Below are 57,336 nucleotides of genomic sequence, written 5' to 3'. Positions count from 1 at the left end.
GGCCGAATGGGAGAAGGCCGCTAGGCACGACCCTGAAACCGGGCGTTCCCGCCGCTATCCGTGGGGTGACACCTGGGAGGAGGGACGCGCCAACCTCGGCCAGCGCCTTCTGCACCCGACCGAGTCCGGAACCTATGCGTCCGGCGCGTCCGCCTATGGCGTGCGCAAGATGATCGGTGACGTGTGGGAGTGGACGTCCACCGACTTCTACGGCTACCCCGGATTCCAGTCCTTCCCCTACAAGGAGTACTCGGAGGTCTTCTTCGGGCCTGACTACAAGGTCCTGCGAGGGGGCTCCTGGGCGACGCACCCGCTGGCCGTGCGCGGCTCGTTCCGCAACTGGGACTACCCGATCCGCCGCCAGATCTTCAGCGGCTTCCGCTGCGCGAGGTCCCTCTGATGCCCGCCGTCAAGAACACCTCGCTTCAGCGCATCCGCCACACGCCCTCCCCTATGCGGGGGGTGGCTCTGATGTCTCGCCAGCTCGGACACCGCGGTTCGGCCCGTCCGTTGAACGGCACCCACCTTGGGAGGTGCTCCTGATGCGCCGCTGTCTTGGACGCCTCGGTTCGGCACGTCCGCTACACGGACTCCGTTGTGGGGGGTGGTTGTGATGTGTCGGCATCTGGGTTATCTCGGGCCGGCGCGTCCGCTGTACGACCTCGTGTACGCGGGGGAGCACAGCATGGAGCACCAGGCGTACGCGCCGCGCATGACGCAGGGGAACCTGCTCAACGCGGACGGGTTCGGCGCCGGCTGGTACCAGGCGGGGGAGGCGTTCCGGTTCCGCCGGGCGCAGCCCATCTGGACGGACGCCTCGTTCCGCGAGGTTGCGCGCGCGGTCTCCGCGCCGTGCGCGGTGGTCGCGATCCGGTCGGCGACGACCGGCTTCCCCGTGGACGAGTCGTGCGCCCAGCCGTTCCGCGCCGGAACCCGCCTGTTCAGCCACAACGGCAAGATCGACGGTTTCGCCGGGGTCGAGGCCAAGCTGCGCGAGCTGGCCGGGGACCTCGCCGAGGTGCCCGACGCCCGCGCGCCCGTGGACTCGGCCCTGCTGTTCGCCATCGCCGCCCGGCACTGGCGGGACGGCGCGTCCCTCGCCGAGGGGCTCGCCGCGACCGTCCGGGCCGTGACCGGGCTCGCGTCCGGCCGGTTCAACCTGCTCGCCGCCGACGGGACGTCGCTCGCGGCGACCACGCGGGGCGACTCGCTGTTCCTGCGGATCCAGCCGGACGCGGTGTGGCTCGCGTCCGAGCCGCTGGACCCCGACCCCGCCTGGCAGGCGGTTCCCGACGGCTCCCTCGTGGCCGCCGACCTCGCGTCCGGCGCCCGCGTCCTGCCCCTCTGACCTGGAGTATCTGTGGAACTCTTCCTCACCGCCGACGACCTCGCCAAGTCCCTGCGCCGGGACGTGGGCGACGGGCTCGCCGGGAGCCCGAAGACGCTGCCGCCGAAGTGGTTCTACGACGAGCGGGGCAGCGCCCTGTTCGAGGACATCACGCGGCTCGGCGAGTACTACCCGACCCGCCGCGAGCGGGAGATCATCAAGGCCCGCGCGGACGAGATCGCCGAGCTGACGGGCGCGACGACGCTGCTGGAGCTCGGCGCGGGCTCCGGCGAGAAGACCCGGCTGCTGCTCACCGCGCTCGCCGGGACGCTGCGCAGCTACGTCCCGGTGGACGTGTCGGGCGAGTTCCTCGGCGAGGCCGCCGCCGCGATCGCCGCCGACCATCCGGACATCGCGGTCCGTCCGGTCGTCGCCGACTACGAGCAGCACCTGCACCTGCTGCCGACCGGCGGCCGCCGCCTGATCGCGTTCCTCGGCGGGACGATCGGCAACATGCCGCCCGCAGCACGGATCGGCTTCCTCGGCGCGCTGCGCGAGACGATGGGCCCGGACGACGCGCTCCTGCTCGGCGCCGACCTGGTCAAGGAGGAGGACCGGCTCGTCCGGGCCTACGACGACGCGTCCGGCGTGACCGCCGAGTTCAACAAGAACGTGCTGCGGGTGATCAACCGCGAGCTGGACGCCGACTTCGACCTCGACGCGTTCGAGCACCTGTCCGTCTGGAACCCGTCCGACGAGTGGGTCGAGATGCGGCTGCGCTCGCTGCGCGACCAGACCGTCCGGATCGGCGCGCTCGACCTGACCGCCGAGTTCGCCGCGGGCGAGGAGATGCGCACCGAGATCTCCGCCAAGTTCCGCCGCGAGCGCATGGCGACCGAACTCGGCGCCGCCGGCCTCCGCCTGGCCGAGTTCTGGACGGACGAGGCCGGCGACTTCTCCCTCACCCTGGCCCGCCCGCTGTAACACACCGCCCGCTGTAACACACCGCCCGCTGTAACACACCGCCCGCTGTAATGCACCGACCGATGCAAAACCCCGCCCGGCTCGGGCGGGGTTTTGCATCGGGGGCTCATGCGGCATGGGCGGAGGGGGCGGGATCGAGGGTCGGGTAGTCGGTGTAGCCGGTCGGGCCGCCTGTGTACATGAGGTACTGGTCGCGGATCTGGTTGAGCGGCGCGCCTGTGCGCAGTCGCTCGACGAGGTCCGGGTTCGCGAGGAAGGGACGGCCGAGGGCGACGAGGTCGGCTCCTTCCTCGGCGAGGAGTTCCGCCTTCCGCGTGACGTCCTCGGTGGTCAGGTCGTCCAGCTTCGGGTTGGCGATGAGCGTGGTCGGCCAGAGGGCGCGGATCGTCCGGAAGAGGTCCGTAGCGGGGTCGGCGTGGACGACGTGCAGGTAGGCGGGGCCGATCTTCGCCAGCTCGCGGACGAGCACGGGGTAGAGCGCGTCGGTGTCGTCCTCGCGCAGGTCGTTGGCGGTGACTCCGGGGGAGATCCGGACACCGACGCGGTCCGCCCCGACGGCGTCCACCACGGCCTGCGTGACCTCCAGCGTGAAGCGGATGCGCCCGGCGATCGAGCCGCCGTAGCCGTCCGTCCGCAGGTTGGTGTTCGAGCCGAGGAACTGGTGCAGCAGGTAGCCGTTCGCGGAGTGCACCTCGACCCCCTCGAAGCCCGCGTCGATCGCGTTCCGCGCGGCGGCGGCGAAGTCCTCGACCGTGCGGCGGATCTCGTCCCTGGTCATCTCGCGCGGGACGACCGCGGGAACCGGCCCGGACGGCGTGTGGATCGTGTCCGGCAGCGGGACGGGCGAGGGCGCGACCGGGTGCAGGCCGCTGTTGTCGGGGTGTCCGACGCGTCCGCCGTGCTGGAGCTGGAGGAACGCCCGTCCACCCGCGTCCCGCAGCGCCCCGGTGACCTCGCGCCAACCGGACACGTGCGCCGGACCGTGGATCGCCGGGATGTTCGGATAGGTCTGCCCGACCGCGTTCGGTGTCGCCGCCTCGGCGATGATCAGCCCGGCGGCCGCCCGCTGGGCGTAGTACTCGGCCATCAGCGCGCCGGGCACCCCGTCGCCGTCCGCGCGGTTCCGCGTCATCGGCGCCATGACCAGCCGGTTCGGCAGGACGAGCCGACCAACGCGGGCGGGGGAGAGCGGGTTCTCGTTCAGCATGGCGATGCTTCCTTTCCAGGAATTCAGGGTCAGCGGGCGGGGAAGGCGTGGCGGCGCGAGGTGATGACGGCCGCCAGTACGGGGGCCAGGAGCGCGAGGGCCGTCCAGGGGAGGGCGGAGGCGCCGAAGCGGTGGAGGAGGAGGCCGCCTGCGATGCCGCCGGCTGCCATGGCCACGTTCCAGAGGGTGACGAGTAGGGCTTGCGCGGCGTCGGCGGCTTCTTCGCCGGCCTTGGCGCCCGCTTGGCCTGCGGCGGTCTGGAGCAGGGTGGGCGCTCCGCCCCAGCCGAGGCCCCAGAGCGCCGCCGCCGCGTAGACGAGGACGTGGGAGTCGGACAGCAGCGCCAGGACGGCGGTGGCCACCGCCACTAGCAGGACGCTTGCCAGCGAGAGCAGCCGCAGGTGCCGGTGGATCCGCGCTCCGACGATCGCGATGCTCAGCAGGGACGCGGCGCCGAAGACCAGCAGCACAGCGTCGGTCGAGCCGCCCATGCCCAGGCCGTCCAGGTAGGCGGCGACGTAGGCGTACAGGACGGTGTGGGCGAGGACGTAAACGAGCGTGACGAAAAGGACGGGCCCGACGCCCGGTACGCCTAGCACGCGCTGTCGAGCCGTTCCGGCTGCGCGCCGGCGTCCGGGGAAGTCGGGCACGCTTGCGGCGATCCAGCCGACCAGGACGACGGTGAGTGCCGTCATGGTCCAGAAAGCCGTCCGCCAGCCTAGGGCCGAGCCGAGGAAGGTGCCCGCCGGAACCCCCAGGGAGAGCGCGACCGGAATCCCGGCCATCGCGACGGCGATCGCGCGGCCTTCCAGCTCGGGCGGAGCCATCCGGCGGGCGTATCCGGCGAGCAGTGCCCAGGCCAGGCCCGCCGCGACCCCGGCGGCGAACCGGGCGACCATGGTCAGCGCGTAGTCGGACGAGATCGCCGTGACCCCGTTGGCGACGGCGAACCCGACCACCGTGGTGAGGAGCAGGCGCTTGCGCCGCCACGCGGCGGTCGCAGCGGTGAGCGGGGCGGCGGTGAGGGCCGTCCCGAGTGCGTAGATCGTGACGGTCTGACCGGCGGCGGACTCGCCGACGCCGAGGCCCGCGCTCATCGCGGGCAGCAGCCCGGCGGGCAGGGTTTCGGTCAGGCTCGTGATGAACACGGCCGTGGCCAGGGCCAGCAGCGGGGACATCGGCAACCGGCGGGATCGCGCCGCCGGGGTGGTGTTCGTGGCTTCTTGCGTGGTGACCATGTCGCCTCCTTCGATCGGGACGACAGTGCCGCGCGGGACTTCGGGACCGCTGACGGGCGGCTGATGGTCGATCCGAATAGGCTGCCGACGTGCGGTTCGGGGTACTCGGTCCGGTGGCGGTGTGGGACGACGGGGGCGTGCCCGTCGCGATCCCGGAGGCGAAGGTGCGCGCGCTTCTGGCCGACCTGCTCGTCCGGCCGGGCGCGCCCGTCTCCGCCGACCGGCTGATCGACGACCTGTGGGGCGACCGCCCGCCCGGCAACCCCGCCAATGCGCTCCAGGCGAAGGTGTCGATGCTGCGGCGCGTCCTAGGGCGGGAGCGCGTCGTCCGGGCGGCGGCGGGTTACCGCCTCGTAGTGGACGACGTGGACGCCGAGCGGTTCACGTCCCTCGCCGAACGCGCGCGCACGATGGACGACCCGCGCGCACGCGTCACCGTCCTCGCCGAAGCGCTGGCCCTGTGGCGCGGCCCGGCGTTCGCCGACATGGCGGACGAGGAGTTCGCGCGCACCGCCGCGGCGAGTTTGGACGATCAGCGTCTCGCCGTCCTGGAGGAGCACGCCGAGGCGCGTCTTGCGGCAGGGGAGCACCTTCTCCTTGCTGGAGAACTGTCCGCTCTCGTTGCGCAGCATCCCCTGCGCGAGCGGTTGCGGACCGTCCATGCCAAGGCCCTCTACCTGGCCGGAAGGCAGGGCGAGGCCCTGGCGACCCTCACTGAGCTGCGCGAACTCCTGGCGGACGAGCTGGGCATCGACCCCGGCCCCGAGGCCACCGCCCTCCACGAAGCCATCCTGCGACAAGATCCGCTCCTCACGCCCCAGCCCGCACCGGTACGACCCGCCGCGCCCGAGCAGCCTGCTGCGGGACGGGGGACGAATCTGCCGGTGCCGGTTACGGGGCTGGTGGGGCGGGACGTTTGTGTGGGGGATGTCGTCCGGCTGCTTGGGGCGGGGCGGCTGGTGACGCTGGTGGGGCCCGGCGGAGTCGGGAAGACGCGGTTGGCGCTTGAGGCGGCGCGCGGGGCCGCGCAAGCGGACGGGACGTGGCTTGTCGAGTTGACGGCCCAGCAGGGAGGCCCTGCCGAGCTGGCGCGGCACATCGCGGCGGTTTTGGGGGTTCGGGATGAGTTGCCCGGCACTGCGGGAGCGGCGTGGGGTGTGCCCGAGGATCCGGTGCAGCGGCTGGCGCTCGCGTTGCGGGATCAGCGGGTGCTGCTCGTCCTGGACAACTGCGAGCACGTGGTCGAGGCGGTCGCGGAGCTGGTCGTGGTGCTGCGCGGCGCCGCGCCCGGGCTGCGCGTGCTCGCGACGAGCCGGGAGCCGCTCGCGGTGGACGGCGAGACGGTCTACCAGGTCGAACCGCTGGGGGAGGACGACGCGGTCCGGTTGTTCGCGGAGCGCGCCGCCGCGTCCGCGCCCGGGTTCTCGCTCGACCGGGACCGCGAGGCCGTCGCCGAGATCTGCCGCCGCCTGGACGGCATCCCGCTCGCGCTGGAACTCGCCGCGACGCGCGTCCGGGCCCTTGGCACGCGGGAGCTGGCGGCGAGGCTCGGCGACCGGTTCCGCGTCGTGGCGACCGAGCGGCGCGCTGCGCCGGCGCGGCAGCGCACGCTGCGGGCCATGATCGACTGGAGCTGGGAGCTGCTCACCCCGGCGGAGCGGATCGTACTGCGCCGGCTGGCCGTCCACCGCGACGGCTGCGACCCGGCCGCGGCGGAGGCCGTCTGCGCGGGTGGGGGCGTCCGCCCGGACGAGGTCCTCGGCCTGGTCGCGCGGCTTGTGGACCGTTCCCTCGTCGTCATGGCCGAGGGGCCGGACGGCCCGCGCTACCGCCTCCTGGAGTCCGTCGCCGCGTACGCGCTGGAGCGCCTGGACGAGGCGGAGGAGCGCACCGCCACGCGGGAACGGCACCTCCGCCACTTCCTCGCGCTCGCCGAGACCGCCGAGCCCCGGCTGCGCGGCAGTGAGCAGCGCGCCTGGCTCACCCGCCTCGACGCCGACGCCGCGAACCTCCGGGCCGCCCTGGACGAGGCGTCCCCGTCCGACGCGTCCCGGCTGGCCGCCGCGCTGACCTGGTGGTGGCTGATGCGCGGCCGCTTCCACGAGGCCCGCGCCGTCCTGTCGGAGCACGACAAGGGCGGGTACCTCCACACGGCTTTCGCGCTCCTGACCGGCGACCACACAGCGTCCCCGGCCCAGGAACAGGGCGCTGAAGGCCCGCTAAATAGCGAGACCCTTCCGGCGGGCGAGCATGCGACGGCCGTCATCACGAGCCAGGAGCATGGAGACGAACGCGGGCTCTGGTTGTACGCGTACGCGTTGTTTCATGCCGGACGCGGGGAGGCGAGCAGGGACGCCAATGCGCGGGCGCACGAGGCGTTCGCGGGTTCGGGGGACCGGTGGGGCGTTGCGGCCTCGCTCGCGCTGCGCGCCATGCACGCGATGAACGCCGGCGAGCTGGACACGATCAACGAGGCCGGGACGCGGGCCGCCGCGCTGTTCCGGGAGCTGGGCGACCAGTGGGGCGAGCTCCAGACCGTCCTTCCGCGCGCGATGCTGGCCGAGGTCCGGGGCGGGTACGAGAAGGCGCGGAACCTCCAGGCGGACGGGCTGCGGATCGCGCGGGACCTCGGGCTGCGGGCCGAGGAGTCGGAGCGGCTGTCCGGGCTCGGCCGCCTGGCGCTGCTCGCGCGCGACTGGGACCACGCCCGCGAGCTGCACGAACGCGCCTGGCGGCTGGCGGCCGAGCAGGGCTACCGGTACAGCGAGGTGTACGCGCTGATGGGCCTCGCGCTCGGCGCGCGCCGCTCCGGCGACCTGGACGCCGCCGAGGAGCAACTCGCGCGGATTCAGGAGGAGTACGACTCGTCCCCGCTCGGGGAGCACCTGATGGCCGCCGAGGCGGGGTTCATCGCTGAGCTGCGCGGCGACGCCGCGGCCGCCGAGGCGCACCAGAGCGCGGGGCTCGCGATCGCGTTGCAGATCGGCGAGCCGAGGTCGCTCGCGCTGTCGCTGGAGGGCATGGCGGGCGTGTCCGTCCTGGCCGGGGACGCGCGGAAGGGCGCCTGGCTGCTCGGAGCCGCCGACGCGGCGCGGCGCGAGGTCGGCGCGCCGCTCCCGGAGGCCGAGCGCGGCGATGTCGATCGGATCGCCGCGAAGGCCGCGTCCGCGCTGGGCGAGGACGGCTTCAACGAAGCCTTCGCCGAGGGATCGGCAGCCACGCCTAAGCAAGCGGTCAGCACGCTGGGCCAGGCACGTGGGGCGTAGAGGGCAGGCGGTCAGCTGGCGGTGGAGGGGTGGGCCAGGCCGATTCTGCGGAGGTCGTCGGCGAGGCGGGTTGCCAGGTAGCGGTGGCCCTCCGGAGTCGGGTGGGTGCCGTCCGGCTTGATGTACTGCGGGGCGTTGCCGGCGCCGCGCTCCCGGTCCCCGGTGATCCACTTCTCGGTGAGCGGGTCGATGAACGGGACGTCCAGCTGCGCCGCGACCGTCCGCAGGCCGTCCCGGACCGCGACCGCGCCGGCGGTCGGGTGGTCGTTGCCCCACAGCGGCCCGACCAGGACGATCCGGGTGTGCGGCCAGCGCGCCTTCGCCTTCTGCAGCAGCGTGCGCGCGGCGTCCGAGACCTTCCCGGCCGGGTAGTGCGCGTCGTTGTGCCCGCCGGACACGACCAGCAGCGCGGGCGCGGGACGCCAGCCGAGCTGGTCCTCGAAGAGCTTGCCGAACGGGCTGTGCTTGGAGCCGGGTGCGATGAAGCCCGTCCCGGCGCGTCCGCCTAGGACGACCTGCCAGCCCAGTAGGCGCGCCGCCGCGGCGGCATAGGTGGTCTCGGGCTGAACGCCGCGCTCGCCGACCGTGTAGGAGTCGCCCAGGAACATCACGACCGGCGCACCAGCGGAGACACGGTCAGCGGCTTGGGGTGGTTTCGCAACCGGAGTCTCGTGCGCGCGCGAAGCGCACCCCGCGAGCAGGAGTGGTGCACAAACCAGCAGGGACGCCGCGTTGCGGCGGACGCGGCCACCAGCCATCGATTAACCACCATTGTTCGTATTTGTCGTTGCGCATCCTAGCGATCCCGATCTGCCACGGGTGTCGTTTCCGGTGGCTATGATCGGCGGCTCCAGCCCCCGAACGGAGCCCCGATGACCACCGCCGAGCCCCCGGCGCAGACCCCGGAACAGCCCCCGACAGCGGCGCAGGCACCGGCGCGGCCCGCGACCGGAACCCCGGACGAGACCCAGACCGGAACCACGCCGGAGGCCGCCTCCGGGACGCCGCCTGAGAACCCGACGTGCTTCCGGCATCCGAAGCGCGAGACCTGGGTGCGCTGCGTCCGGTGCGACCGGTACGCCTGCCCCGACTGCCTGCGGGACGCGGCCGTCGGGCAGCAGTGCGTCGAGTGCGTCCGCGAGGGGAACCGGAGCATCCGGCAGGCCCGGTCGGTCTTCGGCGGGCGCGCCGGCGCCACGCCCTGGGTCAGCTACACGATCATCGGGCTGTGCGTGCTCGGCTACCTGCTGGAGCTCGCGGCCCCCGGCATCGTCGACAAGCTCGACGCGCTCGGCACGGGCCTGCGCGCGCCCGGCGGCAAGCTCTTCGTGGACGACGGTTCCGGCGTCCCGCCCGGCTGGACGCAGATCGGCATCGCGCACGGCGAGTGGTACCGGCTGATCACCGCCGCGTTCCTGCACCAGCCGCCCGGCAGCGGCTTCGGGGTCCTGCACATCGCGCTGAACATGTGGTGGGTCTGGACTCTCGGCCGGCGCGCCGAGGAGATGCTCGGCTGGGCCCGCTACGCGGCGCTCTACCTGCTCTCGGCGCTGGGCAGCTCGGTGCTGGTGTTCCTGATCGCACCCTCGACCGGGGCGATCGGCGCGTCCGGCGCGGTGTTCGGCCTGGCCGCGTCCTACTGGGTGTTCAGCCGCCGCCTCGGCCACGACATGCGCGCGGTCAACCAGCAGACCCTCTACGTGATCGTCTGGCTGGTGGTCTCCGCCGGGTTCACGTCCTGGCAGGGGCATCTCGGCGGCTTCCTGACCGGCGGCGCCATCGCGCTGGCCTTCGCTTACGCGCCAAAGACCCGGCGCGTCCTGGTCCAGGCGGCGGCCGGTAGCGCGTTGCTCGTCCTGCTCCTGGCGCTCGTCGCCATCAAGTCGTCCACGCTCACCTGACCTGATGGGACGCCCCCAGCTGAGGCGGCCAAGGCAGGCAAGCGGATCGAGGCAGGCAAGCGGATCAAGCCCGGCCAGGCGGTCATGGCGGGCCTGGGTGGTGCACCCGGCGGCGGGCCTGGTCCTGGTGGCCGGGCTCGTCTACGCCAACCAGGTGCTGTTCACGGTCTACGTCCTGCGCGAGCACGGCGGCAGCACGTCGTTCATCGCGCCCTACCTGCCGACCGGATGGTTCGATCTGGCGGACGGCCCGACCATGCGGTCCTTCGCCGCGCACTTCCCCGAGCCGTCCGTGCTGGGGCCGTCGGTGCTGCGCGTCCAGGCGTTCCTTGAGCTGCCGTTCGTCCTGCTGGCGTATGCGACCGTGCTGCGGTGGCTGTCCGTCCGCTGGTACCGGCGCCTGCTGGACGGCCTGCCCCTGTGGGCCGCCTCGGCCGTTTACACGACCGTGTTCTGCCTGGTCGAGTGGGACTTCCACAACCCGTACACCGCGGCCGACATCGCGATCAGGGTGGCCTCGGCGGCCGTCACGCCCCTGTGGATCGGCTGGACGACCCGCCGCGACATCCAGGCCGAACGCCGTCTGGGCGTCGCCGGGTTGCTGGCGTTCGGCGTCTCCACGTGGGCGCTGGGCCACCTCGTCCTGACCGTCTACGACACCGCCCTGCTCTACAACCTCGGCCACCTGCCCGGACGCCTGCCCTCGGCACTCGTCGCCCTGGCCGTCCTCGTGTGCGCGCGCGTGGGGGCCGCCCGATACGGAGAGCGCGGAGACCCCGGACTGGCCGTCCGTACTGTGACGGCCGGGTTGACGTGGGGGCTGGTCCTGTTCTTCATCCCGGCCTTGCCCATCCGGTACGGAGTGAACTTCGGCCTAGCCCTGCTGTCCGCAGCGGGCGGATTGGCAGTGTGCGGGGCGGCGGTCGTCCTCACGCTAAGGGAAACGCTCCGAGGCCAGGAGCGCGGACGAGTCGTCTTGTGGTGCGGACAGCTGGCTTTGGCGGCAGGCGTCGGCGGCGCGGCGGGCTATGCGGCCCTCCGCGCCGCCACGGACGCCTACTACGAGGCCGGGCTCCTCAGAAGCGCCGCAGTGGCCTTCCTCGTAGCCGTCCTCGTGTGCGCGGGCACCGATCAGCTGAAGAAGCCCGCGGACCGGGTCAGTTCTCCAGCGGACGGAGTTCGTCCGCGTAGCTGACGGAGATCCGGCGCATCACGCCGTCGTCGGTGATCGAGTACTGGCCCAGCCTCCACAGCGGCGGCGAGTAGGCGTGGATCGACACGCTCGACTTGGCCGCCCCCACGAGGCGGTGGATGTGCTCGGGCCCGAACGAGAACGAGGCGCCCTCGCCGACGCGCACGCGCACGTGCTCGCCGCCGATGCGCGGGTTGCACTCCTCCAGCTCGCCTGCCACCACGTGGACGGCGCCGGACGACACGTCGTGGTCGTGCCAGCCCGTGTCGTTCTCCGGCGTCCAGCACAGCAGCCAGACGTCCACGTACTCGTCCCGGTAGAGGGAGGCGTAGTGGCGTTCCTCGTCGGAGAAGGCGACGTGCTGCCGCCACAGCTCGGGCCGGTCGGCCAGGCCGTCCACCAGCCCGAGCAGTTCGCGCTTGTCCAGCGCACGCGCGGGCAGCGCCGGCAAAGGCGGCCGCTCGGCTGCCGTGGAAAGCTCGTTACAGGAGTTGCCCTCGATGAGAACGGCGTCAGACGGCATGGGTTCGCTCCTCTCCGTTGAGTAGTCGGTACGGGTTGGCCACGCGGAAGGCGTGGCGGGCGGCCTCGCCGAGGCCGAGCTCTTGCGGTTCCGCATAGGGACGGTCGCTGCCGTGCAGGACGACGTCCACGCCGAGCGCGCGCACGATGGCGTCGGTAGCGCGCGGCCCGTAGGAGGACGTCTCGACGAACGCGTCCCGGTCGATTTCGCCGCGTCCGCCCCCGCGCGCCATGACCCGTTCGCCGTGCAGGGGGGCCAGGCCGGAAAGCAGTGCGAAGCAGACGCGCAGGCGCGGGAAGGCGGGCCGTCCGAACGCGCGGAACGCGTACCAGGCGGCGTGCATCTGCCCCACATAGGGGACGACGGCCGCCCACCACGCAGGTCCTTCGGCCTTAGCGGCAGGGCCGGGATGGACGAACAGCGGCAGCCCGCGTTCCTCCAGGACGGCCAGCAGCGGCGCGCAACGCTCGTAACCGGTGGCGTCCAGCAGCGCGTTCGCGGGAAGCTGGAGCCCGACGAACCCGCGATCCAGCTCCTTGGCCAGCGCGTCCGCGTCGATCTCGGTGACGCAGGCGGCGGCCCAGGCCCGGAACGGCTCCGGCAGCGCCGCCGCGCCGTCGTGGTAGGCGTCCAGAAGCGGACGCGCCTCGTCGGGGGGCAGCAGTTCGGCGCCGAGCGGTGAGGACAGTGACACCAGGGCGAGATCGAGACCGTCCGCGCGGACGAGCGCGGCCCGCAGCGACACGTCGTGATCATGCGGATCCACCTCGTACGGGGGCTCGCCGTCGAGGTGGAGGGTCCAGCCGTCCAGGCGCGGCGGGGCGGACCGCGCGCGCAGCGCGGCACGCAGGGGCGCCCCCCAGAGGTGCTGGTGGACGTCCACCCCCGACACTCGCCGCCCCCTACTGAACCGCATCAGTTAACCGTTTCAGTGAACCGGTTCAGGAGGCGCCGCGTCAAGCGCGCGCCGGGAACCGCCGTCCCGACCGTCTAGGGTTGGGGGGCGTGAGCGACAGGCGGAAGCGCGCGACCATCCGGGAGGTCGCGCAGGCGACCGGCCTCTCACCCGCCGCGGTGTCCTACGCGCTGCGCGGCATCCAGACCTCCGGGGAGACCCAGGAGCGGGTCCGCGCCGCCGCCGAGGAGCTCGGCTACGAGGCGCACCCGATCGCCCGCGCCCTGGCCAGCGGCCGCACCGACATGGTCGGGCTGCTCTGCGGCTCCCTGGAGGACTACTGGCAGCAGTCCCTCGCCGTCGGGATCGGCCGCGCGCTGCTCGCCCGCGACCGCTACGCCCTGATCGTGGACGCCGGCGGCGACCCCGAGCGCGAGCTGGCGCTCGCCCGGCGGCTGCGCGACCAGCGGGTGGACGGCCTGATCGTGCAGCCGCTCGACCCCGCCGCCGCGCTCTGGTCCGACCTCGCCGAGACCCTCCCGGTCGTCTCCATCGGGGACGCCCTGCACGGCGGCAAGGCCCAGGGCGAGGTCGTCTTCGACAACCGGCGCGGCGTCACGCTCGCCCTGGAGCACCTGCGCGACCTCGGCCACCGGCGGGTCGCGGTGTTCACCCCGACCCGCGCCAGCACCCCCGACCGGCCCGCCGACGTGCACGTCAACGCCGAGGCCGACCGGCTCGGCCTGGCCGTCGAGGTGGTGGTCGCGCCGCCGTCCCCGGCCGAGGTGACCGAGGTCGCCGTCCGCGTCCTGGCGGGCCCGGACCGTCCGTCGGCGGTGTTCTGCTTCTCCGACACGATCGCCTACGCCGTCTACGCCGCGACGCGGGAGCTGGGCCTGTCCGTGCCCGGCGACCTGGCCGTCTGCGGCTACGACAGCCACCCCATGTCCGCGCTGCTCACCCCGCCGCTGACCACGGTCGACTGGGACATCGACGGCATCGTGCACGCCGCCGTCCGGCTCGTCGTGGACGTCATCGACGGCAAGTCCCGCAAGCGCCGCGTCGTCCGCGAACCCGAGCTGATCGTCCGCCCCTCCACCCTGCTCTGAGCCGCCCTGCCGCTTCGCCCTGAGCCGCTCCTCTGGCAGCCCTCCGCCTGGGCTGGGCCGGTCATTCGGCGCGGCGGGGCTCGTCGGAGGCGGGGTAGAGGCGGGCGAGCTCCGGGAGCAGGTCGGCGGCTATGGCGATGTCGGCGTCCAGGGGGCGGTCGGCCACGTCCTCGGGGAGGACGGCCGCGGCGCGCTCGTAGGCCGCGCGGAGGGCCCCGCCGGACGGGGCGCGCCCCTGCATCCGCAGCGCCCGCACGGCCGCGACCAGCTCGCACGCCAGCCCGATCCGGTACGCCGCGACCGCCTCGCCCGTCGCCCGCGCCGACTGCGTCGCGAAGCCCGCGTGCTCCTCCACGCCCCGCGACAGCACCGCGCTGCCGAGCGCCGCCGGGGCCGCGTGCCGCCGGACGTCCGCGAGCGCCGAGTGCGCCACGTACTCCAGGATCATGATCCCCGAGGCCGCCTCCGCGTTCGCCTGGAACGGCCGCAGCCCGGTGAAGGACGGCTCGGTCAGCGTGCCCAGCCGCGCCGCCGACAGCGCCCCGGTCTGGAACAGCGCCAGCCGCGCCGCGTCCAGCGCCAGGCCCGTCCCGGCGGTGTGGAAGTTGCCGTTGTGCCAGACCTCCGCGTCCGGGACGTCCACCAGCGGGTTCTCCGCCGCGCTGTTGATCACCCGCGTGACCGTCGCCTCGGCGTGCCGCGCCGCCTCCACGGCAGGGCCATGGACCTGCGGAAACGCCCGGTATCCGTACGGGTCCTGGATGCGCGCCGGGGTGTCGTGCTCGTAGGCCAGCAGGCTCCGCACCGCCGCCGCCACCTCGCCCTGGACGGGCTGCCCCCGGTGCACCGCGGGCGCGTACGGCTCCCGCGACCCCCGCACGGCCAGCAGCGACAGCGCAGCGATCACCACCGACGCGTCCAGCGCCTCCCGCAGATCGGTCACCGCCAGCGCCGCCTCGCCCAGCGTCGCGGCGTTCGAGCTCATGAAGCCCAGCGCGTCCGCCGAGCTGAGCGGGAAGTGCGGGCCGCGCGCCACCCCGGCGTCCGGATCGGCCTCGCCGCCGCCGTCCAGCCCGCCGTCCAGCCAGTTCCGCTCGCCGATCAGGCACAGCGCCGTGGACGCCATCGCGGTCAGGTCCCCGGTGCCGATCGCCCCGTACACCGGGACGGGCGGCAGCACGCCCAGGTTCAGCGCGTCCGCGAGGGCCGTCAGGACGCCCGGATCCACGCCCGAGCCGCCCGCCGCGATCTGGTTCGCCCGGACGACCAGCATCGCCCGCACCACCTCGGGTCTCGCCAGCGGACCGGCCCCGGCCGCGTGGCTGCGCATCAGCCGCAGGCCGTGCGCGTCCGCGTCCTCCCACTCGACCTCGACCGCCCGGTTCGCGCCGACCCCGGTCGTCCGGCCGTAGACCGGCCGCCGCTCGGCCACCCGCCGGACGGTCGTCCAGGCTTCCCGGGCCTGCTTGCGGCCCGCGTCGGATATGGCGATCATCACGTCCCCGCGGGCCGCGCGGGCCACCAGATCGCAGGTGAGGGACGTCCCGTCAAGCTCGATACGGCTGTGCGTCACGGCGCTGCGCCCCTTTCTCGTGTTTTCAGGTCGGTAACATCGATAGATAACGGGTTGACCTGGCCGGAGCGGTACCGGAGATTGTCGGTTGTCTAAGGTTGGGTGGATGCCGGTACCGATCACCCAAATGTCAGCGAGCGGAACGGCGTCGTCGCGGCGCCCCAAGAGGACGTGACTCGTTTGATCACCTTCACGGGCGTGACGAAGCGCTATCCGGACGGCACGGTCGCCGTGCACGACCTCGACCTGGAGATCCCGGCCGGACGCATCACCGTGCTCGTCGGACCGTCCGGCTGCGGCAAGACCACCACCCTCCGCATGGTCAACCGGATGATCGACCCGACCACCGGGACGATCACCGTCGACGGCCGCGACATCCGCCAGGTCGACCCGCCCACGCTGCGCCGCGGCATCGGCTACGTCATCCAGCAGGGCGGGCTCTTCCCGCACCGCACGATCATCGACAACATCGCCACCGTGCCCTACCTGCTCCACCAGGACAAGAAGCAGGCCCGCGCCCGCGCGTTGGAACTGATGGAGCGGGTCGGCCTCGACACCGGCCTCGCCAAGCGCTACCCCGCCCAGCTGTCCGGCGGCCAGCAGCAGCGCGTCGGCGTCGCCCGCGCGCTCGCCGCCGACCCCCCGATCATGCTGATGGACGAGCCGTTCAGCGCGGTCGACCCCATCGTCCGCACCCAGCTGCAGGACGAGTTCCTCCGGCTGCAGAACGACCTGGAGAAGACGATCGTCTTCGTCACCCACGACATCGACGAGGCCGTGAAGCTCGGCCACCGCATCGCGGTCTTCCAGGTCGGCGGCGTCCTCGCGCAGTACGCCACCCCCGAGGAGCTGCTCGCCGAGCCCGCCAACGACTTCGTCCGCGACTTCCTCGGCGGGGAGCGCGGCATCCGGCGGCTCCGGTTCGTCCAGCAGCTCGACGCGGAGGCCGCCGCCGAAGCCGAGTCCGCGACCGGAGCGGAATCCGCGACCGGAACCGGTACTGCGGCCGGAGCGGAGTCCGCGACCGGAACCGGTTCCGCCCAGGGCGGCGGGGCCGCGGCGGCGGGCGAGCGGTGAGCGCGCACCTCGCCCCGCTCCTGCCGGGCGGCGGGCTCGGGACCGGCGGCGGGCTCGCGTCCGGCCGCGCGCTCGCGGTCGGGGACGACGGGGAGCCGCTGGTCCGCTGGGACTGGATCGGCCGCAACTCCGACATCATCACCCAGCACCTCAACGACCACCTGGTCCTGTCGATCGTCCCGGTCCTGCTCGGCCTGGCCGTCTCGCTGCCGGTCGGGCTGCTCTGCGCCCGCTACCGCTGGCTGTACGCGCCGGTCGTCGGGCTCACCAGCGTGCTCTACGCCATCCCGGCGATCGCGCTGTTCGTCGTGCTGGTCGCCTTCACCGGCCTGACCCGCACCACCGTGATCATCCCGCTCACCCTCTACACCCTGTCGGTGCTGGTCCCCGCCGTGGTGGACGGCATGGACTCGGTGCCCGAGCACGTCCGGCAGGCCGCCACCGCGATGGGCTTCGGCACGCTGCGCCGGCTCGTCCAGGTCGAGCTGCCGATCGCCGTGCCGGTGGTGATGGCGGGCCTGCGGGTCGCGACGGTCTCCAACATCAGCCTCGTCTCGGTCGGCGCGCTGATCGGCGTCGGCGGCCTCGGCGAGCTGTTCACCGACGGCTTCAACCGCGACTTCACCACCCCGATCGTGGTCGGCATCGCGCTGATCATCGCGCTGGCGCTGGTCGCGGACGTGCTGCTCCTGCTCGTCCAGCGGCTGCTGACCCCCTGGGCCCGCGCGGGATCGAACGCGAGGACGGCCCGGCGCGCCGTCCGGGCCGAGCTGACCGAGCCGGAAGAGGCCGCCCTGTGAACGCCATCCTCGACGCGATCCGCTGGTTCTTCCACGGCCAGCAGTGGCACGGCACCGACGGCATCCCGCACCGCCTCACCGAGCACCTCTGGTACTCCGGCCTCGCGTTCGCGATCACCGTCCTGATCGCGCTGCCGGTCGGGCTGCTGCTCGGGCACGTCCGGCGCGGGAGGGCCGCCTCGTTCTTCGGCTTCTCGGTGATCGCGTCCGCCAACGGCGCGCGGGCGCTGCCGACCCTCGGCCTGCTCATCCTGGCCGTGCTGGTCACCTCGTCCAGCCTGGTCCCGACGCTGATCCCGCTGATCGTCCTCGCCATCCCGCCCGTCCTGGTGAACGCCTACACCGGCGTCCAGCAGGTCGAGCCCGGCCTGCGGGACGCGGCGGAGGGCATGGGCATGACCGGCACCCAGGTGCTCTGGCGGGTGGAGGCGCCGATGGCGCTGCCGCTGGTGCTGCTCGGCCTGCGCACCGCGGCGATCCAGATCGTCTCCACCGCGACCATCGCCGCCTACGTCGGCCTCGGCGGCCTCGGCCGGTTCATCGTGGACGGCCTCAAGCGGCAGGAGTACTCCAGCACCGCGGGCGGCGCGCTCCTGGTCATCCTGCTCGCCTTCCTCATCCAGTTCGTGTTCGCCCTGCTGCGCCGGGTCGCGGTCTCGCCGGGCCTGCGGCGCACCTCCTGACTCACACCGAAGTCCCTGCGAAAGGACCGTTCAGATGATCTCCAAGATGCGCGGCGCCGCCGTACTGCTCGTGGGCGCGCTGGCGCTGTCGGCCTGCGGGGGCGGCGGCGGTGGCGACAAGAACCCGCTCGGCGGCTCGACCGGAGGCGGTGGCGGTGGCGGCACGCTGGTGATCGGCACCGCCGACTTCCCCGAGAGCCAGGCCCTCGGCGAGGTCTACGCCCAGGCCCTCAAGGCCAAGGGCATCAAGGCCGAGACCAAGGTCGCCGGCACCCGCGAGGCCTACTACAAGGCCATCCAGTCCGGGCAGCTCGCGATCGTCCCCGAGTACAACGGCAACCTGCTGCTGCACATCGACCCGAAGGCGACCGCCGCGACGACCGACGAGGTCAACGCCGCCCTCGGCCAGAAGCTGCCGTCCACGCTCGGCATCCTCAACTCGGCCAAGGCCGAGGACAAGGACTCGGTCGTCGTCACCAAGGAGACGGCCGACAAGGACAAGCTGAAGACCATCGCCGACCTCAAGCCGGTCGCGTCCACCATCACCTTCGGCGGCCCGTCCGAATTCAAGACCCGCGAGTCCGGCCTGGTCGGAATCAAGGAAAAGTACGGCATTGAATTCAAGGAATTCAAGTCCCTCGACACCGCGGGCCCCATCACCGTGGCGCGCCTGAAGCAGGGCCAGATCCAGGCGGCGAATCTTTTCTCGACCGACGCCGCCATCACCAAGAACAACTTCGTGGCCCTCGAAGACCCGAAGAATGTTTTCCCGGCCCAGAACGTCACCCCGCTGATCTACCGCAGCAAGGTCAACGCCGATGCCCAGGGCGTCCTGAACGCGATCGCGGCCAAGCTGACCACGCAGGACCTCCTGGACATGAACTCCAAGATGTCCGTCGACAAGGCCGAGGCGCGCGACGTCGCCAAGGACTGGCTGAAGAAGGCCGGCATCGCCTCCTGACGCCGTTTCCCATGAAAGGCCCGCACGTTATCGTGCGGGCTTTTTCATTTCTGTTTGCCGCCGAGTCTTTGGGTGAGGTCGGCGGCGGTGCGGCGGACTTCGGCTGCCAGGTCGGGCCAGGTCTCCTCGGGGCGGGTCTCGCGGCGGAAAGTGACGGTGATCGCGGCGGTCGGGTGGCCGGTGTGGTCGAAGGAGCAGGCGGCGATGGACGCGAAGCCCTCGGTGACCTGGCCGTCCTCGGCGGACCAGCCGCGCCGGGCGTCCTCGGACAGGACGCGCCGCAGCTCGCGCAGCGAGGCCGGGCCGCGGCCGGTGCGGTCCACGAGCGGGCCGGGGAACAGGGCGCGGACCTGCGCGGCGGGCAGGTGGGCGAGCATGGACAGGCCGCTCGCGGTGAGCTGGGCGGGCATCCGGACGCCGACGTCGGTGACCAGGGTGGCCTGCCGCCGCGTGGGCTGCTCCTTCAGCAGGTAGAGGGTCTCGGCGCCGTGCAGGACGCCGAGCTGGGCGATGTCGCCGGTGCGGTCGACCAGGCGGCGCAGCAGCGGGCGGGCGAGGCGTTCGAGCGGGCCGTGCCGCAGGTAGGCGGAGCCGATCTCGAAGGCGGCGACGCCGAGGCCCCAGCGCCGGTCCTCGGGGACGTAGGAGACGAAGCCGTCCTCGGCCATGGCGGTCAGCAGGTGGTAGGTGGACGACCGGGGCAGGCCCAGCTCGCGGGCGATGGCCGAGGCGGGCAGCGGGCCCGCCGACGCGGCGAGCAGCCGCAGCACCGCGAGCGCCCGCCGCGCCGCCGGCACCTGCCCGCCCCCAGCGGCCGCCTCGCGCCCGTCCCTGGCCGCGGCCTCGCGCCCGTCCCTGGCCGCGGCCTCGCGCCCGTCCCTGGCCGCGGCCTCGCGCCCGCCCCCGGCCGCGGCCTCGCGCCCTCCAGCGTCCGCCGGGCCGCTGGAGGGCGGCTCGCGCCCGCTGCCGACCGCTGAGGCGGAGTTCTCGGTCATGCGGCCATTGTCTCGTATCTGAGACAGGACCCGGTCCGGGCGGGTCGCGGGGGCGCGGTCCGCGCGCTGCAATGGGGGTATGAGTTTCGGCATGGGGGACACGAACATCCAGGTCGGACCGGAACCGCTGACCTTCGCTGAGGTCGTCGCGGTGGCCCGGGACGGCGCGCGGGTCGCGCTGACCGACGAGGCGATGAAGGCGATCACCGACTCGCGGGCCGCGATCGAGGAGCTGGAGTCGCGTCCGACGCCGGTGTACGGCGTCTCGACCGGGTTCGGGGCGCTCGCGACCCGGCACATCGCGCCGGAGCTGCGGGCGCGGCTCCAGCTGAACATCGTGCGCTCGCACGCCGCCGGGTCCGGCCCGGAGGTGGAGCGGGAGGTCGTCCGGGCGCTGATGCTGCTGCGCCTGCACACCCTCGCGACCGGCCGGACGGGCGTGCAGCCCGCGACGGCGAGGGCGTTCGCGGCGCTGCTGAACGCGGGCATCACCCCGATCGTCCACGAGCACGGCAGCCTCGGCTGCTCCGGTGACCTCGCGCCGCTGGCGCACTGCGCGCTCGCGCTGATCGGCGAGGGCCAGGTCCGGGATGCCAAGGTTGATCTCCGCGAGGCGAAGGACGCGCTGGCCGAGGCCGGGATCGAGCCGGTCACGCTCGGTGCGAAGGAGGGCCTGGCCCTGCTGAACGGCACGGACGGCATGCTCGGCATGCTGGTCCTCGCCATCCGCGACCTGCACCGGCTGTTCACCGCCGCCGACCTCGCCGCCGCGATGAGCGTGGAGGCGCTGCTCGGCACCGACCGGGTGTTCGCCGCCGACCTGCAGGCGCTGCGCCCGCACCCCGGGCAGGGGATCTCGGCCGCGAACCTGCGCGCGCTGCTCGCCGACTCGCCGATCATGGCGTCGCACCGCGGCCCGGACTGCACCCGCGTCCAGGACGCCTACTCGCTGCGCTGCGCCCCGCAGGTGAACGGCGCGGCCCGCGACACGCTCGCGCACGCCGAGCTGGTCGCGTCCCGCGAGTTGGCCTCGGCCGTGGACAACCCGGTCGTCCTGCCGGACGGGCGGGTCGAGTCGAACGGCAACTTCCACGGCGCGCCCGTCGCGTACGTGCTGGACTTCCTGGCCGTCCCGACCGCGGACGTCGCGTCGATGTCGGAGCGCCGCACCGACCGGCTGCTCGACAAGGCCCGCTCGTTCGGGCTGCCGGCGTTCCTCGCCGACGACCCGGGGGTGGACTCCGGGCTGATGATCGCGCAGTACACGCAGGCCGCGATCGTCAGCGACCTGAAGCGGCACGCGGTGCCGTCGTCGGCCGACTCGATCCCGAGCTCGGCGATGCAGGAGGACCACGTGTCCATGGGCTGGAACGCCGCGCGCAAGCTGCGCCGGGCGGTGGACGGCCTGACCCAGGTCGTCGCCATCGAGATCATGGCGGCGGCCCGCGCGCTGGAGCTGCGCGCCCCGCTGCGTCCGGGCCCGGCGACGGCCGCGGTCGTGGCGCGGCTGCGCGAGGGCGGCGTGCCCGGCCCCGGCCCGGACCGCCACCTCGCCCCCGAGATCGCCGCCACCACCGAGCTGGTGCGGGACGGCTCGCTCGTCGCCGCCGCCGAGTCCGTCACCGGCCCCCTGTCCTGAATCCCGCGCGCGCGGTGACCCGCGCGCGACCCGTCGTTCCGAGGAGATCCCTCATGTCCGGTCCCCGCCCCGTCCGCGCGCCGCGCGGCACGCAGCTCACCACCGCCAAGGGCTGGCCGCAGGAGGCCGCCCTGCGCATGCTCCAGAACAACCTGGACCCGGAGGTCGCCGAGCACCCCGACAAGCTCGTGGTGTACGGCGGCACCGGCAAGGCCGCCCGCGACTGGAACTCCTTCGACGGGATCGTCCGCTCGCTGGAGTCCCTGGACGGGGACGAGACGCTGCTCGTCCAGTCCGGCAAGCCGGTCGGGATCTTCCGCACGCACGAGTGGGCGCCGCGGGTGCTGATCGCGAACTCCAACCTCGTCCCGCAGTGGGCGAACTGGGACGAGTTCCGGCGGCTGGAGGCCGAGGGCCTCACCATGTACGGGCAGATGACCGCCGGTTCGTGGATCTACATCGGCACGCAGGGCATCCTGCAGGGCACCTACGAGACGTTCGCGGCCGTCGCGGCCAAGCTGTTCGGCGGCTCGCTGGCCGGGACGATCACGCTGACCGCCGGGCTCGGCGGGATGGGCGGCGCGCAGCCGCTCGCGGTGACGATGAACGGCGGCGTCGCGATCTGCGTCGAGGTCGACCCGTCCCGGATCGACCGGCGCGTCGAGCACCGCTACTGCGACGTCCGCGCCGACTCGCTGGACGAGGCGCTGCGCCTCGCCGTCGAGGCCCGCGACAAGCGCGAGCCGCTGTCGATCGGCCTGCTCGGCAACGCCGCCGACGTCGTCCCCGAGCTGCTGCGCCGGGGCGCGCCGATCGACATCGTCACCGACCAGACCAGCGCGCACGACCCGCTCGCGTACCTGCCGTCCGGCGTGGCGTTCGAGGACTGGGACGCCGAGCGCGACAAGGACCCGCAGGGCTTCACCGACCGCGCCCGCCAGTCGATGGCCAAGCATGTGGAGGCCATGGTCGGGTTCATGGACGCGGGCGCCGAGGTCTTCGACTACGGCAACTCGATCCGCGGTGAGGCGCAGACGGCGGGCTACGACCGCGCGTTCGCGTTCCCCGGGTTCGTCCCGGCGTACATCCGGCCGCTGTTCTGCGAGGGCAAGGGCCCGTTCCGCTGGGCGGCGCTGTCGGGCGACCCGAAGGACATCGCGCGCACCGACAAGGCGATCCTGGACCTGTTCCCGGAGAACGAGCAGCTGACCCGCTGGATCAAGATGGCGGGCGAGAAGGTGCACTTCCAGGGCCTGCCGTCGCGGATCTGCTGGCTCGGCTACGGCGAGCGCGACAAGGCCGGCGCGGTGTTCAACGACCTCGTCGCGCGCGGCGAGATCTCCGCGCCGATCGTGCTCGGCCGCGACCACCTGGACTGCGGCTCGGTCGCGTCCCCGTACCGCGAGACCGAGGGCATGAAGGACGGCTCGGACGCCATCGCCGACTGGCCGCTGCTGAACGCCATGCTGAACACCTCGTCCGGCGCGACCTGGGTGTCGATCCACCACGGCGGCGGTGTCGGCATCGGCCGCTCGATCCACGCGGGCCAGGTCTGCGTCGCGGACGGCACCGATCTGGCGGGGCAGAAGCTGGAGCGCGTCCTCACCAACGACCCCGGCACGGGCGTCATGCGGCACGTGGACGCGGGCTACGAGCGCGCCGAGGACGTCGCCGCCGAACGCGGCGTCCGCATCCCGATGCGCGAGAGCTGATCCACCGGGAGGACCCGGGCCCCGCCAGGCGGCTCGGGCCTCCCGCCTCATGCGGGTCCCCGCGCCATGCGGGTCCCCGCGCCATGCGAGTCCTTCCGCATCCTGGGGGTCCTCGCGCGTCATGCGGAACCTTGCGCGTTGTTGTGCGGGTCCTCGCGCGTCATGTCTGAACCGAGCGGCTGGGAGAACGGGTTGGGCTTCGAGGAGATGTGGGCGGCGCTGCTGCCCATCGGACGGGACGCCGGAACCGGTGGTTACGACCGTTTCGTGTGGACGCCGTCCGAGCTGGAGTGCCGCGACTGGTTCCTCGACGAGGCCCGTGCCCGTTCGCTGGAGGTCGAGTCGGACGGGAACGGCAACCTGTTCGCCTGGTGGTATCCGGCTTCGGGACGGCGCGACGACGCCGTCCTTACCGGAAGCCACCTGGACTCGGTGCCTGGCGGCGGCGCGTTCGACGGGCCGCTCGGCGTGGTTTCGGCGTTCGCGGCGATCGACCTCATGCGCGCGCGGGGGATCGAGCCGGCGCGTCCGCTGGGGGTCGGCGCGTTCGCTGAAGAGGAAGGCGCGCGGTTCGGTGTCGCCTGCCTCGGATCCCGGCTGCTTTCGGGGGCGATCGACCCCGCTCGTGCGCGCGCGCTGACCGACGCCGAAGGGCGGACGTTCAGCGAGGTCGCGGCGGCGAACGGGGTCGATCCCGCCGGGATCGGACGCGACGACGACCTGCTCGGGCGCATCGGCTGCTACGTCGAGCTGCACGTCGAGCAGGGCCGCGCGCTCGCGCCGGACACGCCCGTCGGTGTCGCGTCCGCGATCGTCCCGCACGGCCGGTGGCGGCTGGACTTCCGCGGCGAGGGCAACCACGCCGGGACGACCCGGCTCGCCGACCGCCGCGACCCGATGCTGCCGTTCGCCTCGACCGTCCTCGCCGCCCGCGCGTCCGCCGAGCGGCACGACAGCGTCGCCACGATCGGCAAGGTGAAGGTCGTGCCGGGCGGCGTGAACGCGATCCCGTCCGCGGTGGCCGCGTGGCTCGACAGCCGCGGTCCGGACGAGCGGTCCGTCCGTGCGACGGTTTCGGACGTGCTCGAACAGGCCCGCGCCGCGGGGGAGGGGCACGGCGTCTCGGTCGAGCTGACCGAGGAGTCCTACACCGAGGTCGTCGACTTCAACCTCGCGCTGCGCGACCGGGTCGTGGGCGCGCTCGGCGGCGCCCCGGTGCTGCCCACGGGCGCGGGGCACGACGCGGGCATCCTGTCGGCGGTGCTGCCGACGGCGATGCTGTTCGTCCGGAACCCGACCGGCGTCTCGCACGCGCCGAGCGAGCACGCGGAGACCGGCGACTGCCTCGCGGGTGTGGAAGCCCTCGCCTCGGTACTGGCCGACCTGGTCCGCGGGTAGGGATCCCTTATGCGATGGCACGCCGAGTACGCCTGGCTCGGAGACGGCGTCGCCGCCGACGTCCTCATCGAGGCCGACGGCGAGCGGATCACCAGCATCAGCAGCGGCGTCCCGGCCCCGCCGGACGCGCCGCGCCTGCGCGGCCTCACCCTCCCGGGGCTGGCGAACGCGCACTCCCACGCCTTCCACCGAGCCCTCCGCGGCCGCGTCCAGATGGACCGCGGCACCTTCTGGACGTGGCGCGACACCATGTACAAGGTCGCCGACCGCCTGGACCCCGACTCCTACCGCGAGCTCGCCACCGCCGTCTACGCCGAGATGGCGCTGGCCGGCATCAGCTGCGTCGGCGAGTTCCACTACCTCCACCACAAGCCCGGCGGCGCGTCCTACGACGAGCCGAACGCCATGGGCGAGGCGCTGATCGCGGCCGCCGACGCGGCCGGCATACGCATCACCCTCCTCGACGCCTGCTACCTGACCGGCGGCATGGGACAGCCCCTCGCCGGTCCGCAACTCCGGTTCGGCGACGGAACGGCAGGCGACTGGGCCCGCCGCGTCGACACCCTCTACGAGCACAACGACAAGGACGCTCGTCCTCATGCGCGCGTGGGGGCCGCGATCCATTCGGTCCGGGCCGTCCCGCGCGAGCAGATCCGGGCCGTCGCGTCCTGGGCGAAGGACCGGCGCGCGCCCCTGCACGTCCACCTGTCGGAGCAGCCCGCCGAGAACGAGGCGTGCCTCGACGCGTACGGGATGACGCCGACGAAGCTGCTCGCCGAGTGCGGCGCGCTCGGCGCGCTCACCACGGCCGTGCACGCCACCCACCTGACGCCCGAGGACGTCGGCCTGCTCGGCGCGACCACCACCGGCGTGTGCATGTGCCCCACCACCGAACGCGACCTCGCCGACGGCATCGGCCCCGCCCGCGACCTGCACCACGCGGGCTCCCCGGTCAACCTCGGCTCCGACCAGCACGCCGTCATCGACCTGTTCGAGGAGGCGCGCGCGGTGGAGCTGGACGAGCGGCTCCGGACCCGCGTCCGCGGCCACTGGACGGCCCCGGAGCTGCTCGCCGCCGCCACCTGGAACGGCCACTACGCGCTCGGCTGGCCCGAGGCGGGCCGGCTGGAGCCCGGCGCGTACGCCGACCTCACCACGATCGCCCTCGACTCGCCCCGGACGGCGGGCGCGGGCCCGGACCTGGCGGCGGAGACGGCCGTGTTCGCCGCCACCGCCGCCGACGTCCGGCACGTCGTGGTCTCCGGCCGGCAGATCGTCGAGGACGGCCGGCACCTGCTCGTCCGCGAGGTCCCGGCCCTGCTCCAAGACACCATCGCCGCCGTCACCCAGGAGGAGCCGCAGCCCTAGCCCTCGGGCAGCGGCGCCGTCTCCACCTCCCGGCGCCCGTTCCTCGCCCTGTTCTGGCGCGACGACGCCCCCGCCCCGTCGCGCCAGATCCCGAGCGCCTGCCACAGCCGCTTGCTCACCGGGTTGATGAGGCCGATCTCCTGGCAGAGGTCGCGCAGCCCGCCCACCGCGTCCGCGATGGTGTCCCTGGACGCGTCGGACCGCCAGTACGCCTGCCGCACCACGCTCTTCGGGATGCCGAAGCTCCGCGCCATCGCGGGCGGCGGCGTCAGGATGACGGTCGCCATCACCTTCGCCGTCGGCGGGACGCCGAGGCTCAGCAGGAACCGCGACGGCGCCGCCATTCGCGGCACGTGGTAGCGCAGATATCTGCGGCCGAACGAAATATGCCGCGCCTCCTCCGCCACATGGATCGCCATGATGCGGGTGATGAGCGGGTGCCCCTCCTCGCCGTCCCGAAGCACCCGCCGCTGCATGTGGTCGATCGGTTCCTCGCCCGCGAGCACGCCGAAGAAATAGAGCGCGGGGGCGACCGCGCCGAACACCGGCACGATCTCGCCGGCCCACCGGAACACTCGCGACATTCCCGGGGCGTCGGTTCCGCTGCGGTCGACGAACTCCTGGAACATCAGCCCGTGGTGCCCCTCCTCGATCATCTCGTGGTACACGTAGCGGAACTCCGCCGAGCCGTTCGGCAGCCGCCACGCGAAGGCCAGCAGGCCCCTGTTCAGCAGGTTCTCGAACTGCATGCCGACCTTGGCGACGTTGGCCTGCCGGTACAGCCCGATGGCCGCCCGCGTCTCCGCCGGCTGCGCCAGGTACCACGGATGCGCCGACAGCGGATCGGCCCGCGGCAGTTCCCAGCGCGGGTCCGCCGGATCGATCGCGTACTCCGGGTCGTCCCAGGGAATGTCCCGGAACGGTTCCCAGTGCTTTTCGACGGACGCCTTGGACAGCCTCCGCAGCGCCTTCTCGTAATCGAGATCTGTGACAGTCATACCGCCCTCGGGGTAATTGAGTGACATCTCAACAGGCGAGACTGAAGCTTTCTTACGCGTTTTCAACCTAGGAACAGGCGCGGGCCGCGGTCAACCGCCGGTGATCGTCCGATCACGCCGCCACCCCCGCCGAGGTGCGCAATCAAGCCCTTTCGACAGACCTGTCCGATCCCGGCCACACGTTGCGCGGCCGCCCACTAGAGGGCCCGGGGCGTCCGCGGTCGGCGGGCCGTGTCCGCTCACTTCGCGGACTTGCAGGACAGTTCGGTCATCAAGCTGTCGGACGGCTTGTACATGCTCTCGAAGTCGCCCTGCCCGTTCGTCTGGCCCGTGGCCCCCTGGACGGCGAGCGGGAAGGTGGCGAGGAAGTCCGTCCGCCACTGGGTCCGCAGGTAGCTCCGGAGCTGCTCGTTGATCTTCAGGCAGTCGGCGCGGTGCCCCATGGGCAGGCCGATCCCGTAGTACTGGTTCTGGCCCCACGTGCCGGACTGGACGACCCGGTACCGGCCGGGGAACTGCTGCGCGTACCCGTACTGGACGAGCGTGTCGGTGAACACCGCGTCCACCCGGCGCTGTTCGAGCTGCGCGACGCAGCCCGCGATCGACGTCGGCTGGGTGCTCATGACCGCGCCGGGCAGCTTCACCCGGCCGCCCGTCGTGCTCTCGGTCGTGCAGACGCTCTTGCCGTTCAGCGTGGAGCCGCCGTCCATGCTGTGGTCGGCGGCGCGCACCAGCAGCGCCTGCTGGCTGACCGCGTACGGGCCCGCGAAGTCGACCTTCTGCGCGTTGCGGTCGGGGGTGATCGAGTAGGCCGCGACGACCAGGCTCACGGTGTGGTCCTGCAACTGCGCGGCCCGGTCCCGGGAGTCGAGGATGTGCGTGGACGGCTGGAGCCTCAGCCCGGTCGTGACGGCCTTCATGACGTCGATGTCGAGCCCCGCCGGGTTCGTCGCGCCCCAGGACAGCCCCGGCGCGTCCGCCACGACGCCGACGGACACGGTCGGCCCGCACAGCAGCGACCTCGCCGGATCGCACTTGCCGCCCCCGCCCCCGCACGCCGCGCCGAGCCCACCGAGCGCGCCGAGCAGCAGCAGGACGCCGGCCGTACGGGCACCGGCCACACGGGCACCGGCCGTACGGGCGCCGGTCCTGCGCGCGCCGGTCGTGCGGGAGCCGGTCCTGCGCGCGCCGGGGAGCCGCGGGGCGGCGGTCGTGCGGGCGCCGAGGGTGCGCATGGGTCCTCCCAGGTCAGCCGTTGGTCAGGTGGGCCTCGCGGATGCTGATCCGCACCATGCAGTTCCGGTCGCCCTGGTCGTTCACGACGCCGACCTTCAGCGTCACCGACCCCACCTGCCGGTACACCGGCACGGTGACGACACCGCCCGGGCGCAGCGCGGCCGGACGGGCCGCCCCGCCGCCGAGGACGGTCAGCGGGGCCAGGCTCGTGAACGAACGGCACGACCCGCGGCCCGGATCGCTGTCGTCGGCGTCCAGCCGCAGCGTGAGCAGCCGGCGGTAGTCGGAGACCGAGACCCGGATCGTCATCGCGCTCCCGGGACGCACCCCGGCCGCGTCCTGCGTGGTGATGACCACTCCGGTCACGTCCAGCGGCTTGGTCGCGTCGTGGTGCCGCTTCCACAGCAGCGCGCCGAGGAACACCGTGCAGGCCAGCTCGACGAAGAGCATCGCCCAGATCGCGGCGCGGAGCAGGCCGGGGTTAGGGCGCTGCTCCGGTTTCGGCGGGAAGTACTGCGGGACGAGCGCCAGCACCGAGGTGATCGCGGTCACGACCGTCACCGCCGTCGCGACGATCTCCGACACCCCGCTGGTCGCCAGGACGAACGCGACGACCAGCACGAGCGCCCAGACGAGCGCGCTCAGGCCGAGGACGATCCCGCCCCGGTCGCGCTGCGGCGCCTCCGCCATCGAGGACTCCGTTCGTCTGGGATTACCTATCTGACGATCGGGATCCGGGGCTGGAGGCAGCTTGGCCGTAATGGGTCAGCGACGCAGCGGTGACCTGGCACTCCTGCCGGGGCTGCGTTTCCGCGGGTTTCGCCCGAGACTTGGGCGTATGGCTTTTGTGGACGAGACGAGCGCGGCCGCGGGCGCGGCCACGGGGCGGGTCGCGCGGGGCGCGGCGCGCGCGGTCCTGATCGACGTCGGCGGGGTGCTGCGGTCCGACCGCACCCGGGAGGTGCTCGCCGACTGGGCCGTCCGGCTCGGGACGTCGCCGCGGAAGGTCCTGCGCGCGGTGTTCGGCGGGAACGACGAGGCGGTGCTCGTCGGCCGGATGAGCGAGGACGACTGGTGGGGGATCGTCGCCGAGCGCCTCCGGCTCCGTCCGGACGAGGTGTCGGACCTGCGCGCCGACATGGGCGCCCGCGAGACCTGGAACACCGGCCTCCTGGAAGCCCTGCGCACCCTGCGCGCGGGGCGGGAAGATCCGGAGCGGCGGGTGGCGGTCGCGATCGTCAGCAACGCGTGGCCCGTGGTCGGGACGATCCTGGCGCGGGAGGGGATGGCCGGGATCGCGGACGAGATCGTCCTGTCCTGCGAGGTCGGCTTTGCGAAACCGGACCCGCGGATCTTCGAGCTGACGCTGCGGCGGCTGGGTGTCGCCGCCGGGGACGCGCTGTTCATCGACGACACCCCGGCCAACGTGGACGCGGCGCGCCGGCTCGGCCTGGACGGCCACGTCCACACCGGAAACCGCGAAACGGTCGCCCGCATCGAGGCTTTCGGCGCCCTCGCGTAGCTCGTATATAGAACGTTCCGTCTACCCCCTTGCAGGGTAGACGGAACGTTCTATACAGTCGGGGTATGAGCGAACAGAACAGCACCCCAGCACGCCGTCGCATCCTCGACGCCGCCGACGAGCTCTTCTACGCTCACGGCATCAACTCGACCGGCGTGGACGCCGTGATCGAGGCCGCCGGGGTCGCGCGGATGACCTTCTACAAGCACTTCGGCGGCAAGCAGGCGCTGATCATGGCCTACCTCGAAGGCCGCGAGACGCGCTGGCAGCTCCGCCTGCAGCGCGCCATCGACGACGCCGGCGACGACCCGCGCGCCCGCCTGCTCGCCGTCTTCGACGCCCTGGAGGGCTGGGCGCAGTCCGAGTCCCAGTTCCGGGGCTGCTCGTTCGTCAACGCCCTGGCCGAACTCGCCGAACCCGACCATCCCGCCCGTGCCGTCATCCACTCGTACAAGGCCGCGCTGCGCGACTGCGTCTTCCAGCTCGCGCAGGAGAGCCGGACGGCCGATCCCGAACTGCTCACCGACCAGCTCATGCTCGTCTACGAGGGCGCGATCTCCACGAACTCCCTGCACACCGTCGAGAACGCCGTCGGCAAGGCGCACTTCACCGCCGCGCAGCTCATCAACGCGTCCGTCCCCGTCGCGTCCGACCGGCCCAGCTGAGTCGGATCGGCAGCGCTGAGCCCGCGCCGTGACGGCCGGTCCCGGACATCCCCGGAGAAGTTGATCTCCGTCAGCCACCGGACGTTCGGATCTGAGAAGTGCGGCACCGGCAATGTCTTCAAGAACGGCGGTGGCAACCACCCGATCTGACGCCGGATTCCGGGCGTCCGTATTCCGGACGCCCGGAAGGTGCGCTCAGCGGTCGGTGAGGGCGCTGAGGTCGAGGGCGCGGGCGATCGCCTGGTAGCCGGCGTCGTTCGGGTGCAGGCCGTCCTCGAAGACGTACCCGGGGCGCGGACGGTCCGGAGCGGCCGGGTCGGCGAGCGCGCGGTCGGCGTCCAGGACGGCGTCGTAGGCGTGACTCGTCCGGATCCACCGGTTGATCGCGACGCGGGCCTTCTCGACCTCCGGCGTCCACACCGGGAACAGCGCCGAGCGCATCGGCAGGATCGTGGTGCCGACGACCCGGATCCTGCGCGCACGAGCCGCGCCGACCAGCTGCTTCTGCGCGTCGATGACCTGCTGCGCGGTGGACGGCCCGCCCGGCCGCAGGCACGGGTCGCCGGGTGTCACGCGGATGTCGTTCGCGCCGAGGTGGACGATGACCGCGCGCACTCCGGGCCGGTCCAGGACGTCCCGGACGAACCGCGAGGTCGCCTTGTCGCCGCTGCACGCCGAGTCGTAGCGCAGCCGGTTGCCGCCGATGCCCGCATTGACGACGCCGAGCGGGCGGGACGTCGAGGCGAGCCGCTCGGCGATCGCGTCCGGCAGCGTCGCGTCGGCGCCGTGCGTGGAGCCGACGCCGTCGATCAGCGAGTCGCCGAACGCGACGACCGTCCCGCCGCCGTGCCCGCCCGCGACGTCCACCCCGGACACGAAGTAGGACGAGTCGGTGCTCTTCGTGAACGCCTCGGAGGTCGCGTCCTTGAGGTGGTCGCCCTGAGCCAGGTAGGCGGACTGCGTGCTGAATCGGTGGAACGTCGCCGGTCCGGTCGCCGCGCTGAACCGGAGGGTGACTGCGAGTCTCTCCAGCGGCGCGGTCGGGAACGCGATGGGGTCGCTGACCGCCTCCGCGCCTGGACGGACGGCTGGGGCGGGCCGCCCGCCGAACGTCAGCGGCACGCTGCTGCCCGGCCACACCTTCGCGCCGCTCGCCGCCCGTCCGACCGCCGCCGCGTCCACCTTGAGCAGGCGCGTCCCGTACAGGTTGGAGATCCGCACCCGGACGCGCGCGCCGCCCGTGCTGAGGCGGACGACCTGCCGGAGCGTCTGCCCGGCGAACCCCTGCGTCGACCAGTTCGGCCCCGAGTCCTCGTCACCGGCGATCGGCCGCTGCATCGCCGTGCCCCAGCTCTGCGTCCACGCCGGGACGGCCCGGTCCGGGGCCTTGGCGACCGCCTGCGCGGCGGTTCCGGCGAGCGCCAGCACGGCCGCCCCGGCCACCGGCACCCGCGCCCGGCGCAAGATCGATGAAGTCATGACCGAGATCCCACCGCGCGGGCCCGCCGCGGCGCAGCGAGGCCATCCCGACACTTCCGAGTAGGGCTAACCCGACCACCGCGTCGTCCGCGCGCCCTCCCAAGCGGCGCGTGGCCAGGTCGCGAGGCCGCCTCGTCCGCGCGCGCTCGCAACCGGAGCCGGGCCGGGGCGGAGGGGCCGCGGGCGCCGCTCTGACCTGGCGCATCGGTAGGCTGAACCGGTCCATTCCGGCAGAAAGGCCCCGGTGAGCACGTCCCGTCCCCACGCCCTCTTCTCCTTCGGCACGCTGCTCGACGAGGGCGTCCAGAACAAGCTTTTCGGTCAGGCAGTTCCCGCCACCCCCGCGACGCTCGCGGGCTACACGACCCGGCCGCTGACCATCACCGACCCGTCCGTGATCGAGACCAGCGGGCTGGACGTCCACCTGACGCTGAAGCGCCGCGTCCTCGCCGAGGTCGAGGGCGCCGTCCTGCATCTCACCGACGCCGACCTGGCCGCCGCCGACGCCTACGAGGTCGACGACTACGCCCGCCGCCGCGTCCGGCTCATCTCGGGCGAGACCGCCTGGGCCTACCTGGACGCGAACCCGCTGCGCCCCGCGTCCCGCATCGTCCTGGCGGGTGACAGCATCGCCTACGGCCGCTGCGACCCCGCCGGAGGCTGGGCCGCGCGCCTGGCGTCCGCCCACATCGCCGAGGACGAGGCCGACCACCGCTTCTTCAACGTCGCCATCCCCGGCTTCTCGCTGGACGATGTCCGCGCGACGCTCCCGGCCCTGCTCCCGCCGCGCCTCCCCGACACGATCATCATCGCGGCAGGCATCAACGACTCCGCCACGCTGCCCCACAGCCAGAACTGGCTGACCGACGTGGCCGAAAACCTGGACGAGTTCGCCGCACTCGCCCAGGAGCACAACGCCCGCCTCGTCATCGCCGGCCCAACCTGGCTGGACGAGTCAAAGGCCCCTCACTACCCGGGAATGCGTTTCACCCACGCCCGCGCAGCCGCCCTACGCGACTTCGTAAAAGCCTGGTGCGTCGAGAACCACATCGACCATCTGGACCTTTGGTCCGCGCTCCAGAACAAGCCCGAGCTCCTCGCCGACGGCATCCACCCCACCCCCGAAGGCCACCAGGCTCTCTACGAACACCTCACCTCCTAGGGAGGCCGCGATGTACACCGTCATCGAAGTGCCGCAATGGCAGGGATCCGGCTCACCGACAGCCCGTGGAATGGTCGAAGGCGCGGCACGCATCGCCGCAATGGCCGGAGGCACCGACCACATCAAGGTGGAGGTCGGCGAAACGCTGGCTGAAACGGCCGCCCGCGTCCGCTCCGTCCTCCCCGAGAACGGCCTGACCGTCACCGTCGGCGGCGACTGCGGCGTGGAACTCGAACCGATCGCCCGCGCCGTCCGCCTCCACGGCGACCGACTCACCGTCGTCTGGTTCGACGCTCACGGGGACCTCAACACCCCGGAGTCGTCCCCTTCGGGCGCCTTTCACGGAATGGTTCTCCGCACCCTTCTGGGCGACGGCCCGAAAGACCTGCTTCCCCCGGAGCCCCTGCGTCCGTCCCAGGTGGCCTTCTCCGGCGTCCGTTCCCTGGATCCGGCCGAAACCGACTTCATCGAACGCACCCAGTGGGCCGACCTCACCGCCCTCCCCGAGAACACCGTCCTTTACATCCACATCGACCTGGACGTCCTGGACGGCTTCACCTCAGTCGGCTACCCCACCCCCAACGGCCTCCCCGCCGCGGAACTCCTGGCCCAAATCACCGATCTGACCTCGCATCACAAGGTCATCGGCCTGGGCATCACCGAATACACCCCGACGTCCCCCGAAGACGAAGCGCTCCTCACCGACCTCGTCCCCGAAGTCATCCGCCTCTGCGACGCCTGACCTCGCGGTCATAGGTGGGGAGTGCCGAACTGGTCGGTAGTGGTGCTGAGGGAGAGCAGGACCATGGCGTCGTGGTCGGGGGTGCCGGGTTCGGCCTGGTAGATGGTCATGCGCTGGCGGTCCTCGCCCAGGTGGAGGACCTCGAAGTCGAGGGTGAGGTCGCCCACGCGGGGGTGGCGGAAGGTCTTGCGGTCGCTGCGCCTGGCCTGGACGTCGTGGCGGGTCCAGAGCCGCGCGAAGTCGGGGCTCTCAGCCTGGAGCTCGGCGATCAGGGCGGCGAGGCGCGGGTCGTCCGGGTCGGTGGCGGTGAGGCTGCGGAGCTGGGCGGCGCTGGTCGTGGCGGCCTTGTCCCAGTCGGCGAGGACGTCGCGGGCGGCAGGGTGCAGGAAGACGTAGCGGACGGTGTTGCGGCGTTCCGGCGGCCAGTCCTCCATGCCCGCGAACAGGATCAGGCCCTCGGGGTTGGACGCGAGCATGTCGCTGGTCCGGCCGAGGACGTAGGCCGGGCAGGGGCGGACGCGTTCCAGCAGGCGCAGGATCCCCGTCCTGATCTCGGGACGTTCGTGGACGGGAGCGGGGACGACGCGTCCGGCGGCCTGGTTCGCGAGGGCCAGGAGGTGCGCCCGCTCCTCGGCGTCCAGGCGGAGCGTGCGGGCCAGGGCGTCCAGGACGGCCGGGCTCGGGTTGGTCTCTTTCCCCTGCTCAAGCCGGATGTAGTAGTCGATGCTCACACCCGCGAGGGCGGCGGTCTCCTCGCGCCGGAGGCCGGGCGTGCGGCGCGGGCCCGGTCCGATGGGCAGGCCCACATCGGTGGGACGCAGCCGGGCACGCCGGGCCCGGAGGAAGTCGCCGAACGCGCTGCTGGAGGGCATCCGTCCAGTTTGCCAGCGGGGGGATTCGCGAGGCCAGCCGCGTCACCGCCAGGAACCTAGCCGTGTCACTGCCAGGAACACCGCCACCTTCACGGGGTGGCGGTGGGTTCGGCAACCTCGGTCTGTCACCACTGACATCTAGGGGCAAACCATGAGCTTTGATGCGACATCCACGGCGTCCGAGGTCGTCGCCGGACACGATCTGACCGGGATGGACGCGGTCGTCACGGGCGGCGCGTCCGGGCTCGGCGCGGAGACGGCGCGGGCGCTGGCGTCCGCCGGGGCGCGCGTGACTCTCGCCGTCCGGGACGCGGGCCGGGGCCGGACGGTCGCCCGGCGGATCGCCGCCGAGACCGGGAACCCGCAGGTCGTCCACGCGGAACTCGACCTCGCCTCGCTCGCGTCCGTGCGGGCCTTCACCGGGCGCTGGCTGGACGCCGGACGGCCGCTGCACCTGCTGATCAACAACGCGGGGGTGATGGCCACGCCGCTCACCCGGACGGCGGACGGCTTCGAATCCCAGTTCGGGACGAACCACATCGGCCACTTCGCGCTCACCACCGGCCTGCGCCCGGCGCTGCGCGCGGCCGGTCGCGCCCGCGTCGTCGTGTTGTCGTCCCGCGCGCACCGGCGCGGCGACGTGGACTTCGACGACCCGAACTACCGGCGCCGCCCGTACGACCCGTGGGAGGCCTACGGCCAGTCCAAGAGCGCCAACGCGCTGTTCGCGGTGGGCCTGACCGGACGCTGGGCGGACGACGGCGTCACGTCCAACGCCCTGATGCCCGGCGCGATCATGACGGATCTGCAGCGCCACCTCCCCGCGGACGAGCTGATCGACATGGGCTGGGCCGACGCCGACGGCAACCCGGTCATCCCGCCCGGCTGGAAGACCGTCGAGCAGGGCGCCGCCACCACCGTCTGGGCCGCCGTCGCCCCCGAACTCGACGGCATCGGCGGCCGCTACCTCGACAACTGCGCCATCGCCCGGCCCTGGACCGAGGCCGGCGACCCGCCCAGCGGCCACTACCTGCCCCGCATCCTCGACCCCGACCGCGCCGACCGCCTCTGGACGCTCTCGGAGAAGCTGATCGCCGACTGAACCCCACCGCCCCCGGCTAGGCTGACCGCCGATCGCGCCGAGGACGGAAGGAACCCCCGCGAATGCTCCCCGGTCTCGACGACATCGACTGGCCCGCGCTCACCCACGCCTACGGCCCGGCAAACGACATCCCGGGCGTTCTGCGGGACCTCGCCAGTCTGGACGACGAGGCCGTCGAAGAAGCCACGGACTATCTGTTCGGCAGCATCTACCACCAGGGCACGCTCTACTCGGCCACGCCGTACGCGGTGCCGTTCATCGCGCGCCTTGCCGCCGACGCCGGTACGCGCGGGCGCACGAGCCTGGTGCATCTGCTGAGTGCGATCGCTGCGGCCGAGGACGCGTCGGATGCCATCCGCAACGACGTCGATGCGGCCCTGGTGCGGGAGATCGGAATCCTGCTCGCCCTCCTGGACGACCTGGACGCCGACATCAGGCACGCCGCCACGTACGTCCTCGGCCACCTGCCCAGCGAAACGGCTGGTCAAGTGCTGCCCGCGCTCCGGACGCGGCGGGAGGCCGAGCCGTCGCCGCTCGTGGTGGCGGGCCTCCTCGCCGCCGCGGCGCGGCTCGCCCCTCTGGACAGCGCGGACTGGCTGGAGGCGGAACTCGCGCCGGCCAACCCGGACGCGGTGCGCGCCGGAGCGCTCTGGGCCTCGGTCACCGCCGGCCTTCCCTGGTCCGACGAGGCCGCCGCGGCGTTCGGCGACTGCTGGTCGCAGGGCGAGCCGCTGCAGGGCTGGATCTGGGCTCCCAGGCCGTTCGAGGAGATCGTTTCGCGGCTGGACGACGCGTCCTTCGCGGCGTTCAACCGCGCGATGCTCGACCGGACGCCCGACGCGGCGCTCGACCGGACGCCCGACGCGGCGCTCGCGGCGGTCAACGCCGTGTACGAGCGCTGCGTGGGGTCGCGGGCCGCGCGGATCCGGCTGGCGCCGCTGCTGGCCGAGGCCGTCGGTCATCCCGATCTCGGCGTCCGGGTCGCGGCCGCTTTCGCCGTCCGTGACGTCCGGGAGGCGGCTCCCCGTGTGGCCGAGTCGTTGGCGGCCTTCCTTTCGGCTGCGCCGCCCGGCGGGTTTCGGGATGTCACCTCGGACGAGGGACGCCTGTTCAACCTCGCCTTGGAGATCCTCATCGGGCTCGGTGACGACCGCTGGCGCGAGCCGTTCTGCGCCGCCCTGCGCGCCGGCCGCCTGACCACCGATGTGCTGAGGCTGCCCGCCGAGTCGGAGTCGCCCTGCGACCCGGCGATCCTCACCGCGCTTCGGGAACGCCTGGCCGCGCTGCCGACCCGCATGGAGCCGGGTGACGAGGACTGGCGGCACTGGCACAACGAGGGCACCCTGCTGACCTACCTGCCGCTCAAGTGGGGTCCGGACGCGGCCGAAGCGGTGCCCGAGCTGATCGCGCTCGTCCCGGACGACCGCTGGCACGCGGTTCGGGCGCTCGGCGCGATCGGAAAGGCCGCATCCTCGGCGGTGCCCGTCCTGACCCGCGTTCATGACGACACGACGGCGTCCTGGAAACAGCGGCTCGCATGCGCGGGAGCGCTGGCCGCCATCACCGGAGACAGCGGCCCGCTCGGCAGCGCCATCCCGGCCGCCGCTGCCGATGGCGAAGGGTTGCTCGCCGCACGGACGGCGCTCCAACATGATCTCCCGCTGGACGGCCTGCTCGACGCCCTGCGCGAGGCCGCCGCACCCGGAGACGATCCCGCGCCGGAAGATCCAGGCGTCTACCAGGACCGGATCGAGGCGTCCCGCATCCTTCTCCATGCCGGTGAGACCGCCCCCGCGATTCACGCGGCCGCGGACGCGCTGGACGCCGGCCGGTACACCAGGGATGCGCTCGAATTGGCGGGCCTGCTTGGCCGGGCCGGGGCCGAACTCGACCGGCGGGTGCGGAAGCGGTTGCACGACCGGCATGACTACGACGTCGCCGCGCTCGCGTTCTTCCGGATCACGGGGGAGAGCGAGCCGCTCGTCGAGGCGCTCCGCCTGCGCGTCCGGCAGGTGGGCGTCGGGACGTGGTTCGTGGACGCGCTGCGCGAGCTGGGCGAGGACGCGTTGCCGCTGCTGCCGGAACTGGAGGAACTCGCCCACGGCGACGCGCCGATCTCGCGCTTCGGCGTCTACGGAGGCCAGGTCCGCGCGGACGAGGAGGAGCGTGCGCGGCTGATCTCCGTGCTGGGGGAGCTAGACGGCTGAAGCGTCGCGGGCAGTCGGCTGCTCGGCCGAGGCGTGGCAGTCGTGTGCTCGGTCGGGGTGCGGCGTGCAGGTGCTCGGCCAGGGCGCGGCGTGCGGCTGCTCGGGCGGGACGCGGCGGGTGGTGCTCGGCCGGGGCGCGGCGGGCGGGGTGAGGCGCGCCTGAACGGACGAGCGGTGTGGGGGAGCTGAGCGGGGTGGCGGGGTGGGCGCGGCGCGGGTCAGCCGCGGACTACGGCGTCGGCCTCCATCTCGACGAGCAGGGACGGGGAGAGCAGGCGGCTCACCTCGACCAGGGTGGCGGCGGGACGGTGCGGGAAGAACTGGCGGAGCACGGTGACGATCTCGGGCCAGCGGCCGATGTCGGTCACGTAGACGCGGATCCGGACGATCTCGTCCAGCCGCGACCCGACCTGGCGCAGCGCGATGTCGATGCGCCGGATCACCTCGGTGGTCTGGGCGATGACGTCGTCCCCGCCGACCGCGCCGTCCGGTCCCGCGGCGGTCGTGCCGCCCATCCAGACGGACTGCCCGACGCGCACGGCCTTCGGGTAGGCCAGCGCCTCGTTGAATTTCGGTTCTGTACCGACTTTCTCGTTCACCGATCGAACTTAACGGCGGCCGGGAGGCGGAGGACAGACCCAATGCCGACCTTGTTTCCGCACCGCCGCGCGGCCAAGCTTGGCGGTGCGGATCGCCACCAGAGGGGACGATGTGGTCGAGGACGGAACGGCGGAATGGCGCATCGGCGACGTCGTGGACGGCCGCTACCGGGTGACCCGGATCCACGGGCAGGGCGGGATGGGGCTCGTCTACCGCGTCCGGCACCTCGAATGGGGCGTCGACCTGGCGGTGAAGTCGCCGCGCGCCGAGCTGTTCCGGGACGCCGGGGACCGGGACCGGTTCGTCGCCGAGGCGGACGCGTGGGTGTCGCTCGGCCTGCACCCGAACGTGTGCAACTGCCACTACGTCCGGACGGTCGACGGCATCCCGCGGGTGTTCGCCGAGTACGTCCCGGGCGGCAGCCTGCTCGACTGGATCCGCGACGGCCGCCTCTACGAGGGCCGGGGCCTGGAGCGGATCCTCGACCTGGCCGTCCAGATGGCGTGGGGGCTGGAGCACGCGCACGCGAGCGGGCTCGTCCACCAGGACGTCAAGCCCGCGAACGTCCTGATCGACGCGGACGGCATCGCCAAGATCACCGACTTCGGCCTGGCCCGCGCCCGCCCCGTCCCCAAGCCACCCCGCACACTCCCAGGCGACGGCAGCCTCCCACCGAGCGACGCCAGCTCTCCGCCGCGCAGCACATCGGGCAACGGGAGCCTCCCGCCACGCGACGCGTCAGGCGACGGGAGCTTTCCGCCGCGCAGCGCACCGGCCGACGGGAGCCCTGCGCCTCGCGGGACCTCGGGCGACGGAGGCCGTTCGCCACGCGATGCGGTGGACGATGACGGCAGCTTTCCGCCGCGCGGTGCGTCGGCCGACGGGAGCAGTGCGCCTCGCGACGCGGTGGACGATGACGGGAGCGTGCTGGTTCCGACCGGCGGGCTGACGCCGGCGTACGCGTCCCCCGAGCAGGCGGAGGGGCTTCCGGTCGGTCGGCGTACCGACATTTATAGTTTCGGCGCGTCGGTATTGCAGATGTTCACCGGCGAGGTGGTCTGGCGGGCCGGGCCGCTCGCCGGCAGGACGCTCGACCTGTGGCGGAGGCAGGGGCGCGTCCCCGACTCGATCGCCGAGCTGCTCGCCCGCTGCCTGGAGCTTGACCCGGACCGGCGCCCGCGCACGATGGCCGAGGTCGCGGGCGACTTCGCGGACGCCTACCGGCGGTTCGCCGGGCGCCCCTACCCGCGCACCATGCCCCGCGCCGCCCGGCTGCGCGCCGACGAGCTGAACAACCGCGCCCTGTCGCTGCTCGACCTCGGCCGCCCGGACGACGCGCGCCGGACGTTCGAGGAGGCCATCGAGGCGGATCCGCACCATGCGGAGGCGACGTTCAACCTCGGGCTGACGCGCTGGCGCGGCGGCGAGATCACCGACGAGCGGCTCGTTTCCGACCTGGAAGGGGTCGGCGCGGGGACCGGCGATCCGTGGCAGGTCCGCTACCTGCTCGGGCTCGTCCACCTGGAGCGCGGCGACCCGGAGGCCGCCCACGAGCTGCTGCGGCGGGTGATCCACGAGGCGCCGGACGACCAGGACGCGGCGGCGGCCCTGGCGCTGGCGTCCGATCCCGAAACCGGGCGGGCGGTCGTCCGAAACACGTGGAACCCGCCCTGGCAGCGGCTCGACAAGAAGAAGATGCCCTGGCAGCGCAGGCAGGACTTCGAGCTCGCGATGCGTTTCTCGCCGGGCGGCAAGTACGTCGTGACCGGCAGCTACGGCGGCGAGGTCTCCTTGTGGGACGTCGCCGGCCAGCGCCATGTCACGACGATCCAGGCGCACGACCGCGGGGTGCTTTCGGTCGATGTCGACGCGACCGGGCGCCACGCTGTTTCGGGCGTGGGCCTGAACACCGTCCAGCTGTGGGATCTGGATTCCGGTCGGCTCCTTAACGCCTGGCGAGTGGACGGACCGAATCCGCACGGACGCGCCATCGGGGCCGTCCGGCTCCACACGCACGGGGACGACCTGATCGTCCTCTGCGCGGCGTCCACCGGGAAGGTCCACGTCTGGAACGGCAGGACCGGCGAGTTCCTCGGCTTCATCGGCGACAGCGCCGAGGGACTGACGGCCGTCGAGACCGACGGCCTGAGAACCGTCGCGGGCGGCTGGGACAAATCCGTCTGGACGGTCGACCGGGAAACCGGCCGGCAGGAACTGAAAGGCCATTCCGGTCCGATCGGAACCCTCGCCATCAGCGCCGACGGCCGGACCGCGCTGTCCGGCGGCAGGTTCCAGTCGGACCGGACGATCCGGCTCTGGGACCTCGTGCACGGCCGCTGCCTGCGCACTTTCACCGGCCACGAGGACGGCGTCACCGGCGTCGCGTTCAGCGGCGACGCTTTCGTCGTGTCCACAAGCCGCGACAGGACCGTCCGAATCTGGGAGACCCACACCGGACGCTGCCTGCGCACCCTGCGCGGCCACCGCGACGTCGTCTCCGCGCTGGCGGTCCCGCTACCGGGCCTGGCCTTGAGCGCCGCCGACGACGACACCCTCATCACGTGGGGCCTTCCGTCCCGGACGCCGCACGCGCCCTTCCGCCTCAGCCGCCCGCGCGGCCATGCCGAGCTGGACGAGCTGTCCGCGCGCGCCGCCTCGCTGATCGCCGAGTACGGGCAGGCCCTGAACCAGCGCGACCTGCCCAGGGCGCTGGACGCCCTGAAGCGGGCCCGCGAAGTGCCCGGTCACGAACGCTCCGACCTGACGCTCAACGCCTGGCGGGGTTTCGGACGCCACGCCGCCCGCGACGGGTTGCGCTCGACCTGGATCGCCGCGGACCTCAGCGGACACACCGCCAGCATCTGGTCCATCGACGCGGCGGCCGAAGCGCCTGTCGGGGCTTCGGCGAGCGCCGACCGGACCGTCCGAATCTGGGATCTGGCGCGGCGCGAATGCCGGACCGTCCTCAAGGGACACACCAACCTCGTGGAATCGGTCAGCCTGAGCGCGGACGGCACGCGTGCCCTGTCGGTGGGACGCGACCGCCGCGTGCTGTTGTGGTCGACCGAAACAGGGGAGGGCACCGAGGTCACCGGCCTGCCGGACGGGTACCGGTCGACCGCGCGGATCAGCCCGGACGGCCGGACGGCCCTGATCCCGTTCCACCGCGACTTCGTCCTCTGGGACCTCGGAAGCGCCCGCGTCCTGCGCACCTTCACGGGCCACCGCGGCCAGATCACCTCCCTCTGGTTCGCCCCGGACGGCCGCCGCGTCGTGTCCGGCGGGTACGACGCGTCCGTCCGCCTCTGGGACGCCGGGACGGGCGAATGCCTCGCTGTTTTCAGCTACGCGACCGGCCGGCTCGCGGCGAAGAACGCCCGCCTCACCCCGGACGGCCGCCGCGTCGTGGCGAGCATGACCGGCGGCGACGGAGGCGGCATCGCCCACTGGACGACCGAAACAGGGGAACCGGGCCCCACGATGCGCGAGAAGCAGTCGTCCAACGGCAGCGCCCTGACCGACGACGGTCGTTTCGTCCTCGCCGCCGGCTCCGGCGGAGCCCTCCAGATCTGGGACCTGCGCGACGCCTCGCACATCCGCACCGCCGCCGAACCCGACCGCGGAACCATGGCGATCGCCGCCACCTACGACGGCTTCCACGCCCTCACCGGCAGCGCCTCCGGCCACATCCGCCTATGGGAACTCGACTGGACCTGGACCGTCCCCACCACCCCTTGACCCCACCCGGCAACCCGCCGCCTCCCGTCAAGCTCACCACCCGCTCGACCCGGTTAAGCGACGCCTAGGCCCCCGCGCACCGGACGTGCGGTTCGGTTGAGCAGCACCCGGCTTTGCGCTCAACCGGGCGCGCTGCCCGGTTGTGCGACGCCTGATGTCGTACTCGTCGGGCTCGTGGTTCGGTTAGGCGAGGGCGGCGATTTCGGGCTTGGGGGCGTTGCCGCCGGTGCAGATGACGGCGATGCGTTGGCCTGCGAAGTCGTCCGGGGCGGCGAGGACGGCGGCGAGGGCGGCCGCGCCCGCGCCTTCCGCGAGGGTGTGCGCGTGCGTGGCGAAAACACTTTGGGCCGTCCGGATCTGCTCGTCCGAAACCAGCCGGAACTCGGCCAGCCGCGAGCGCAGCAGGCGTTGCGGCAGCTCGAAGCCGCGTCCTGTGGCCAGGCCCTCCACGACCGTGCGGTTCGGACGTTCTACGGTGTGCCCGGCCGCCCACGAGTCGTGCGCCGCGGGCGAGGACGCGGACTGGACGGCGATCACCCGGCAGCGCGGCGCGACGGCGGCGGCGACCAGGCACGCGGCGGCGGCCCCGGTGCCGCTGCCGACCGGGACGATCACCGCGTCCAGGCCATCCCGCGCCTCGAAGATCTCCAGGTAGGCGGTGCCGACCCCGGCCATCAATTCGGGCGTGTCGCCCGGGCTGACCAGCAGGAACTCATCGGACAGGGCCTCGGCCGCCTTCTGCGCCTCGGCCATGTCCGCGCCCGCCAGGAGGACCCGCGCGCCGTAGCCGCGCGTCCCGCGGACCTTCTCCTCGCTCGCGCCCTCCGGCATGACGACCGTGCAGGGCGCGCCGTACTCGGCACACGCGTAGGCGATCGACTGGGCGTGGTTGCCGGTCGAGTAGGTGACGAGCCCGCGGGCGCGCTGCTCCGGCGTCATCCCGGCCAGCAGCGTCAGCCCGCCGCGCACCTTGAAAGCGCCCGTGGGCTGGACGTTCTCGTGCTTCACGAACACCGAGGCGCCCGCCGCCTCGTCCAGTACCGGGTAGGACCACATCGGCGTGGCGGGCAGCCGGGAGGCCAGCAGGTCGCGGGCGGCGAGGACGTCGTCGAACACGGGAAGTCGCATGCGCCCATGGTCGCGACCGGCCAACCCATAGGTCCAATGCCAATCCTCTCTGGAACACATCGACACCGTTGATATGTTCAGGGCATGCTCGATGTCGTCCGGCTGCGCGTGCTGGCGGCGGTGGCCAGGCACGGCTCGGTCACCGAGGCCGCCCGCGCGCTCGGCTACGCGCAACCCTCCGTCAGCCACCACCTCGCGCGCCTGGAGGCGGAGACCGGCAGCCGCCTCGTGCAGCGCGTCGGCCGGGGCGTCCGCCTCACCGACGCCGGGCGGATGCTCGCCGAACGCGCCGAGGAGATCCTCGGCCGGATGGACGCCGCCGAAGCCGAACTCGCCGCCCACACCGGCCTGCGCGCGGGCCGCGTCCGCCTGGCCGCCTTCCCGTCCGCGCTCGGAACCTTCGTCCCCGTCGCCGCCGCCGCGTTCGCCGCCGACCACCCGGACGTCGAGCTGCGCCTGAGCGAGGCCGAACCGCCCGAAGCGCTCCGCGCCCTCCGCGCCGGCGAGATCGACATCGCCGTCGTGTTCGCGCACGCCAACGAGAACGACGTTCCCGAGGGGAACGGACTCCGCCGCACGCCCCTGCTCACCGAGGCATTGCACCTGGTCATGCCTGCGGAAACAGCGGGAAACAGCCTCGCCGACCACGCGGCGAGCCGCTGGATCGGCGGCTGCGAGCGGTGCCGCGAGCAGCTCGTCCGGGCCTGCGCGGACGAGGGCTTCACCCCGGACATCGCCTTCACCACCGACGACTACGTGGCCGTGCAGGCCCTCGTCGCGCAGGGCCTCGCCGTCACCACGCTCCCCACCCTCGCCCTGCACGCGGTCCGCCACCAGGGCATCCGGACGGTCCCCCTGGACGGCCAGACCCGCCTGGTCAGCGCCGCCGTCCACGGCGCCCCACCCGACCCGCCCGCCACCGCCGCCGTCCTAACCCACCTAACCAAAGCCGCCGCCACCCACGCCGACCACCAAACCCCCACCCCCTCCTGAGCCCACCACCACACCGCAGCCGTATCCCGCCCCGCACGCGCACCGCGACGCCCTGCGGCTGTTCGCCAAGCAGGCGCACGGCGCCGCCACGCGGGACTTGCCGAAGAGCCGCACGGTGTCCGCTGCGCGGCGGTCCCATGCGGACGCACGGTGTTGCCGTCCGGGGTTCGCCAAGCAAGCGCGCGGCCGTGTCGCGCGGAGCCTGCCGGACGGCCGCAGGGGGTCCCTGTCCGGAGTCTGCTGAACGGGTGCACCGCGTCGCCGCGCGGAGCCGCCCAGCAGGCGCGCGACGTCGCCGCGCGGAGCCTGCCGGACGTCACCGCGCGGATGTCGCTGCGCGGCGTTCGCTAAGCGGGCGGCGCGGCGGTGTTGTGCGGAGCCTGCCGGGGAGGCGCATGGTGTCGGTGCGCGGGGTTGGCCAGGCGGGGGCGCGGCGGAGTCCTGCGGGGGGGTTAGCGGGCGGGCGGGGTTAGTTCTTGGTGGGGTGGGCTGCTGCTACGGCTTCGCGGATGGCGGGGGCGACTTCGCGGGCCCAGGCGTCCGGTTGGTCGCCGAAGTAGGTGAAGCCGGTCGCGCCGTGGTCCAGGACGGCGCCGGTCAGCTCCTCCGTCCACTGGGCGGGGGAGCCGCCGAGCCAGCGGCCTTCGGCGTCGCGGGTCGCGGTGAGCGGACGGTCGGTGATCCGGCCCGGCAGGTTGTAGATCGTCCGGATGTCGGACGGGTCGCGCCCGGCGGCCGCGGCGGCCTCGTCGATGATCGGCCGGGACCAGCGGTAGCGCTCGCTCAGCCAGTCCGCGGCGTGGCCGGGGATCCAGCCGTCCGCCTGCCTGCCGGTGACCGCGAGCGAGCGCGGGCCGTTGGAGCCGGTCCAGATCGGCGGGGTCGGCGCGGCGGCCGCATCCAGCCCCTTGACCTGGTAGAACTCGCCGTCGAAGGTGACCGTTCCGCCGCCGCCCGACAGCGCCCGGACGACCTGGAACGCCTCCTCGAACGCGCGCACCGCCTCGCCCGGCGTGAGCCGCGGGACGCCGAGCCGCGCCGCCTCGTCCCACAGGCCGCCCGCGCCGAGGCCGAGGATCACGCGCCCCTCCGACAGTTCGGACAGCGAGGTGATCGTCCGGGCGAGCATCGGCGCCGGGCGCACCGGGAGGCTCGTGACGTTCGCGAAGGCGGCGAGGCGCTCGGTGCGGCCGAGCAGGACCCCGACCGTGGCGTAGGCGTCGAGCCGGTCGGCGTAGTACGGGTGGTCGGAGACGCTCACCATGTCGAGGCCGTCCGCGTCCGCCCGGTCGGCCTGCCGGAGCATCTCGGCGGTGGTCGCGACGGCGGACGAGAGGCCGAGTCCGAAGACAAGTTCGTGGCGCGAATTACGCATCTTTTTCTCCGTGGCTATATCGTGGGGTAATGGGAAAGTCGACGGGTGAGCGGATGGCGGTGGCGACCGCGCTGGTGCGCTCGTCCTTCCTGGTGAACGCCGTGTACGCCGCGTCCGCCCGGGAGTACGGGCTGACGCCGCAGCAGGGCCAGCTGCTCTGCGTCCTGATGATGCGGCCGATCGGTATGGGCGAGCTCGGCGGCATGCTGGGCTTGGCCAAGTCCAGCCTCACCGGGCTGGTCGACCGCACCGCGCGCCGCGGGCTGGTCCGCCGCGAGCCCGACCCGGACGACGCCCGCGCCGTCCGGGTGGCGCTCACCGAGGCCGGCGTCGCGCTCGCCGACGACTTCTACACCGAGACCTGCCGCCGCATCGAGGACCTGCCCGCCGGGTTCACCGCGGCCGAGCGCGCCGACTTGGTCGAGCTGCTCGGCCGCGTCGTCGAGGAGAACGACGTCCCCGAGGTCTTCATGGACGAGCCGTGACGGCCCGCCCGCTCAGGCGGCGGGTTCGGCGGCGGGCTCGGTGTTGAAGAGGTCGGTGAAGCGGCCGATGAACAGGTCGCGGCCCTTGTAGTCGGCGACGGTGTCGGCGGTCAGGACGACGGGGCCGTCCGGGCCGGGGTACTGGCCGACGCCGCCGTCCGGGCCGAGCGGCATCAGCACCGACGGGATGGGGGACGGCGCGTACGTCGCGGACGGCTCCTCGCCCCGCACGCGCGCGGCGACGTTCGCGGCGACGACCTCGGCGTGCTTCATCGCGTACCCGGCCATCTTCGCCTCGTCCAGGTCGGTGACGTCGCCCAGCGCGAACACGTTCGGGAAGCCCTCGACGCTCAGGGTTTCGGTCACCCGGATCCGCCCGGCCGGGGTGCGGGCGGCCGCGAGGTCGGGGCCCAGGTAGGACGTCTGGACGGCGACGCCGTGCGCGCGGAACCAGATGTCGGCGGTGATCCCGTCCACCGTGAAGGTCTTCGCGCGGCCCGGCTCGACCGGCGGCTCGGCGCTCAGCGCGGTGCCGAGGCGCAGCTCGATCCCGCGCTCGTCCAGCTGGCGGTGCAGGTCGGAGCGCATCCCGTCCTCGAAGGCCGGGACGAGCCGGTCCGCGGGATCGACGACCGTCACGTGCTTGTCGGGCCAGACCGCCTTGATCTCGCCCGCCAGCTCCAGCCCGACCGGCCCGGCGCCGGTGATCAGGACCCGCTCGGCGGCGGCAAGTTCCGCGTGCGTGTCTCGCAGCTGGGCGAGCGCCTCGTCCGCTACGTCCGTCCGCGTCTTGGCGGGATACGGATATCCGGAACCCGACGCCAGGACGATGTGGTCGGCGGTGATGCGCTCGCCCGACTCCAGCGTGACGCCGCGCGCGTCCACCGACGCGGCCCGCGCCCGGACGACCCGTCCCCGGGCCAGCAGCCGGTCGTAGGGGAAGAACATGTTCGGCGCCCAGTCCGGCTTGACCAGAGCCCGGAGCGCCGCGGCGGAGTGCACGAAGGCGTCCTTCGGCTCCACCAGGACGACGTCGGCGTGCTCGTCCAGCGCCTTGGCGGCGGCCGAGCCGCCGTAGCCGCCGCCCACGATCACCACGGTTCCGCTCACGATGACCACTCCTCGAATAGCTCAGTTCGTACTACGAACCATATTGGTTCGTAGTACGAACTGGCAACCCGGTGGTCAGCGGCGGAGGGCGGGCGTCACTTCTTCGGCGGCAGCGCCCCGTAGATCCACATGAAGGTCGCGAAGAACGCCTCCCAGGTGAAGTGCAGCGGGAAGGCGGTGGACTCCGGGAGCTTCTCGGCCTCCTTCATCGTGGCCGGGGACTTCCAGCGCTTCTCCGCGCCGCCCGCGCGCGTGGTGTTCGGGTCGGCGACCAGGACGCCGTCCCCGTCGACCGCCAGCACCGCGTAGTTGTGCCGCTTGGCGCGCGCCGCGGTCGTGATCGCGTAGCCGCCCTTGGCCATCTGGAGCATCCGGACCTTCGCCGCGGCGGGCTTGGTCTCCTCGTCGCTCATCCAGTTGACGTGCACGAAGTCGCCGAGGCCGAGCGCGGCCAGCACCGGACGCTCCTCCGCGCCGTCCAGCGCGGCGTAGCCGCCCCACATGGTCGCGAACGCCTTCTCCAGGATGGCCGGCCACAGCGGCACCTGCGAGGACGGTCCGTACGGCGACCCGCTCAGCAGGTACAGCGGGTCGCGGTTGTGCCTGGTCACCGGCAGGAAGTCGGAGATCGTGAGCGCTGTGGCCCGGGCGCTGGAGGCGGGCATCGCCTTCGGCCCGGTGGTGGGCACCAGCGTGACCTCGTAGACGCCCTCGCCGGACGCGATCAGCGATTGGATCAACTCCGGCCCGGCGGCGCACGCGGCGACCGCCTGGAACGCGGACGCGACGCGGCAGTCCCCGACGAGCCCCTGCGTGATGTCCGACGGGTGCGGCGCGCCCTTGAAGACGTCCGAGCGCGGCGCGAAGTAGCCGCCGAGCTGGTCCTGTCCCGGCGTGGCCAGGTCAGGCTCCTTGGCGGACGCCTCGACCAGCCCGGGCAGGTCCTTCTGCGCGATCGTGGCCGTCCAGGACGCCGACGCCCAGTCGCCCTCGGCGCGGGCGATCCGGACCTGCACCCGGCAGTCGGCCGCGTCCCCGAGGACGAACTCGGCGACCTGCACCTCGGAGTCGGCGTCCTGCCGCCGGATGCCGATCGTGTAGGACCCGCTGCGGACGCGGTAGCGGCCTCGCGGAACCGGAGCGCTCGCCTGCTGCTCGGTCATGGCGACCTGCCCTTCGCCCGGGCCGACGACCGGTGCCCGGCCGTCCTGGTTGCCCGGGTCTTCCTGACACTCTGGCACCGAACCGGCACGCCATGGATCGTCCGCGATGACCGCTTTAGGCCCGTCCGGGGCGATGCTCCGGCGTCTCGTTCAGGCCCGTCCGGGGCGATGCGCCGGCGTCTCGGATCCGAGACAGAGGCGGGTGGGGCGCGGGGTTCCCGGAGGGGGCCCGGATGCGATGCTGGTTCCGTGAGCATCGTCATCACCAACATCGGGGAACTGGTCACCAACGAACCCGGCGCGGGGGAGGGGCCGCTCGGGATCGTCCGGGACGCGGCGCTCGTCCTCGACGGCGAGCGGGTCGCCTGGGTCGGCCGCGCGGCGGACGCGCCCGCCGCCGACGAGGCCTACGACGCGGCCGGCAACGCGGTGCTGCCCGGGTTCGTGGACTCGCACGCGCACCTGGTGTTCGCGGGCGAGCGCGCCGAGGAGTTCGCCGCGCGGATGTCCGGCCAGCCGTACAAGGCGGGCGGTATCCGGACGACTGTGGCGAAGACGCGCGCCGCGTCCGACGCGGAGCTGCGCGCGACCGTCCGGCGGCTGGTGGACGAGATGGCCCGGCAGGGCACGACCACGGTCGAGTGCAAGTCCGGCTACGGGCTGACCGTGGAGGACGAGGAGCGGGCCGTCCGGATCGCGGCGGAGATCGCCGACGAGGTCACCTTCCTCGGCGCGCACGTCGTCCCGGCCGAGTACGCCGACGACGCGCAGGGGTACGTCCGGCTCGTCTCGGGGGAGATGCTCGCCGAGTGCGCCCCGCACGCCCGCTGGATCGACGCGTTCTGCGAGCGCGGCGCGTTCGACGCCGACCAGACCCGCGAGGTGCTGGAGGCGGGGATCAAGGCCGGGCTCATGCCGCGCGTGCACGCCAACCAGCTCGGCGAGGGGCCGGGCGTGCGGCTCGCGGTCGAGCTGGGCGCGGCGTCCGCCGACCACTGCACGTTCCTCAGCGACGAGGACGTCTCGGCGCTCGCCGACTCCGAGACCGTCGCGACGCTGCTGCCCGGCGTGGAGTTCTCCACCCGCCAGCCCTACCCGGACGCGCGCCGCCTGATCGACGCCGGGGTCACGGTCGCGCTCGCGAGCGACTGCAACCCCGGCTCCTGCTACAGCTCCAGCATGGCGTTCTGCATCGCGGTCGCCGTCCGGGACATGAAGATGACGCCCGCCGAGGCGGTCTGGGCGGCGACGGCGGGCGGCGCGCGGGCGCTGCGCCGCACCGACGTCGGACGGCTCGGAGTGGGCGCGCGGGCCGACGTCCTCGCCCTGTCGGCCGCGTCCCACATCCACCTGGCCTACCGTCCGGGCGTCCCCCAGGTTGCCGCCGTCTGGAAGCGCGGCCGCCGCATCTGACCCTCCGCCGCCGGGCCGATCAAACCCGTCCGCTCCAGACCCATCTGCTTCGGACCTAGATAGTTCAGAAGCGGAAGGTTCAGGATCTGGATGGTTTGAAGCCGGACGGCCCCGTCCGGTTCGGAACCGTCTGCTTCGGACCTAGATGGTCCAGAGCCAGAAGGTTCGGCCTCGGAAGGTTCAGATCCAGAAGGTTTAGATCGGACCCGGACTCGGACGGCTCAGACCCAGAACGTGTCGTGTTCGAGGAAGAACGCGACGCGCTCCTCGTCGGTCATCTCGCCCAGGTGCGGCGTGCCCTCGAAGTACGCCTCGCGCGGCGCGCCGGGCGAGAAGTGGATCAGCATGGACGCGGGCTCGCCCGACTCGTTGCGGAAGCCGTGCACGCCGCCCTCCGGCACGTGCACCCAGTCCCCTGCGGTGGTGTCGATCCACTTCGCGCCGTCGAAGATCTTGATCGTCCCGGCGAGGGTGTAGAAGGACTCGGAGATCGAGCGGTGGAAGTGCGGCGACGGCCCGCTCGGCGTGCCGCTCATCTCCCACCGGTACAGCCCGAACTTGCCGCCTGTGGACGCCCCGGTCGCCAGGTAGTGGACGCGCGTGCCGCTGTCGTACACGTAGTCCGGATCGGTGGTGCTCGGCCGGTACGTGGCGCTCGCCTCGCCGCCTTCGCCGAGGTACTTGGGCTCTGGATAGGTCATGCGGGATCCCCCGGTGGTGTTCTCGCGATCGGTTCTAGGAGGATCAAACCAGGTGCGGCTCAGGTCAGGTAGCGGCGGTTCACCCTGATCAGGGGGGAGCGGCGGCGGGCCACGTAGTCGGCCGCCAGCACCTCGGCGACGAACAGGGTGTGGTCGCCCGCCTCGATCGTCTGCCGGGTCTCGCATTCGAGCGCCGCGAGCCCGGAGTCGACGATCAGCGCGTCCGACACCGGGCCGCGGTGGTGCGGCTCGGACGCCAGCAGCAGCCGCGCGGACGGGCGCCCCTCGGCGGCGAACCGCCCGGCCAGCGCCCGCTGCTCCGCGCTCAGCACCGTCGCCGCCCAGCGCGGCGTCCGGCGCAGCACCTCGGCCAGGTAGCCGTCCGACACCACGCCGGCGAGCACCATCGGCGGCTCCAGGGACACCGACATGAACGACGTGACCGTCGTGCCGAGGTCGTCCCGCCCGTCCCGCACGGTCAGCACGACCACCCCGGTCGCGAACCCCGCGACCGCCTCCGTGAACTCCACCGCGTCCAATGCCGCTCCGCCCAATGCCGGTCCGCCGGATGCCGGTCCGCCGGATGCCGGTCCGCCGGATGCCGCTCCGCCGGGTGCCGGTCCGCCTGCCGGTCCGCCCGTTGCCGGTCCGCCGGATGCCGGTCCGCCGGGTGCCGCTCCGTCCGCCCCGCCGCCCGGTTCCGTTCCGTCCGGCCCGGGGGTCAGCGGATGGTCCAGGTGCCGGGGAGGGTCAGGGGGCCGGCGGGCGGGAGGCCCAGGCGGGCGGCGGCGCCGCTGAGCGAGCCCCAGCCGTCGAAGCGGGCGGACGCGGCGGTGCGGTCCTCGCTGGACTCGGGCGGACGCAGCCGCTCCAGCGGCGAGGTGTGCGGGAACGTCCGGACCGGGGCGTCCGCGGCCAGACCGGCCTTCTTGCGCGCCAGGTCGATCGCCCGGTCGAGGCCGCCCAGCTCGTCCACCAGGCCGTTGGCCTGCGCGTCCGCGCCGGTCCAGACCCGGCCGCGGGCCAGCTCGTGCATCCGCTCGCGGGTCATCCCGCGGCCCTCAGCGGCCTTGCCGGTGAAGTCGGCGTAGATCTTGTCGAGCGAGGCGTTGATCCGCTCCCACTCGGAGTCGCTGAACTCCTTGGTGGCGCTGAAGATCCGGGCGTGCGCGCCGTCGCCGACCGCGCCGAAGCCGACGCCGAGCCGGTCGAGCAGGCCGTTCACCACGGCCTTGCCGACCACCACGCCGATCGAGCCGGTGATCGTGCCGGGCTGCGCGACGATCGTGTCGGCGGCCATCGCGACGTAGTAGCCGCCGGACGCCGCGACGTCGCCCATCGACACCACCACGTGCTTGCCCGCCTTGCGCGCGAGCACGACCTCGCGCCAGATGGCGTCGGACGCGACCGCCGAGCCGCCGGGGCTGTTCACCCGGAACACGATCGCCTTGACCCGGTCGTCCTTCACCGCGGAGCGGAACGCCGCGCCGACGGTGTCGGAGCCCATCGCGACGCTCTGGCCGGGCAGCGGCCCGCCGCGGCCGCTGCGGCCGAGCCGGATCTGGCCGTGGCCGTTGATCAGCGCGACCACGTCCTGCTTCCCCGGCTGCGGGATCCGCTTGGCCAGCCCGTGCGTCCGGTTGTAGCGCGTGACGAACCGGAGCTGGAAGTCCTTGCCGGCCTTCTCGCGCAGGTGCGCGTAGACCTCGTCGCGGTAGCCGAGCCGGTCGACCAGCCCGGCCTCCAGCGCCTCGTCCGCCAGCAGCGGAGCCTTGTCGACCAGCTCGCGGACCCGCTCCGGGGACAGCTTGCGCGCCTCCGCGATGCCCTGCGTGATCTGCTCCCCGAGGGACGTGACGAGCCGCTTGGACGACTCCTCGTGCTCGGGCGTGTACCCCTTCTCCATGAAGGTGTTCGCCATCGTCTTGTACTCGTAGCGCTTGGCGAACTGCGGCTGGACGCCCGCCTTCTCCAGCGCCCCGGCGAAGAACGGCTCTTCCAGTGCCACCCCTGTCAGCCCGACCTCGCCGATCGGTTGCAGGTAGACCCGGTCGAACGCGGACGCCAGGTAGTACGGGACCGTGCCGCGTCCGCCCTCGCCGAACGTCTCGGCCCAGGCGACGGTGTACTTGCCCGCCTCGCGCAACGCGAGGACCGCGTCCCGGACCTCCTGCACGAGCGCCAGCCCTACACCGCCGGTCACCTTCACGACGAGCGCCTTCACGCGCGCGTCCGAGCGGGCCCGGCGCAGGCCGTCCAGGACGTCCCGCAGGTGCGTCCGCCGCATCGCCAGGAAGGCCGAGAGCGGATCGCCCGGCGGGGTCTCCACGAGCCCGTCGGTGAGGTCCAGCTCCAGCACGAGCGGGCCGGTGCGCCGATCGCGTGCCTGCCTGATGACGCTGAGAACGTTGCCGGGATCCACCATGGCCCCCACCCTATGCGCCGCACCCCGCCCCCAGCCGAACCCCGTGCCCGGGTTCACGATCTGGTGGATGGAGTCCGCGCCCGGAGTCCGCGCCCGGAGTCCGCGGCCGGTGCGGTCGCCCATGCGAGGGCGTGGCCGGGGGAGGGGGCTAGGGGCCTGTTTCGAAGTGGCCTCGGCCACGCGCGCGAACGCGTGACCAGCGCGGTGCCGCGACGCCGGAGGCGAGCGGCACCGCGCTGATCGCGAAGCGATGCCGCGTTCGCCCAGGCACGGTCACGGAGCGAGCCGCTAGGCGAGCGCAGTGGGCCGGGACTTTGAAACACAGCCTAGCGGGCGAAGGTCTGGTTGGGGAGGACGGAGGCGGAGGCTTGGGCGATGGCGCGGCCGTTGGTGTCGGTGATCTCGGCGTTGGCGACCATGCGGGTGCGGCCGGGGTGCACGCAGTTGCCGGTGACGGTGTAGGTCTCTCCGGCGAGGACGGGGCGCAGGTAGTTCACGTTCAGGTTGAGCGTCAGCATCGGCATGAAGTGCTCGCAGGTGGACGCGCCGGCGAGGCAGACGGCGTTGTCGAGGATCATCGCGACGTAGCCGCCGTGCACGATGCCGCCGGGGTTGGTGAGGTGCTCGCCCGGCGTCCAGCGGAGCGCGACCAGGCCCGGCTCGGCGGACGTGATGTCCTGCCCGATGTGGTCGTCCACGGTCGAGACGTGCGGGAACGTTCCGTCGGCGATGGCCTGGATCAGCTCGGCGCCGGACAGCTCGTCCCACATCCGGGCGTGCTCGGCCTGCTCCGCGGTGAGCTGGACGGTCCGGTCGGTCTCGACGCTCAAAGCTGCTCCCCGGGGTGGACGCCAACGAACCGAAGGTTATTCGGACGGCGATGCGCGGGCACTGTGCACTTCGTCACGGCTAGGGTCGCGGACATGGGAGACGGCGACGGCTGGACGCGCTGCGATCAGGGCCATAAGCACTGGGGACGGTTCGGGGCGTCGGGACTGCTGGCCTATCACCGGTCGCTCGACGACGCCGTCCGCGTCCTGTTGCAGAAGCGCGCGTCCTGGGGCCTGGGCGGCGGGACGTGGGGCATGTTCGGCGGCGCCAATCACAGCCACGAGGACCCGATTGCTGGGGCGATCCGCGAAACCGGCGAGGAATGCACCCTCGACACGTCCGTGGTGCGGCTCGTCGGGAGCCGTAAGGAGGACCACGGTTCCTGGGCGTTCACCTCGGTCGTCGGATGGGTTCCGGAGATGGACCACGTCCGGCCCGCGTCGTTCGAGACCCGCCGCGCCGCTTGGGTTCCGGTAGAGGAGGTGGAGGAGCTCAAGCTGTTCGCGCCGTTCGCGGCGACATGGCCGATGCTGCGGGACGCGCTCGTCCGGGTCGTCCTTATCGTGGACGCCGCGAACGTCGTGGGCGCGCGCGCAGAGCACGGCTGGTGGCGCGACCGCGCGGGCGCGAATACCCGCCTCCGGGACGACCTGGCCGTCCTCGCCGGAGGTGTCAGCGACCTCCCGGGCGACCTGGTGCCCTACGACACGGTCTATCCGGATGTGGTCCAGGTCGTGGAGGGGGCGGCCCGGAACGTGACCTCGTCCGAATCGGTGCAGGTCAGCGCGGCGCCCGGCAGCGGCGACGACCACATCGTCGAACTCGTCGCGCATGCCGAGTCCGGCACGAGGACGCTCGTCATCACCGCCGACCGCGAGCTCAAATCCCGGGTGGCCGCGGCCGGCGGAGCCGTCGCCGGCCCCCGCTGGCTCCTGAACCACCTGGCCAAGTGAGGATCACCCCTGGATCCGGTGCCCGGCTTCCTGGAGGACGGCCTTGGCCACATCGAGCTTGTACTCGGGCACGAGAACGAGGTCCGCGTGATACGTGGACGCGACGAACACCGAGATCCGGGCCTCCGCCAAGGGGCTGATGATGGCGGCGAGCATCCCCGGGGTGTCGAGCCCGTGCGCGGTCGCTCCGCCATAGAAGCCCACCCAGCGGTCGGCTTCCACTGAAGGCGGAGCCTCACGCACAACCGTCAGCCCTTCGGGCGCGCGCACGAGGGCGACCCACTCGTCGTCCTCTGGGAACACCGAGTTCGGTAGGTGTTCCAAGACGAACTGGTTCGGGACGACTCCGAGGGTCTGAGCGACGGTCATTCCGTCACTGTATTCGCGTTCGCCTCAGTGGTGGTGGCGTCGCTCTCGGGGATCAGCCACATCACCGCTAGCGGAGGGACGCGCATCTCCGCGGACGCGGGCATCGCATGGAGTTGCTGCTCCTGCGCTTCGACGCGTCCGAGGTTGCCCACGCCGCTGCCGCCGTACTCGTAGGCGTCGGTGTTGAGCAGTTCCAGCCAGCCGCCCGCCTGCGGAAGCCCGACACGGTAGTTCTCATGGACGTCGCCGGAGAAGTTCACGACGCATACCAGCGGCGTCCCGTTCTCCGCGTACCGGACGAACGAGAGGACGTTCCCGGCCGCGTCGTTGGCGTCGATCCACTGGAACCCTTCGGGCGAGGCGTCCTGCGTCCACAGCGCGGGCTGTTCCCGGTAGGCGCGGTTCAGGTCGCGGACGAGCTTCTGCACCCCGATGTGGTTTGCGCCCTCGGCGGCGTTGTCCAGAAGCCACCAGTCCAGGGGGCGGCTCTCGGTCCACTCGGCGCCCTGGCCGAACTCGCCCCCCATGAACAGCAGCTGCTTGCCGGGATGCGACCACATGTAGGCGAGCAGCGTGCGGAGGCCGGCGAACTTCTTCCAGGTGTCGCCGGGCATCTTCTCCAGCAGCGACCCCTTCAGGTGGACGACCTCGTCGTGCGACAGCGGCAGCACGTAGTTCTCCGAGAACGCGTACACCATCGAGAACGTGATCTCGTTGTGGTGGTAGTGCCGGAAGACTGGGTCGTGTTTGAGGTAGTTGAGCGTGTCGTGCATCCAGCCCATGTTCCATTTGAAGCCGAATCCGAGCCCGCCCAGATGCGTGGGGCGTGAGACGCCTGGCCACGCGGTCGATTCCTCGGCGATCGTGACGATTCCGGGGTTGCGCTTGTAGGCCGTCGCGTTCATCTCTTGCAGGAACGAGATGGCTTCGAGGTTCTCGCGTCCGCCGTAGACGTTGGGCGTCCATTCGCCCTCTTCGCGGGAGTAGTCCAGGTACAGCATCGAGGCGACGGCGTCCACGCGGAGGCCGTCCACATGGAACTCCTCCAGCCAGAAGCACGCGTTCGCTACCAGGAAGTTGCGCACCTCGGCCCGGCCGAAGTTGAAGACGTACGTCCCCCAGTCGGGGTGCTCGCCCCTACCGGGATCGGCATGTTCGTAGAGGGCGGTGCCGTCGAAGCGTGCGAGAGCCCAGTCGTCCTTGGGGAAGTGCGCGGGAACCCAGTCGATGAGGACACCGATGCCCGCCTGGTGCAGGCGGTCCACCAGATGCCTGAAATCGTCCGGCGTCCCGAAGCGCGAGGTAGGCGCGTAGTAGGACGTGACCTGATAACCCCAGGACGGCCCATACGGATGTTCCGCGACCGGCAGGAACTCCACGTGCGTGAAGCCCATCTCCCGGACGTACGCGGTGAGCTCGTCCGCGAGTTCCTGGTAGCCGAGGCCCGGACGCCACGAACCCAGATGGACCTCGTACACGCTCATGGGCTCGCTCACCCATTCGCGTCCCTTACGGCGGTCCATCCACTCGCCGTCCGTCCACTCGTAGGACGACGTGAAAACGCGCGACGCCGTAGCGGGAGGTGTCTCGGTGTACTGCGCCATGGGGTCGGCCTTGGTCCGCCACACGGAATCGGCGCCGAGGATCTCGAACTTGTAGGTGTCGCCGTCCCCGACGCCCGGAACGAACAGCTCCCATACGCCCGTCGCGCCGAGCGACCGCATCGGGTGCGCGCGGCCGTCCCAGTGGTTGAAGTCGCCGACGACGCGCACGCCGCGCGCCGTCGGGGCCCACACCGAGAACGCCGTCCCGGTGACCGTGCCGAACGCCGAGTCGTACGTCCGGACCCGCGCGCCGAGTGCCCGCCAGAGCTCCTCATGGCGCCCCTCGCTGATGAGATGCAGGTCCAGCTCCCCGAGAGTGGGGAGGTGCCGGTACGGGTCGTCCTGGACGGTCTCAGGGGCTCCGGGGTAGGTCACCGCGAGCCGGTAGTCGGGCACCGCCTGCGGCGCGCCGTCCCCGCCGGACAGCGGCGCGCCCTCCGGCAGCGTCCCGGTGAACACCCCGGCGTGATGGTGCCGCAGCCGCTTCCGGTCGCCGTTCGGCAGCACCACCTCGACGCGCTCGGCCAGCGGGCGCAGCGCCCGGACTGTCACACCCGACCGTCCGGGATGCGCGCCCAGCACCGAGTGCGGATCGTGGTGGTCGCCTCCGACGAG

General features: G+C 72.7%; 48 protein-coding genes and 1 pseudogene (2 of these 49 running past the window's edge). 26 read left to right on the top strand and 23 right to left on the bottom strand.

The genetic code is table 11. From position 1 onward, the window contains the following. From egtB to egtD, 3 genes are all read left to right on the top strand, one after another. Nucleotides 1–400, top strand: the end of a protein-coding gene (gene egtB, locus FHU30_RS26175; RefSeq protein ID WP_253879244.1) for an ergothioneine biosynthesis protein EgtB. 929 nt of this gene lie to the left of the window's left edge; only the last 400 of its 1,329 coding nucleotides appear in the window; the start codon falls outside the window, past its left edge; the stop codon is at nt 398–400. A 213-nt stretch (nt 401–613) separates the two neighbouring features. Then, nucleotides 614–1,348, top strand: a complete 735-nt coding sequence (gene egtC / locus FHU30_RS26170) for an ergothioneine biosynthesis protein EgtC (RefSeq protein WP_253879243.1) — start codon at nt 614–616, stop codon at nt 1,346–1,348. A 12-nt stretch (nt 1,349–1,360) separates the two neighbouring features. Further along, nucleotides 1,361–2,311, top strand: coding sequence for an L-histidine N(alpha)-methyltransferase (egtD, locus tag FHU30_RS26165; RefSeq protein ID WP_253879242.1), 951 nt, complete (start codon nt 1,361–1,363; stop codon nt 2,309–2,311). A 106-nt stretch (nt 2,312–2,417) separates the two neighbouring features. Here egtD and FHU30_RS26160 read toward each other — a convergent pair whose 3' ends face one another. Beyond that, nucleotides 2,418–3,518: an alkene reductase gene (locus FHU30_RS26160; RefSeq protein ID WP_253879241.1), complete on the bottom strand. Its 1,101-nt coding sequence runs from the start codon at nt 3,516–3,518 to the stop codon at nt 2,418–2,420. 29 nt (nt 3,519–3,547) lie between these two features. Next, complete coding sequence (locus tag FHU30_RS26155) at nt 3,548–4,756, bottom strand: MFS transporter (RefSeq protein ID WP_253879240.1); 1,209 nt, start codon at nt 4,754–4,756, stop codon at nt 3,548–3,550. Nucleotides 4,757–4,845: 89 nt separating this feature from the next. Between FHU30_RS26155 and FHU30_RS26150 the strand changes: the two genes are divergently transcribed. Then, entirely contained in the window at nt 4,846–8,022 is a 3,177-nt protein-coding gene (locus FHU30_RS26150; protein WP_253879239.1) for an ATP-binding protein, read from the top strand. A gap of 11 nt (nt 8,023–8,033) precedes the next feature. Here FHU30_RS26150 and FHU30_RS26145 read toward each other — a convergent pair whose 3' ends face one another. Then, nucleotides 8,034–8,630, bottom strand: coding sequence for an SGNH/GDSL hydrolase family protein (locus tag FHU30_RS26145; RefSeq protein WP_253879623.1), 597 nt, complete (start codon nt 8,628–8,630; stop codon nt 8,034–8,036). Between the two features lie 264 nt (nt 8,631–8,894). Between FHU30_RS26145 and FHU30_RS26140 the strand changes: the two genes are divergently transcribed. Together FHU30_RS26140 and FHU30_RS26135 are read left to right on the top strand one after the other, a co-directional pair. After that, entirely contained in the window at nt 8,895–9,923 is a 1,029-nt protein-coding gene (locus FHU30_RS26140) for a rhomboid family intramembrane serine protease (protein WP_253879238.1), read from the top strand. Between the two features lie 97 nt (nt 9,924–10,020). Beyond that, the gene (locus tag FHU30_RS26135) at nt 10,021–11,118 is read left to right on the top strand and encodes a hypothetical protein (RefSeq protein WP_253879237.1); all 1,098 of its coding nucleotides are present in this window, start codon (nt 10,021–10,023) and stop codon (nt 11,116–11,118) included. Here the strand turns inward: FHU30_RS26135 and FHU30_RS26130 are convergent. Then, nucleotides 11,081–11,638, bottom strand: coding sequence for a cysteine dioxygenase (locus FHU30_RS26130; protein ID WP_253879236.1), 558 nt, complete (start codon nt 11,636–11,638; stop codon nt 11,081–11,083). The two genes, FHU30_RS26135 and FHU30_RS26130, sit on opposite strands and share 38 nt — an antisense overlap. Further along, a complete protein-coding gene (locus tag FHU30_RS26125; RefSeq protein ID WP_253879235.1) occupies nt 11,628–12,554 on the bottom strand; it encodes an amidohydrolase family protein in 927 nt (308 codons plus the stop codon). The genes FHU30_RS26130 and FHU30_RS26125 overlap by 11 nt, the downstream gene beginning before the upstream one ends. Before the next feature lie 89 nt (nt 12,555–12,643). Here FHU30_RS26125 and FHU30_RS26120 point away from each other — a divergent pair, with 89 nt between their 5' ends. Then, nucleotides 12,644–13,642 (top strand): LacI family DNA-binding transcriptional regulator, encoded by a 999-nt coding sequence (locus tag FHU30_RS26120; protein WP_253879234.1) that lies wholly within the window; start codon nt 12,644–12,646, stop codon nt 13,640–13,642. A gap of 61 nt (nt 13,643–13,703) precedes the next feature. On the opposite strand, the gene FHU30_RS26115 is transcribed toward FHU30_RS26120, so the two are convergent. Then, nucleotides 13,704–15,215, bottom strand: coding sequence for an aromatic amino acid ammonia-lyase (locus FHU30_RS26115; protein WP_253879233.1), 1,512 nt, complete (start codon nt 15,213–15,215; stop codon nt 13,704–13,706). A 180-nt stretch (nt 15,216–15,395) separates the two neighbouring features. Between FHU30_RS26115 and FHU30_RS26110 the strand changes: the two are divergent. The 4 genes and pseudogenes from FHU30_RS26110 to FHU30_RS26095 form a co-directional block, all read left to right on the top strand. Beyond that, nucleotides 15,396–16,139 (top strand): annotated as a pseudogene (locus tag FHU30_RS26110) (ABC transporter ATP-binding protein); the annotation flags it as partial. Nucleotides 16,140–16,390: 251 nt separating this feature from the next. Continuing rightward, nucleotides 16,391–17,092, top strand: a complete 702-nt coding sequence (locus FHU30_RS26105) for an ABC transporter permease (RefSeq protein ID WP_253879622.1) — start codon at nt 16,391–16,393, stop codon at nt 17,090–17,092. After that, nucleotides 17,089–17,775, top strand: a complete 687-nt coding sequence (locus tag FHU30_RS26100; protein ID WP_253879232.1) for an ABC transporter permease — start codon at nt 17,089–17,091, stop codon at nt 17,773–17,775. The genes FHU30_RS26105 and FHU30_RS26100 overlap by 4 nt, the downstream gene beginning before the upstream one ends. Nucleotides 17,776–17,809: 34 nt before the next feature. Continuing rightward, a complete protein-coding gene (locus tag FHU30_RS26095) occupies nt 17,810–18,736 on the top strand; it encodes an ABC transporter substrate-binding protein (RefSeq protein ID WP_253879231.1) in 927 nt (308 codons plus the stop codon). A gap of 44 nt (nt 18,737–18,780) precedes the next feature. Here the strand turns inward: FHU30_RS26095 and FHU30_RS26090 are convergent, their stop codons facing one another. Continuing rightward, a complete protein-coding gene (locus FHU30_RS26090) occupies nt 18,781–19,731 on the bottom strand; it encodes an IclR family transcriptional regulator (RefSeq protein ID WP_301323636.1) in 951 nt (316 codons plus the stop codon). A 91-nt stretch (nt 19,732–19,822) separates the two neighbouring features. Here FHU30_RS26090 and hutH point away from each other — a divergent pair, with 91 nt between their 5' ends. From hutH to FHU30_RS26070, 4 genes are all read left to right on the top strand, one after another. Then, nucleotides 19,823–21,370, top strand: a complete 1,548-nt coding sequence (gene hutH / locus FHU30_RS26085; RefSeq protein WP_253879230.1) for a histidine ammonia-lyase — start codon at nt 19,823–19,825, stop codon at nt 21,368–21,370. 53 nt (nt 21,371–21,423) lie between these two features. After that, entirely contained in the window at nt 21,424–23,082 is a 1,659-nt protein-coding gene (gene hutU, locus FHU30_RS26080; RefSeq protein ID WP_253879229.1) for a urocanate hydratase, read from the top strand. Between the two features lie 162 nt (nt 23,083–23,244). Beyond that, entirely contained in the window at nt 23,245–24,480 is a 1,236-nt protein-coding gene (locus FHU30_RS26075) for an allantoate amidohydrolase (RefSeq protein ID WP_253879228.1), read from the top strand. A 9-nt stretch (nt 24,481–24,489) separates the two neighbouring features. Continuing rightward, nucleotides 24,490–25,848 (top strand): formimidoylglutamate deiminase, encoded by a 1,359-nt coding sequence (locus FHU30_RS26070; protein ID WP_253879227.1) that lies wholly within the window; start codon nt 24,490–24,492, stop codon nt 25,846–25,848. Here FHU30_RS26070 and FHU30_RS26065 read toward each other — a convergent pair. The 3 genes from FHU30_RS26065 to FHU30_RS26055 form a co-directional block, all read right to left on the bottom strand. Next, on the bottom strand, nt 25,845–26,846 hold the full coding sequence (locus FHU30_RS26065; RefSeq protein WP_253879226.1) for an AurF N-oxygenase family protein: 1,002 nt from the start codon (nt 26,844–26,846) through the stop codon (nt 25,845–25,847). The two genes, FHU30_RS26070 and FHU30_RS26065, sit on opposite strands and share 4 nt — an antisense overlap. Before the next feature lie 239 nt (nt 26,847–27,085). After that, on the bottom strand, nt 27,086–28,081 hold the full coding sequence (locus FHU30_RS26060) for a transporter substrate-binding domain-containing protein (RefSeq protein ID WP_253879225.1): 996 nt from the start codon (nt 28,079–28,081) through the stop codon (nt 27,086–27,088). A gap of 13 nt (nt 28,082–28,094) precedes the next feature. Continuing rightward, entirely contained in the window at nt 28,095–28,772 is a 678-nt protein-coding gene (locus tag FHU30_RS26055) for a hypothetical protein (RefSeq protein WP_253879224.1), read from the bottom strand. Nucleotides 28,773–28,920: 148 nt separating this feature from the next. On the opposite strand from FHU30_RS26055, the gene FHU30_RS26050 reads away from it, so the two are divergent. Continuing rightward, nucleotides 28,921–29,604 carry an HAD family hydrolase gene (locus tag FHU30_RS26050; protein WP_253879223.1) on the top strand — a complete coding sequence of 228 codons (684 nt, stop codon included), beginning with the start codon at nt 28,921–28,923 and terminating at the stop codon, nt 29,602–29,604. 65 nt (nt 29,605–29,669) lie between these two features. Next, nucleotides 29,670–30,269, top strand: a complete 600-nt coding sequence (locus tag FHU30_RS26045) for a TetR/AcrR family transcriptional regulator (RefSeq protein ID WP_253879222.1) — start codon at nt 29,670–29,672, stop codon at nt 30,267–30,269. Nucleotides 30,270–30,464: 195 nt separating this feature from the next. On the opposite strand, the gene FHU30_RS26040 is transcribed toward FHU30_RS26045, so the two are convergent. After that, nucleotides 30,465–31,748: an SGNH/GDSL hydrolase family protein gene (locus tag FHU30_RS26040; RefSeq protein ID WP_253879221.1), complete on the bottom strand. Its 1,284-nt coding sequence runs from the start codon at nt 31,746–31,748 to the stop codon at nt 30,465–30,467. A gap of 244 nt (nt 31,749–31,992) precedes the next feature. On the opposite strand from FHU30_RS26040, the gene FHU30_RS47235 reads away from it, so the two are divergent. Both FHU30_RS47235 and FHU30_RS26030 read left to right on the top strand, forming a co-directional pair. After that, a complete protein-coding gene (locus tag FHU30_RS47235) occupies nt 31,993–32,910 on the top strand; it encodes a GDSL-type esterase/lipase family protein (RefSeq protein ID WP_253879220.1) in 918 nt (305 codons plus the stop codon). 10 nt (nt 32,911–32,920) lie between these two features. Continuing rightward, on the top strand, nt 32,921–33,652 hold the full coding sequence (locus FHU30_RS26030) for an arginase family protein (RefSeq protein ID WP_253879219.1): 732 nt from the start codon (nt 32,921–32,923) through the stop codon (nt 33,650–33,652). An 8-nt stretch (nt 33,653–33,660) separates the two neighbouring features. On the opposite strand, the gene FHU30_RS26025 is transcribed toward FHU30_RS26030, so the two are convergent. Beyond that, nucleotides 33,661–34,524, bottom strand: coding sequence for a helix-turn-helix transcriptional regulator (locus FHU30_RS26025; RefSeq protein WP_253879218.1), 864 nt, complete (start codon nt 34,522–34,524; stop codon nt 33,661–33,663). 151 nt (nt 34,525–34,675) lie between these two features. On the opposite strand from FHU30_RS26025, the gene FHU30_RS26020 reads away from it, so the two are divergent. Continuing rightward, the gene (locus tag FHU30_RS26020) at nt 34,676–35,626 is read left to right on the top strand and encodes an SDR family NAD(P)-dependent oxidoreductase (protein ID WP_253879217.1); all 951 of its coding nucleotides are present in this window, start codon (nt 34,676–34,678) and stop codon (nt 35,624–35,626) included. Nucleotides 35,627–35,688: 62 nt separating this feature from the next. Continuing rightward, nucleotides 35,689–37,833 carry a hypothetical protein gene (locus FHU30_RS26015; protein WP_253879216.1) on the top strand — a complete coding sequence of 715 codons (2,145 nt, stop codon included), beginning with the start codon at nt 35,689–35,691 and terminating at the stop codon, nt 37,831–37,833. 218 nt (nt 37,834–38,051) lie between these two features. Here FHU30_RS26015 and FHU30_RS26010 read toward each other — a convergent pair whose 3' ends face one another. Further along, entirely contained in the window at nt 38,052–38,432 is a 381-nt protein-coding gene (locus tag FHU30_RS26010) for a Rid family hydrolase (protein WP_253879215.1), read from the bottom strand. A gap of 112 nt (nt 38,433–38,544) precedes the next feature. Between FHU30_RS26010 and FHU30_RS26005 the strand changes: the two genes are divergently transcribed. After that, nucleotides 38,545–42,171 (top strand): protein kinase domain-containing protein, encoded by a 3,627-nt coding sequence (locus FHU30_RS26005; RefSeq protein ID WP_253879214.1) that lies wholly within the window; start codon nt 38,545–38,547, stop codon nt 42,169–42,171. A 183-nt stretch (nt 42,172–42,354) separates the two neighbouring features. Here FHU30_RS26005 and FHU30_RS26000 read toward each other — a convergent pair whose 3' ends face one another. Then, nucleotides 42,355–43,299, bottom strand: a complete 945-nt coding sequence (locus FHU30_RS26000; RefSeq protein WP_253879213.1) for a threonine ammonia-lyase — start codon at nt 43,297–43,299, stop codon at nt 42,355–42,357. Between the two features lie 84 nt (nt 43,300–43,383). Here FHU30_RS26000 and FHU30_RS25995 point away from each other — a divergent pair, with 84 nt between their 5' ends. Further along, nucleotides 43,384–44,292: a LysR family transcriptional regulator gene (locus tag FHU30_RS25995; protein ID WP_253879212.1), complete on the top strand. Its 909-nt coding sequence runs from the start codon at nt 43,384–43,386 to the stop codon at nt 44,290–44,292. A gap of 469 nt (nt 44,293–44,761) precedes the next feature. Here the strand turns inward: FHU30_RS25995 and FHU30_RS25990 are convergent, their stop codons facing one another. After that, entirely contained in the window at nt 44,762–45,667 is a 906-nt protein-coding gene (locus tag FHU30_RS25990; protein ID WP_253879211.1) for an LLM class flavin-dependent oxidoreductase, read from the bottom strand. Between the two features lie 29 nt (nt 45,668–45,696). Here FHU30_RS25990 and FHU30_RS25985 point away from each other — a divergent pair, with 29 nt between their 5' ends. Continuing rightward, nucleotides 45,697–46,152: a MarR family winged helix-turn-helix transcriptional regulator gene (locus FHU30_RS25985; RefSeq protein WP_253879210.1), complete on the top strand. Its 456-nt coding sequence runs from the start codon at nt 45,697–45,699 to the stop codon at nt 46,150–46,152. A 12-nt stretch (nt 46,153–46,164) separates the two neighbouring features. On the opposite strand, the gene FHU30_RS25980 is transcribed toward FHU30_RS25985, so the two are convergent. Next, the gene (locus tag FHU30_RS25980; protein WP_253879209.1) at nt 46,165–47,262 is read right to left on the bottom strand and encodes an FAD-dependent oxidoreductase; all 1,098 of its coding nucleotides are present in this window, start codon (nt 47,260–47,262) and stop codon (nt 46,165–46,167) included. A 95-nt stretch (nt 47,263–47,357) separates the two neighbouring features. Beyond that, nucleotides 47,358–48,425 carry a C2 family cysteine protease gene (locus tag FHU30_RS25975; protein WP_253879208.1) on the bottom strand — a complete coding sequence of 356 codons (1,068 nt, stop codon included), beginning with the start codon at nt 48,423–48,425 and terminating at the stop codon, nt 47,358–47,360. Nucleotides 48,426–48,674: 249 nt separating this feature from the next. Between FHU30_RS25975 and hutI the strand changes: the two genes are divergently transcribed. Beyond that, nucleotides 48,675–49,838 carry an imidazolonepropionase gene (gene hutI / locus FHU30_RS25970; RefSeq protein WP_253879207.1) on the top strand — a complete coding sequence of 388 codons (1,164 nt, stop codon included), beginning with the start codon at nt 48,675–48,677 and terminating at the stop codon, nt 49,836–49,838. 221 nt (nt 49,839–50,059) lie between these two features. On the opposite strand, the gene FHU30_RS25965 is transcribed toward hutI, so the two are convergent. The 4 genes from FHU30_RS25965 to FHU30_RS25945 form a co-directional block, all read right to left on the bottom strand. Continuing rightward, the gene (locus tag FHU30_RS25965) at nt 50,060–50,539 is read right to left on the bottom strand and encodes a cupin domain-containing protein (protein ID WP_253879206.1); all 480 of its coding nucleotides are present in this window, start codon (nt 50,537–50,539) and stop codon (nt 50,060–50,062) included. A gap of 59 nt (nt 50,540–50,598) precedes the next feature. Further along, a complete protein-coding gene (locus tag FHU30_RS25960) occupies nt 50,599–51,069 on the bottom strand; it encodes a flavin reductase family protein (protein WP_372503953.1) in 471 nt (156 codons plus the stop codon). Between the two features lie 191 nt (nt 51,070–51,260). Next, the gene (sppA, locus tag FHU30_RS25955) at nt 51,261–52,964 is read right to left on the bottom strand and encodes a signal peptide peptidase SppA (RefSeq protein ID WP_253879204.1); all 1,704 of its coding nucleotides are present in this window, start codon (nt 52,962–52,964) and stop codon (nt 51,261–51,263) included. Between the two features lie 326 nt (nt 52,965–53,290). Then, nucleotides 53,291–53,794: a PaaI family thioesterase gene (locus tag FHU30_RS25945; protein ID WP_301323634.1), complete on the bottom strand. Its 504-nt coding sequence runs from the start codon at nt 53,792–53,794 to the stop codon at nt 53,291–53,293. Between the two features lie 93 nt (nt 53,795–53,887). Between FHU30_RS25945 and FHU30_RS25940 the strand changes: the two genes are divergently transcribed. After that, nucleotides 53,888–54,748 (top strand): NUDIX domain-containing protein, encoded by an 861-nt coding sequence (locus FHU30_RS25940; protein ID WP_253879203.1) that lies wholly within the window; start codon nt 53,888–53,890, stop codon nt 54,746–54,748. A 3-nt stretch (nt 54,749–54,751) separates the two neighbouring features. On the opposite strand, the gene FHU30_RS25935 is transcribed toward FHU30_RS25940, so the two are convergent. After that, nucleotides 54,752–55,117 carry an ACT domain-containing protein gene (locus FHU30_RS25935; RefSeq protein ID WP_253879202.1) on the bottom strand — a complete coding sequence of 122 codons (366 nt, stop codon included), beginning with the start codon at nt 55,115–55,117 and terminating at the stop codon, nt 54,752–54,754. Continuing rightward, nucleotides 55,114–57,336, bottom strand: partial view of a 1,4-alpha-glucan branching protein GlgB gene (gene glgB, locus FHU30_RS25930; RefSeq protein WP_253879201.1) — the 3' portion only. 33 nt of this gene lie beyond the right edge of the window; only the last 2,223 of its 2,256 coding nucleotides appear in the window; its start codon lies beyond the right edge, outside the window; it ends in the stop codon at nt 55,114–55,116. Before glgB ends, FHU30_RS25935 begins: the two co-directional genes overlap by 4 nt.

The sequence above is a fragment of the Actinomadura rupiterrae genome (assembly GCF_024172125.1).
Classification (GTDB): Bacteria; Actinomycetota; Actinomycetes; order Streptosporangiales; family Streptosporangiaceae; genus Spirillospora; species Spirillospora rupiterrae.
Note: the sequence above shows the minus strand (reverse complement) of the source record. Positions and strands in the feature narration are given on the sequence as shown.

Bases quoted from the DNA above. Each gene is read 5' to 3' on its own strand.
- FHU30_RS26060 (WP_253879225.1), bottom strand. From the start codon at position 28,081: ATGCGCACCCTCGGCGCCCGCACGACCGCCGCCCCGCGGCTCCCCGGC.
- FHU30_RS25975 (WP_253879208.1), bottom strand. From the start codon at position 48,425: ATGACCGAGCAGCAGGCGAGCGCTCCGGTTCCGCGAGGCCGCTACCGC.
- FHU30_RS26095 (WP_253879231.1), top strand. From the start codon at position 17,810: ATGATCTCCAAGATGCGCGGCGCCGCCGTACTGCTCGTGGGCGCGCTG.
- FHU30_RS26075 (WP_253879228.1), top strand. From the start codon at position 23,245: ATGTCTGAACCGAGCGGCTGGGAGAACGGGTTGGGCTTCGAGGAGATG.
- FHU30_RS26065 (WP_253879226.1), bottom strand. From the start codon at position 26,846: ATGACTGTCACAGATCTCGATTACGAGAAGGCGCTGCGGAGGCTGTCC.
- FHU30_RS26130 (WP_253879236.1), bottom strand. From the start codon at position 11,638: ATGCCGTCTGACGCCGTTCTCATCGAGGGCAACTCCTGTAACGAGCTT.
- FHU30_RS26015 (WP_253879216.1), top strand. From the start codon at position 35,689: ATGCTCCCCGGTCTCGACGACATCGACTGGCCCGCGCTCACCCACGCC.
- FHU30_RS26025 (WP_253879218.1), bottom strand. From the start codon at position 34,524: ATGCCCTCCAGCAGCGCGTTCGGCGACTTCCTCCGGGCCCGGCGTGCC.
- FHU30_RS26140 (WP_253879238.1), top strand. From the start codon at position 8,895: ATGACCACCGCCGAGCCCCCGGCGCAGACCCCGGAACAGCCCCCGACA.
- FHU30_RS25965 (WP_253879206.1), bottom strand. From the start codon at position 50,539: ATGACCTATCCAGAGCCCAAGTACCTCGGCGAAGGCGGCGAGGCGAGC.
- FHU30_RS26050 (WP_253879223.1), top strand. From the start codon at position 28,921: ATGGCTTTTGTGGACGAGACGAGCGCGGCCGCGGGCGCGGCCACGGGG.
- FHU30_RS26030 (WP_253879219.1), top strand. From the start codon at position 32,921: ATGTACACCGTCATCGAAGTGCCGCAATGGCAGGGATCCGGCTCACCG.
- FHU30_RS25990 (WP_253879211.1), bottom strand. From the start codon at position 45,667: ATGCGTAATTCGCGCCACGAACTTGTCTTCGGACTCGGCCTCTCGTCC.
- hutH (WP_253879230.1), top strand. From the start codon at position 19,823: ATGGGGGACACGAACATCCAGGTCGGACCGGAACCGCTGACCTTCGCT.
- egtC (WP_253879243.1), top strand. From the start codon at position 614: ATGTGTCGGCATCTGGGTTATCTCGGGCCGGCGCGTCCGCTGTACGAC.
- FHU30_RS26125 (WP_253879235.1), bottom strand. From the start codon at position 12,554: ATGCGGTTCAGTAGGGGGCGGCGAGTGTCGGGGGTGGACGTCCACCAG.
- FHU30_RS26070 (WP_253879227.1), top strand. From the start codon at position 24,490: ATGCGATGGCACGCCGAGTACGCCTGGCTCGGAGACGGCGTCGCCGCC.
- FHU30_RS26160 (WP_253879241.1), bottom strand. From the start codon at position 3,518: ATGCTGAACGAGAACCCGCTCTCCCCCGCCCGCGTTGGTCGGCTCGTC.
- FHU30_RS25995 (WP_253879212.1), top strand. From the start codon at position 43,384: ATGCTCGATGTCGTCCGGCTGCGCGTGCTGGCGGCGGTGGCCAGGCAC.
- FHU30_RS25940 (WP_253879203.1), top strand. From the start codon at position 53,888: ATGGGAGACGGCGACGGCTGGACGCGCTGCGATCAGGGCCATAAGCAC.
- FHU30_RS26090 (WP_301323636.1), bottom strand. From the start codon at position 19,731: ATGACCGAGAACTCCGCCTCAGCGGTCGGCAGCGGGCGCGAGCCGCCC.
- FHU30_RS26020 (WP_253879217.1), top strand. From the start codon at position 34,676: ATGAGCTTTGATGCGACATCCACGGCGTCCGAGGTCGTCGCCGGACAC.
- FHU30_RS26000 (WP_253879213.1), bottom strand. From the start codon at position 43,299: ATGCGACTTCCCGTGTTCGACGACGTCCTCGCCGCCCGCGACCTGCTG.
- hutU (WP_253879229.1), top strand. From the start codon at position 21,424: ATGTCCGGTCCCCGCCCCGTCCGCGCGCCGCGCGGCACGCAGCTCACC.
- FHU30_RS26145 (WP_253879623.1), bottom strand. From the start codon at position 8,630: ATGTTCCTGGGCGACTCCTACACGGTCGGCGAGCGCGGCGTTCAGCCC.
- FHU30_RS26055 (WP_253879224.1), bottom strand. From the start codon at position 28,772: ATGGCGGAGGCGCCGCAGCGCGACCGGGGCGGGATCGTCCTCGGCCTG.
- FHU30_RS25935 (WP_253879202.1), bottom strand. From the start codon at position 55,117: ATGACCGTCGCTCAGACCCTCGGAGTCGTCCCGAACCAGTTCGTCTTG.
- FHU30_RS25985 (WP_253879210.1), top strand. From the start codon at position 45,697: ATGGGAAAGTCGACGGGTGAGCGGATGGCGGTGGCGACCGCGCTGGTG.
- sppA (WP_253879204.1), bottom strand. From the start codon at position 52,964: ATGGTGGATCCCGGCAACGTTCTCAGCGTCATCAGGCAGGCACGCGAT.
- FHU30_RS26040 (WP_253879221.1), bottom strand. From the start codon at position 31,748: ATGACTTCATCGATCTTGCGCCGGGCGCGGGTGCCGGTGGCCGGGGCG.
- FHU30_RS26155 (WP_253879240.1), bottom strand. From the start codon at position 4,756: ATGGTCACCACGCAAGAAGCCACGAACACCACCCCGGCGGCGCGATCC.
- FHU30_RS26045 (WP_253879222.1), top strand. From the start codon at position 29,670: ATGAGCGAACAGAACAGCACCCCAGCACGCCGTCGCATCCTCGACGCC.